This is a genomic window from Cupriavidus taiwanensis, assembly GCF_900250115.1.
Lineage (GTDB): Bacteria > Pseudomonadota > Gammaproteobacteria > Burkholderiales > Burkholderiaceae > Cupriavidus > Cupriavidus taiwanensis_B.
Map to the genome: position 1 here is coordinate 1,051,376 of NZ_LT984803.1, position 55,624 is coordinate 1,106,999.

At 69.5% G+C, this 55,624-nt stretch carries 46 protein-coding genes and 1 pseudogene (2 of these 47 cut by a window edge); 22 read left to right on the forward strand and 25 right to left on the reverse strand.

Annotated elements, in window-relative coordinates; translation table 11 throughout:
- Together CBM2586_RS05145 and CBM2586_RS05150 are read left to right on the forward strand one after the other, a co-directional pair.
- Positions 1–555: the 3' portion of a LysR family transcriptional regulator gene (locus CBM2586_RS05145; RefSeq protein WP_012352371.1), read on the forward strand. 384 nt of this gene lie to the left of the window's left edge; the window shows 555 of its 939 coding nt (coding positions 385–939); its start codon lies off the left edge, out of view; it ends in the stop codon at positions 553–555.
- Positions 556–844: 289 nt separating this feature from the next.
- Entirely contained in the window at positions 845–2,011 is a 1,167-nt protein-coding gene (locus tag CBM2586_RS05150; protein WP_231942502.1) for a CAP domain-containing protein, read from the forward strand.
- A 19-nt stretch (positions 2,012–2,030) separates the two neighbouring features.
- On the opposite strand, the gene CBM2586_RS31960 is transcribed toward CBM2586_RS05150, so the two are convergent.
- A complete protein-coding gene (locus CBM2586_RS31960) occupies positions 2,031–2,312 on the reverse strand; it encodes a hypothetical protein (protein ID WP_240991462.1) in 282 nt (93 codons plus the stop codon).
- Positions 2,313–2,618: 306 nt separating this feature from the next.
- Between CBM2586_RS31960 and CBM2586_RS31965 the strand changes: the two genes are divergently transcribed.
- Positions 2,619–3,110, forward strand: coding sequence for a hypothetical protein (locus tag CBM2586_RS31965; protein WP_240991463.1), 492 nt, complete (start codon positions 2,619–2,621; stop codon positions 3,108–3,110).
- 85 nt (positions 3,111–3,195) lie between these two features.
- On the opposite strand, the gene CBM2586_RS05160 is transcribed toward CBM2586_RS31965, so the two are convergent.
- Positions 3,196–3,819, reverse strand: coding sequence for an RNA polymerase sigma factor (locus tag CBM2586_RS05160; protein ID WP_115686963.1), 624 nt, complete (start codon positions 3,817–3,819; stop codon positions 3,196–3,198).
- 76 nt (positions 3,820–3,895) lie between these two features.
- Positions 3,896–5,608 (reverse strand): vWA domain-containing protein, encoded by a 1,713-nt coding sequence (locus tag CBM2586_RS05165; RefSeq protein ID WP_115686964.1) that lies wholly within the window; start codon positions 5,606–5,608, stop codon positions 3,896–3,898.
- A 205-nt stretch (positions 5,609–5,813) separates the two neighbouring features.
- Here CBM2586_RS05165 and ggt point away from each other — a divergent pair, with 205 nt between their 5' ends.
- The gene (gene ggt, locus CBM2586_RS05170; protein WP_115686965.1) at positions 5,814–7,694 is read left to right on the forward strand and encodes a gamma-glutamyltransferase; all 1,881 of its coding nucleotides are present in this window, start codon (positions 5,814–5,816) and stop codon (positions 7,692–7,694) included.
- Between the two features lie 208 nt (positions 7,695–7,902).
- Here the strand turns inward: ggt and CBM2586_RS05175 are convergent, their stop codons facing one another.
- From CBM2586_RS05175 to CBM2586_RS05190, 4 genes are all read right to left on the reverse strand, one after another.
- Complete coding sequence (locus CBM2586_RS05175; RefSeq protein ID WP_115662567.1) at positions 7,903–8,979, reverse strand: phosphotransferase; 1,077 nt, start codon at positions 8,977–8,979, stop codon at positions 7,903–7,905.
- 56 nt (positions 8,980–9,035) lie between these two features.
- The gene (locus CBM2586_RS05180; protein ID WP_115662566.1) at positions 9,036–9,764 is read right to left on the reverse strand and encodes a histidine phosphatase family protein; all 729 of its coding nucleotides are present in this window, start codon (positions 9,762–9,764) and stop codon (positions 9,036–9,038) included.
- Positions 9,765–9,837: 73 nt separating this feature from the next.
- A complete protein-coding gene (locus CBM2586_RS05185; protein WP_115686966.1) occupies positions 9,838–10,617 on the reverse strand; it encodes an oxepin-CoA hydrolase, alternative type in 780 nt (259 codons plus the stop codon).
- A 54-nt stretch (positions 10,618–10,671) separates the two neighbouring features.
- On the reverse strand, positions 10,672–12,195 hold the full coding sequence (locus CBM2586_RS05190) for a 3-hydroxyacyl-CoA dehydrogenase (RefSeq protein WP_115686967.1): 1,524 nt from the start codon (positions 12,193–12,195) through the stop codon (positions 10,672–10,674).
- 186 nt (positions 12,196–12,381) lie between these two features.
- Here CBM2586_RS05190 and CBM2586_RS05195 point away from each other — a divergent pair, with 186 nt between their 5' ends.
- Positions 12,382–13,026: a glutathione S-transferase gene (locus CBM2586_RS05195; RefSeq protein ID WP_115686968.1), complete on the forward strand. Its 645-nt coding sequence runs from the start codon at positions 12,382–12,384 to the stop codon at positions 13,024–13,026.
- 123 nt (positions 13,027–13,149) lie between these two features.
- Here the strand turns inward: CBM2586_RS05195 and CBM2586_RS05200 are convergent, their stop codons facing one another.
- Together CBM2586_RS05200 and CBM2586_RS05205 are read right to left on the reverse strand one after the other, a co-directional pair.
- The gene (locus CBM2586_RS05200; protein WP_115662562.1) at positions 13,150–14,322 is read right to left on the reverse strand and encodes a pyridoxal phosphate-dependent aminotransferase; all 1,173 of its coding nucleotides are present in this window, start codon (positions 14,320–14,322) and stop codon (positions 13,150–13,152) included.
- 78 nt (positions 14,323–14,400) lie between these two features.
- On the reverse strand, positions 14,401–14,952 hold the full coding sequence (locus tag CBM2586_RS05205; RefSeq protein ID WP_115686969.1) for a PIN domain-containing protein: 552 nt from the start codon (positions 14,950–14,952) through the stop codon (positions 14,401–14,403).
- A 49-nt stretch (positions 14,953–15,001) separates the two neighbouring features.
- Here CBM2586_RS05205 and yaaA point away from each other — a divergent pair, with 49 nt between their 5' ends.
- Both yaaA and CBM2586_RS05215 read left to right on the forward strand, forming a co-directional pair.
- A complete protein-coding gene (gene yaaA, locus CBM2586_RS05210) occupies positions 15,002–15,787 on the forward strand; it encodes a peroxide stress protein YaaA (RefSeq protein WP_115688652.1) in 786 nt (261 codons plus the stop codon).
- Between the two features lie 38 nt (positions 15,788–15,825).
- On the forward strand, positions 15,826–16,959 hold the full coding sequence (locus tag CBM2586_RS05215) for a M14 family metallopeptidase (RefSeq protein WP_115686970.1): 1,134 nt from the start codon (positions 15,826–15,828) through the stop codon (positions 16,957–16,959).
- A gap of 92 nt (positions 16,960–17,051) precedes the next feature.
- On the opposite strand, the pseudogene CBM2586_RS05220 reads toward CBM2586_RS05215, so the two are convergent.
- From CBM2586_RS05220 to CBM2586_RS05230, 3 genes and pseudogenes are all read right to left on the reverse strand, one after another.
- Positions 17,052–17,854: pseudogene (locus CBM2586_RS05220) on the reverse strand (BspC domain-containing protein).
- Positions 17,855–18,104: 250 nt separating this feature from the next.
- A complete protein-coding gene (locus CBM2586_RS05225; protein WP_115686971.1) occupies positions 18,105–18,992 on the reverse strand; it encodes an N-formylglutamate amidohydrolase in 888 nt (295 codons plus the stop codon).
- Positions 18,993–19,006: 14 nt separating this feature from the next.
- Entirely contained in the window at positions 19,007–19,993 is a 987-nt protein-coding gene (locus tag CBM2586_RS05230) for a tripartite tricarboxylate transporter substrate binding protein BugE (RefSeq protein ID WP_115662558.1), read from the reverse strand.
- Positions 19,994–20,123: 130 nt separating this feature from the next.
- On the opposite strand from CBM2586_RS05230, the gene CBM2586_RS05235 reads away from it, so the two are divergent.
- Entirely contained in the window at positions 20,124–21,032 is a 909-nt protein-coding gene (locus tag CBM2586_RS05235) for a LysR substrate-binding domain-containing protein (RefSeq protein WP_115686972.1), read from the forward strand.
- Positions 21,033–21,215: 183 nt separating this feature from the next.
- Here CBM2586_RS05235 and CBM2586_RS05240 read toward each other — a convergent pair whose 3' ends face one another.
- Genes CBM2586_RS05240 through CBM2586_RS05250 form a run of 3 tightly spaced genes read right to left on the reverse strand, consistent with a single transcriptional unit; the run spans position 21,216 to position 23,894 of the window.
- Positions 21,216–22,391: a vWA domain-containing protein gene (locus CBM2586_RS05240; protein ID WP_111519607.1), complete on the reverse strand. Its 1,176-nt coding sequence runs from the start codon at positions 22,389–22,391 to the stop codon at positions 21,216–21,218.
- A gap of 28 nt (positions 22,392–22,419) precedes the next feature.
- Positions 22,420–23,013, reverse strand: a complete 594-nt coding sequence (locus CBM2586_RS05245) for a GNAT family N-acetyltransferase (protein ID WP_115662556.1) — start codon at positions 23,011–23,013, stop codon at positions 22,420–22,422.
- Positions 23,013–23,894, reverse strand: a complete 882-nt coding sequence (locus CBM2586_RS05250) for an AAA family ATPase (RefSeq protein ID WP_115662555.1) — start codon at positions 23,892–23,894, stop codon at positions 23,013–23,015. The genes CBM2586_RS05245 and CBM2586_RS05250 overlap by 1 nt, the downstream gene beginning before the upstream one ends.
- 539 nt (positions 23,895–24,433) lie before the next feature.
- Between CBM2586_RS05250 and CBM2586_RS05255 the strand changes: the two genes are divergently transcribed.
- Positions 24,434–24,781 carry a c-type cytochrome gene (locus CBM2586_RS05255; RefSeq protein ID WP_018005502.1) on the forward strand — a complete coding sequence of 116 codons (348 nt, stop codon included), beginning with the start codon at positions 24,434–24,436 and terminating at the stop codon, positions 24,779–24,781.
- Between the two features lie 10 nt (positions 24,782–24,791).
- Positions 24,792–25,190 (forward strand): c-type cytochrome, encoded by a 399-nt coding sequence (locus tag CBM2586_RS05260; protein WP_012352395.1) that lies wholly within the window; start codon positions 24,792–24,794, stop codon positions 25,188–25,190.
- 74 nt (positions 25,191–25,264) lie between these two features.
- Here CBM2586_RS05260 and CBM2586_RS05265 read toward each other — a convergent pair whose 3' ends face one another.
- Positions 25,265–26,215 carry an FAD:protein FMN transferase gene (locus tag CBM2586_RS05265; protein WP_115688654.1) on the reverse strand — a complete coding sequence of 317 codons (951 nt, stop codon included), beginning with the start codon at positions 26,213–26,215 and terminating at the stop codon, positions 25,265–25,267.
- A 384-nt stretch (positions 26,216–26,599) separates the two neighbouring features.
- Here CBM2586_RS05265 and nosZ point away from each other — a divergent pair, with 384 nt between their 5' ends.
- The 6 genes from nosZ to CBM2586_RS05295 all read left to right on the forward strand — a co-directional run bounded on the left by nosZ (position 26,600) and on the right by CBM2586_RS05295 (position 34,800).
- Entirely contained in the window at positions 26,600–28,549 is a 1,950-nt protein-coding gene (nosZ, locus tag CBM2586_RS05270; protein ID WP_115686973.1) for a TAT-dependent nitrous-oxide reductase, read from the forward strand.
- A gap of 70 nt (positions 28,550–28,619) precedes the next feature.
- Entirely contained in the window at positions 28,620–31,217 is a 2,598-nt protein-coding gene (locus tag CBM2586_RS05275; protein ID WP_115688656.1) for a NosR/NirI family protein, read from the forward strand.
- Positions 31,214–32,500 carry a nitrous oxide reductase family maturation protein NosD gene (locus tag CBM2586_RS05280; RefSeq protein WP_115662553.1) on the forward strand — a complete coding sequence of 429 codons (1,287 nt, stop codon included), beginning with the start codon at positions 31,214–31,216 and terminating at the stop codon, positions 32,498–32,500. The genes CBM2586_RS05275 and CBM2586_RS05280 overlap by 4 nt, the downstream gene beginning before the upstream one ends.
- Positions 32,475–33,416 (forward strand): ABC transporter ATP-binding protein, encoded by a 942-nt coding sequence (locus tag CBM2586_RS05285; RefSeq protein ID WP_115686974.1) that lies wholly within the window; start codon positions 32,475–32,477, stop codon positions 33,414–33,416. Before CBM2586_RS05280 ends, CBM2586_RS05285 begins: the two co-directional genes overlap by 26 nt.
- A 2-nt stretch (positions 33,417–33,418) precedes the next feature.
- Complete coding sequence (locus CBM2586_RS05290; protein WP_373424214.1) at positions 33,419–34,255, forward strand: ABC transporter permease; 837 nt, start codon at positions 33,419–33,421, stop codon at positions 34,253–34,255.
- Positions 34,255–34,800 (forward strand): nitrous oxide reductase accessory protein NosL, encoded by a 546-nt coding sequence (locus tag CBM2586_RS05295; RefSeq protein ID WP_115662550.1) that lies wholly within the window; start codon positions 34,255–34,257, stop codon positions 34,798–34,800. The genes CBM2586_RS05290 and CBM2586_RS05295 overlap by 1 nt, the downstream gene beginning before the upstream one ends.
- A 49-nt stretch (positions 34,801–34,849) precedes the next feature.
- On the opposite strand, the gene aroG is transcribed toward CBM2586_RS05295, so the two are convergent.
- Positions 34,850–35,929, reverse strand: coding sequence for a 3-deoxy-7-phosphoheptulonate synthase AroG (gene aroG, locus CBM2586_RS05300; RefSeq protein WP_115662549.1), 1,080 nt, complete (start codon positions 35,927–35,929; stop codon positions 34,850–34,852).
- A 164-nt stretch (positions 35,930–36,093) separates the two neighbouring features.
- Positions 36,094–36,363, reverse strand: coding sequence for a hypothetical protein (locus tag CBM2586_RS05305; RefSeq protein WP_145987390.1), 270 nt, complete (start codon positions 36,361–36,363; stop codon positions 36,094–36,096).
- Between the two features lie 78 nt (positions 36,364–36,441).
- Between CBM2586_RS05305 and CBM2586_RS05310 the strand changes: the two genes are divergently transcribed.
- Positions 36,442–37,497, forward strand: a complete 1,056-nt coding sequence (locus CBM2586_RS05310) for a class I SAM-dependent methyltransferase (protein ID WP_115662548.1) — start codon at positions 36,442–36,444, stop codon at positions 37,495–37,497.
- 149 nt (positions 37,498–37,646) lie between these two features.
- On the opposite strand, the gene tldD is transcribed toward CBM2586_RS05310, so the two are convergent.
- The 3 genes from tldD to CBM2586_RS05325 all read right to left on the reverse strand — a co-directional run bounded on the left by tldD (position 37,647) and on the right by CBM2586_RS05325 (position 44,392).
- Positions 37,647–39,107 carry a metalloprotease TldD gene (tldD, locus tag CBM2586_RS05315; RefSeq protein WP_115686976.1) on the reverse strand — a complete coding sequence of 487 codons (1,461 nt, stop codon included), beginning with the start codon at positions 39,105–39,107 and terminating at the stop codon, positions 37,647–37,649.
- Between the two features lie 96 nt (positions 39,108–39,203).
- Entirely contained in the window at positions 39,204–40,031 is an 828-nt protein-coding gene (locus CBM2586_RS05320) for a carbon-nitrogen hydrolase family protein (protein ID WP_115662546.1), read from the reverse strand.
- 17 nt (positions 40,032–40,048) lie between these two features.
- On the reverse strand, positions 40,049–44,392 hold the full coding sequence (locus CBM2586_RS05325) for a YhdP family protein (RefSeq protein ID WP_172587061.1): 4,344 nt from the start codon (positions 44,390–44,392) through the stop codon (positions 40,049–40,051).
- A gap of 182 nt (positions 44,393–44,574) precedes the next feature.
- Here CBM2586_RS05325 and glnE point away from each other — a divergent pair, with 182 nt between their 5' ends.
- Together glnE and rrtA are read left to right on the forward strand one after the other, a co-directional pair.
- Positions 44,575–47,562 (forward strand): bifunctional [glutamate--ammonia ligase]-adenylyl-L-tyrosine phosphorylase/[glutamate--ammonia-ligase] adenylyltransferase, encoded by a 2,988-nt coding sequence (gene glnE, locus CBM2586_RS05330; protein ID WP_115686978.1) that lies wholly within the window; start codon positions 44,575–44,577, stop codon positions 47,560–47,562.
- The gene (rrtA, locus tag CBM2586_RS05335; RefSeq protein ID WP_115662545.1) at positions 47,552–48,196 is read left to right on the forward strand and encodes a rhombosortase; all 645 of its coding nucleotides are present in this window, start codon (positions 47,552–47,554) and stop codon (positions 48,194–48,196) included. Before glnE ends, rrtA begins: the two co-directional genes overlap by 11 nt.
- 3 nt (positions 48,197–48,199) lie before the next feature.
- On the opposite strand, the gene mprA is transcribed toward rrtA, so the two are convergent.
- The 4 genes from mprA to CBM2586_RS05355 all read right to left on the reverse strand — a co-directional run bounded on the left by mprA (position 48,200) and on the right by CBM2586_RS05355 (position 53,220).
- Positions 48,200–49,825, reverse strand: a complete 1,626-nt coding sequence (gene mprA, locus CBM2586_RS05340; protein ID WP_115662544.1) for an MprA protease, GlyGly-CTERM protein-sorting domain-containing form — start codon at positions 49,823–49,825, stop codon at positions 48,200–48,202.
- A 148-nt stretch (positions 49,826–49,973) separates the two neighbouring features.
- The gene (locus tag CBM2586_RS05345) at positions 49,974–50,426 is read right to left on the reverse strand and encodes a hypothetical protein (RefSeq protein ID WP_115662543.1); all 453 of its coding nucleotides are present in this window, start codon (positions 50,424–50,426) and stop codon (positions 49,974–49,976) included.
- A 67-nt stretch (positions 50,427–50,493) separates the two neighbouring features.
- On the reverse strand, positions 50,494–52,239 hold the full coding sequence (gene recN, locus CBM2586_RS05350; RefSeq protein ID WP_115686979.1) for a DNA repair protein RecN: 1,746 nt from the start codon (positions 52,237–52,239) through the stop codon (positions 50,494–50,496).
- 63 nt (positions 52,240–52,302) lie between these two features.
- Complete coding sequence (locus tag CBM2586_RS05355) at positions 52,303–53,220, reverse strand: NAD kinase (RefSeq protein WP_018006940.1); 918 nt, start codon at positions 53,218–53,220, stop codon at positions 52,303–52,305.
- 102 nt (positions 53,221–53,322) lie between these two features.
- Here CBM2586_RS05355 and hrcA point away from each other — a divergent pair, with 102 nt between their 5' ends.
- The 3 genes from hrcA to CBM2586_RS05370 all read left to right on the forward strand — a co-directional run.
- A complete protein-coding gene (gene hrcA / locus CBM2586_RS05360; protein ID WP_111519626.1) occupies positions 53,323–54,357 on the forward strand; it encodes a heat-inducible transcriptional repressor HrcA in 1,035 nt (344 codons plus the stop codon).
- A gap of 106 nt (positions 54,358–54,463) precedes the next feature.
- Entirely contained in the window at positions 54,464–55,579 is a 1,116-nt protein-coding gene (gene hemH / locus CBM2586_RS05365) for a ferrochelatase (RefSeq protein WP_115662541.1), read from the forward strand.
- Positions 55,576–55,624 carry the start of an RNA-binding S4 domain-containing protein gene (locus CBM2586_RS05370; RefSeq protein WP_115662540.1) on the forward strand. It continues 347 nt past the right edge of the window, so the window shows 49 of its 396 coding nt (coding positions 1–49); the start codon lies at positions 55,576–55,578; its stop codon lies beyond the right edge, outside the window. Before hemH ends, CBM2586_RS05370 begins: the two co-directional genes overlap by 4 nt.

Consider the following 55,624-nt stretch of genomic DNA (forward strand, 5'->3'; position numbering starts at 1 on the left):
GCCGCGATCCGCTTCGACCGGCGCGAGATGGAATCGGAACTGCTGGCGGGCACGCTCGACGCCGCGCTCGACATCCTGCTGCCGGTGTCGCCGGCGATCCACCATGCGCCGTTCATGGCCGACCCGATGGTGGTGCTGGCGCGGCGCGACCATCCGCTGGTGAAGAAGGAGCTGACCCTGGAGCGCTACCTCGCGGCCGAGCACGTCCATGTGTCGTCGCGCCGCCGCGGTGCCGGGCTGGAGGACCAGGCCTTGCACCGCATGGGCCTGACCCGGCGTGTGCGGCTGCGTTGCCAGCACTACGCCGCGGCATGCCGCGTGGTCAGCTGCACCGACCTGCTGGCGACGCTGCCGCTGCGCTACGCGCGCATCGCCAACGAGCCCTATGCCAACCGGCTGCTGTCGCTGCCGTTCAAGGTGCCGTCGCTGGAGCTGCACCTGTACTGGCACGCGGGTGGCGAGAACGACGGCGCCAACCGCTGGCTGCGCGAGCAGTTGATGGCGGTGATGGCCTCGCTGGGCAGCGGCATGGCCGACGTGGCCGCCGCGGGCTGATGGAGCTCAACTGAGGCCGCCGCTGCCAGAATTCCGTTCAGGTGCGGCGCGCGCGGGTCACACGTAAGTAATTGTTCGCGAGCTAGACCCTCGCAGTCCCGGCCCATACCATCGTCCGGTCTTTCTGCCCCCGGCAGAGCCACAGCGAGCCCGTGCTGCACGGTGCCCGCGATGGTTGTCGCGCCGGCTGTCCGCGCTCGCGAATCCCCCGGGCAGACCAATTCGCCGAACTCCACCACGACGACTCAGACCGATGCTTGGGAAACGCTTGCCTGCCGATTGCCCTTCCATGCCGCCGCGCCGCGCGCGCCACAACACGCTGGCCCTGACCACGCTCTGCACCGCGGCAGCGCTGGCGCTGGCCGCCTGCGGCGGGGGCGATGGCGGCGACGGCGGCACGACCGCCGGTGCCGCGCCCGGCGGTTCGGCTCCTGCGGGTGCGCAAACCAGCGCGCCGGGGGGCGGCCAGGCCGGCTCCGCCGCGCCGGCGTCCCCGACCGCTGCCACCACCACTGCTGGCGCCTGCTACACCATCAGCGGTCCCGCGCCTGCCGCCGCGCCCGGCAGCGGCATCTCGCTGCTGCCGGCGCGCGGCAGCGCGATCAGCAACTACCGCGTGCTGGAAGAGCCGCGCAGCGCCGGCCTGTGCTACGCCAACTATCGCCGCGAGCAGGTGGGCCTGCCGCCGCTGGCGGCGCGCGACCCGCTCCATGCCGCCGCGCAGGCGCATACCGACTACATGCTGGCCAATGCCACGCTGACGCACGACGAAAGCAGCGGCAATCCGGGCTACACCGGCGCCACCGCCGACGAGCGCATCCAGGCCGCCTATCCGACCGATGCCACCGCGGAAGTGGTGGCCGGCGCCAGCCGCTGGACCTCGGTGGCCAATGCGCAGCTGTCGATGTCGCCCAAGGACGCACTGGTGTCGGACCTGGTCGACGCGCCGTTCCACCGCGCCGCGCTGCTGGGCAGCTATGGCTCCGCCGGCAGCGGCTTTGCCGAGCGCGTGGGCGCCAACGGCAGCGGCACCTCGGCCAGCTACTACCAGACCGTCGACCTCGCCGACCGTGTCAACGGCGGCAGCGACAACCAGATGGTGGCCTATCCGTTCGACGGCCAGAACGATGTGCCGGTCAACTGGGTCAACACGGAAAGCCCGAATCCGGCGCCGGGCTATGAAAACCGCACCATGGGCTATCCGGTGTCGCTGCAGGCGATCAATACCTCGCTGCAGTTCGAGGCCGACAACTTCGTCATCACCGATGCGCAAGGCGGCAACGTCGACTGCATCAAGGTCGACAGCCGTTCCTCGGGCCTGAGCAGCGCGGCGCGCGGCGTGGCGGTGTGCACGCCGGTGGCGCCGCTGGCCTCCCAGCAGCGCTATAGCGTGCGGGTCTCTGGCCGGCTCGGCGCGCAGCCGATGGACCTGGGCTGGTCGTTCACCACGCGCTGATCATCACGCCGGGGCGCGCTCATTGCGGCGCGCCCGGCGGCAACTCTCGACGCAGCTCGATCCGCACCTGGCCGGGCGCCAGCGTGGGATCGGCCTGCACCGCAACCGGCCCGGGCGGGCGCTGTCCCGCCGGCACCGCCTGCCACAGCCGTTGCGCCCATTCCCGGATCTCCACATGGTCGGGCTCGGCTGCCCACAGCCTGAGCGGCGCTGCCATGCCCAGGCGCGCGGCGATGGCCGCGGGATCGTCAAGGGTCGAGACGGTGAGGGCGGACGCCGCCGCCGGTGCACGCGCAGCCATCGCAGGGGCAGCCTTGAGGGCATAGGCGGGCGGTGCGGCAGGCGCGGGCGCTGATGGTGCGGCTTGCGCGATGGCTGCGTCAGGGGGTGCCTGCGGGGCGGCCGGGCTCGCTTGTGCCGGGGCCTCGCGGTCAAGCGCGGGTTCGCGCGGAACGCTTCTGGGCGCCTCTGTGCCGGGCGCTGCGCGAGGTGCGGGGCGGGCCGTGGGCGGAGCTGCCTTGGCGGCCGGCGCGGCGGGTTTGGGGGCGGTGCCGCGGCGGTTTCCGGCAAGGGCGGCGATGGTGCCGTCGACGCTGCCGGCGCTGGCGTGGGCGTGGCCATCTCGGCCGACGCCATCTCGGCCGTTCCGGTCGGCAACAGCGCGCCATCGTCGATCTGCCGCAGCACGATGCTGGTGGTCAGTCCGGCCACCGCCGCGACGCTGGCGACCAGTCCGAGCGAACGCCACCACCGGCGCGCGCGCGCGGCATGCGTGAGCCGCGCCGTCGCGGATGGCTGTGCGGGGTTCCGGGTTGAATCCGCAGCCTGTGCCCGCAGCCACGCCGCCGCATCCGGACCGAGCCGCGCGCCGAGCACGTCCTCCGCGGCGGCGCCGGCGGCGACCCGTGCCAGCACCGCGTCGCGCCGCGCCGACTGGGCCGCGTGCAGGCGCGCGGCTTCTTCCAGCACGGCCGCGGCCAGCGCCGGCGGCGCGGCAAACGGCAGGGCGGCGGCACCGGCCTGGCGGCGCGCGGCCTCGTGTTGCGCAGCGCGCGCGGCGGCAAGCACGGCGGCTTCCAGTGCGGCCGGCGGCGGGTAGGGTGGCAAGGCTTTCAGCAGGGCCGAGAGCCGGTCCTCGCCCGCGATGAAGCGTTCGGCCGCGTGCGCTGCGGCGTTGCCCGCGCTCATGGTCCCGACTCCGGCAAGCTGCCGGCCAGGTCCGCGCGCAGGCGCGCGAACGCATAGCGCAGCCGGCTCTTCACGGTCTCGAACTTCTCGCCCAGCATCGCCGCAATCTCTTCGACGCTCATATTGCTGAAGAAGCGCAGCACCACCACTTCGCGCTGCGACACCGGCAACTGCAGCAGCGCCCGATGGACGTGCTGCGCGTGCTGCCGCAGCTGCAGTTCCGCTTCCGGCGACAGGTCGTCGGCCGGCAGTTCGGGCAGGTGGTCATCCAGCGCGTCGCGCTGGCGCGCATCGGCGCGGCGCACCTGGTCGAGCCAGGCATTGCGCGCGATCTGGAACAGGAAGGTGCGAAACGCCGCGTCTGGCTGGTAGTCGCCGCAGCGGGTCATCAGCTTGACCCAGGTCTTCTGCGCGAGGTCCTCGGCTTCGCCGGCATTGCCCCGGCAGAGCCAGGCCAGGTAGTTGTAGAGGCCCGGATTATGCCGGCGGAACAGCTCGGTGACGGGCTGCTCGATGATGCCGCCCGCCACCAGCAGCATCAGGTCGTGGTCGGGCAGCGCGCCCAGCGCGTCGGCGGGGGCAGCGCAAGCTGCGGATGGAGCGGGGTCTGGGGCCTGCATGCGCCCGAGTATAGGAGAGCGCAGGGCGGGGCGACAGTCCGCGCCACCCCGCGCCGGCTGCGCGCCGCGGTGCGGCTCAGCGTGCCGCATGTCCGGCCGGCGCGCCGCCCTGGGAAGCGGCCGGCGCCGCGGTGGCAAGGCTCTGCGCCAGGTCCACCAGCTTGACGAACTCGCCGCGGTAGCCGAAGCGGTCGGCGCCGCGCGCGCCTTGCGCCAGCGCGCGGGCGTCGGCGTAGCGCCAGGCGCCGGTGAACTTGCCGCCGCGCAGCACCTGGCCGAAGCCGGCCACCGCCGCGGCAAAGCGGAAGTCGTCGTCGCCCTGCGCCAGCGGGCGCAGCGCCTGCCGCGCCACGGTGACGTCGAGCAACTGGCTGGTGCTGGCCGCCGGCAGCTTGTAGCGCAGGCGCACATGCGCGAGTTCGCCATCGCGCCCCGGCGCCGGCGCCGCGCGCTGGTAGCGCAGCGGGTCGACCAGCCCCGGCTCGCCGGCCAGCGTCAGCTCGTACAGCGCGGTCACGGCGTGGCCCGCGCCGATATCGCCGGCATCGACCTTGTCGTTGTTGAAATCCTCGCGCGCCAGCATGCGGTTCTCATAGCCGATCAGCCGGTACTCGGTCACCGTGGCCGGATTGAACTCGACCTGTATCTTCACGTCGCGCGCAATCGTGGCCAGCGTCGAGCTGATCTCGCTGGCCAGCACCTTGTTGCCTTCCATCAGGTTGTCGATGTAGGAATACGCGCCGTCGCCGGCATCGGCCAGCTGCTCCATCAGCTGCTCGTTGTAGTTGCCGGTGCCGAAGCCCAGCGTCGACAGCGAGACCCCCGACTTGCGCCTTTCCTCGACCATGCCCTTGAGCTGGCGGAAGTCGGTCACGCCCACATTGAAGTCGCCGTCGGTGGCCAGCAGCACGCGGTTGATGCCGCCGGCGATATAACTCTGCTGCGCGGCCTGGTAGGCCAGCGCAATGCCGCTGGCGCCGGCGGTGCTGCCGCCCGCCACCAGCTGGTCGATGGCGGCGCTGATGGCAGCCTTGTCGCTGCCCGGCGTGGGCGGCAACGCCACGCGCGTGCTGCCGGCGTAGGTGACCAGCGTAATGCGGTCCTGCGCGCGCAGCTGGTTCACCAGCAGCTTGAGCGATGACTTCAGCAGCGGCAGCTTGTCCGGCGAGTTCATCGAGCCCGACACGTCGACCAGGAACACCAGGTTGGCGGCGGGCAGCGCGCCGCTGGCCACGTCCTTGCCCTTGATGCCGATGCGCAGCAGCACATTGGACGGATGCCATGGCGCCGGCGCCAGCGCGGTGTGCACGGCGAACGGGCGGCCGTCGGCGGGCTGGGCGTAGTCGTAGGGGAAGTAGTTCAGCAGTTCTTCCACGCGCACCGCATCGGCCGGCGGCACGCGGCCGGCATTGAGCAGGCGCCGCACGTTGCTGTAGCTGCCGGTATCGACATCGATGCTGAAGGTGGACACAGATGCCTGTGCCACCAGCCGGACACCGTTCTCGTCGATGGCGCCGTAGCGTTCGCGCTCCTCCGGCGCGGGTGCCGGCAACGGGTAAGGGTGCGGCATTGCCAGCGTGGCGTGCGGTTCGATGCTGTGCATTTCCGCAGCGGGTTCGGGCTGCGCCGCCCTGGCGGCATGGTCCGGGTGCGGAGCCGGGGCCATCGCCGGGGACACAGGCTGGGAGGCCTGCTCGGGCAGCGGCCGCGAAGGACCGCCGCATGCGGCCAGCGCCAGCGCCAGGGCTGCGGCAAGGCTGGAAAGGAAGACCGGTGCGCGTGCTTGCATGTTGTTCTCCTGGAAGGCCGCGGGCAGGGCGCCGCGTGACCGCCTGTCGATGTAACGGGCCATGCGGGCCGGCGGGGTTGGGGCGGGCGAGATATTTTTTTGCCGCCAGCTGTCCGATCCGGATGTGGCGAGCGCCAGACTCCCGTCCTCGCGGGATGCCCCGATCGCCACTACAATCGTTGGATCCTTCTGCCGGAGATCTCGCATGGTTCACCCTGACCTCACTTCGATGGCGTGGCGCGGCGCGCTGGCGCTGGCGCTGTCGGCGCTGCTCGGCGCCTGTGGCACCCCGGGCGGAAGCACGGCCACCCCGGCCGCCTCCACTACGCCGGCGACAGCGACTACGCCCGCGGCGATGCCGCCTGCGCCGGAAGTGGCCTCCGGCTACCGCCCCGGCATGGCGACCGTCTACGCGCAGCGCCACATGGCAGCCGCGGCCAATCCGCTCGCCACCGAGGCCGGGCGTGCCATGCTGCGTCAGGGCGGCTCGGCCATCGATGCCGCCATCGCCATGCAGGCGGTGCTGACGCTGGTCGAGCCGCAGGCCACCGGCATCGGCGGCGGCGCCTTCATCATGTACTGGGACGGCAAGAACGTGCAGGCCTTCGACGGCCGCGAGACCGCTCCCGCCGGCGCGACCGAAAACCTGTTCCTGCGCCCGGATGGCAAGCCCATGTCGTTCAGCGAGGCCCAGATCGGCGGGCGCTCGGTCGGCACCCCGGGCGTGATGCGCGCGCTGGAGATGGTCCACCGCAAGCATGGCCGCCTGCCCTGGGCCAGGCTGTTCCAGCCCGCCATCGAGCTGGCGGAGAAGGGCTTCCCGATCTCGCAGCGGCTCTACACGCAGGTCGCGGCCGACAAGTTCCTGGCCAACTCGCCAGAGATGGCCGCTTACTTCCTTGACGCCCAGGGCAAGCCCAAGCCGGCCGGCACGGTGCTGAAGAACCCGAAGCTGGCGCAGACGCTGCGCGACATTGCCCGGCGCGGCGCGGGCGTGCTCTATGGCGGCCCGATCGCGCGCGATATCGTGGCCAAGGTCAACGACGGCAGCAACGCCGGCTCGCTGTCGCTGGCCGACCTGGGCAGCTACCGCGCCAAGCAGCGGGTGCCGGTATGCACCGACTACAAGCGCTACAAGGTCTGCGGCATGCCGCCGCCGTCGTCGGGCGGCATCGCCATCGCGCAGATCCTCGGCACGCTGCAGGCGCTGGAAACCAAAAATCCCAAATACGCGCTCGCGGCGCTCAAGCCGCAGGCGGTGAACACGCCGGCGCAGCTGGAAGCCCATGCCGACGCCGTTCATGCGATTGCCGAGGCCGACCGTCTGGCCTATGCCGACCGCGGCCTGTACGTCGCCGATGCGGACTTCGTGCCGGTCGACGTCAGCGGCATGGTCAACCCCTCCTATCTCGCCGCGCGCGCCGAGCTGATCGGCGAGCAGAGCATGGGCAAGGCCCAGCCGGGCACGCCGCCTGGCGCCACGCTGGCCTACGCGCCGGACCGCTCGCCGCCGCGCATTTCGACCTCGCAGATCGTCGCGGTCGACGACCGCGGCGGCGCCATCTCGATGACCACCACGATCGAGTCGTACTTCGGCTCGCATCTGATGGTGCGCGGCTTCATGCTCAACAACCAGCTCACCGACTTCTCCTTCGTGCCCAGCGAAAACGGCAAGCCGGTGGCGAACCGCGTGCAGCCGGGCAAGCGCCCGCGTTCTTCGATGGCGCCGACGCTGGTGTTCGACCGCCAGAGCGGCCAGCTGGTGGCAACGGTCGGTTCGCCGGGCGGCTCGCAGATCATCGAGTACGTATCCAAGGCGCTGGTCGGCATGCTCGACTGGAACCTGGATCCGCAGGCGGCGATCGGCATGGGCAACTTCGGCAGCCGCAACGGCCCCACCGAAGTCGAGCAAGGCCTGGTGTCGCCGGGGCTGGTGCAGGCCCTGCAGGCGCGCGGCCACCAGGTGACGGCGATCGAGATGACCAGCGGCACGCAGGCCATCGTGCGCCGCCAGGGACCGGACGGGAGGATGGTGTGGGCCGGTGGTGCGGATCCGCGGCGGGAGGGGGTGGCGCTGGGGGATTGAGACTGGCAGCGTGCGATACGCTCACTGTCTGCAAAATGCCGGCTGTGTACTCCCTCTCCCGCTTGGGGAGAGGGTCGGGGAGTGGCCGGCGTATCGACGAAGTCAAGCACTGCGGTATGCCACGGCCTGCCCTCTCCCCCGGCCCCTCTCCCGCCAGCGGGAGAGGGGAGCAAACCTTTGGCAAGCCTTTGATCTCTAGCTTTTAGTCTCAGTCCTTCGCCTTCTTCGCATATTCCCACCCCATCTCGGCCATCGGCCGCGCGCGCTTGCCGGCGTCGGTGGCCTGCGCCGACGACGCGGTGCCGTCGACCACGCGCTTCATGATGCCCTGCAGGATGCCGGCGATGCGGAACATGCTGAAGGCCAGGTAGAAGTTCCAGTCGCCGGTGATGGGGCGGCCGGTGCGCTGCTCGTACAGGCGGCGGTAGCTGGCTTCGTCGGGGATGCCGAGCGCGGCGAAGTCCAGCCCGGCGATGCCGCGGAACTGGCCGGGGGCGATATGCCAGCTCATGCAGTGGTAGCTGAAGTCGGCCATCGGGTGGCCCAGCGTCGACAGCTCCCAGTCCAGCACCGCCAGCACGCGCGGCTCGGTCGGGTGGAACATCAGGTTGTCGAGGCGGTAGTCGCCATGCACGATCGAGGTCAGGTCGGCGTCTTCCTGCGGGATATGCTGGGGCAGCCAGTCCATCAGCGCGTCCATGGCCGGGATCGATTCGGTCTCGGACAGCTTGTACTGCTTGGTCCAGCGCTCGATCTGGCGCTGGAAGTAGTTGCCGGGCTTGCCGTAGTCGCCCAGGCCGATGGCGTTGTAGTCGACCGAGTGCAGCGCGGCGATGACGCGGTTCATCTCGTCGTAGATGGCGCTGCGCTCGGCCGTGCCCATGCCCGGCAGCGACTGGTCCCACAGCACGCGCCCGGCGACGAATTCCATGATGTAGAAGGCGCGTCCGATCACGGATTCGTCCTCGCACAGCGCGTACATGCGCGCCACCGGCACGTCGGTGCCGGCCAGCGCGGCCATCACGCGGTACTCGCGCTCGATCGCGTGCGCCGACGGCAGCAGCTTGCTCTTGGGTCCGGGCTTGGCGCGCATCACGTAGGTCTGTCCCGGCGTGACCAGCTTGAAGGTCGGGTTGGACTGGCCGCCCTTGAACTGCTCCACGGTCAGCGGGCCGGCAAAGCCCTCCACGTGCTGCCGCATCCAGGCTTCCAGCGCGGCAGTGTCGAAACGCTGCTGGTCAGCCACCGGGCGCGTGCCTTCGAAGTGCGATACGTTGCTGGTCATGCTGTCTCCGTTGGTTTTCTGTTCGGGTTCGATGAGGAAAGCGGGGGCGGGGAACCTCAGCCGGGCGGCTGTCGTCCGCGCAAGTACTGGTGCAGCAGCACTTCCATGGTGGTGTGGCGCGAGCCGCTGTGCACGGGCGTGGGTGGCGAGTAGTTGGTCATGCGCACCACCCAGTCGAGCGGGCCGTCGCCCATGTCGAGCACATTGATGCAGCCGGCGGTCTGCAGCAGCGAGCCGAAGAATACGCGCCGCCCGCAGCTGATGGCCTGCGACAGGATGGCGCGGTTGGTGCCGCCATGCAGCACCATCAGCACGGTATCCCAGTCGGGGTCGTCGCGCAGGCGCGCCAGCGCGGGCAGCACCCGGTCCAGGAAGGCGCCGACGCTCTCGCCGTTAAGAAAACGCTTGTGTTCCGGCACTTCGCCTTCGAAGGCGCCGACAAAGGCATCGCGCAGGTCCTCGCTTGCAATCGCGGACAGGTCGCCGCCGCGGATTTCCTGCAGTTCCGGCCAGACTTCGGGAGCGATGCCGTCCATCTCCGGCAGTTCGGCCAGCACGCATTGCGCGGTCTCGACCGTGCGCGGCAGGCCGCTGACGATGACGCGGTCGAAACGGATCTGCTCCGCGGCAAAGGCGCGGCCGGCGGCGCTGGCCTGCATGCGGCCGGTCTCGTTCAGCGGCACCAGCTCGGGCAGGGCGGTGCGGCGCCCGGCTTCGTCGAAGTAGGAAACCGCACCATGCCGCATCAGGTAGATGCGGCGGCGCGAGGACGGCGGCAATTCCATGCGTGGTCTCCTTGCATTGTGCCGGCATGCCCGTCTGCGCGGGCTTGCCGTGTTGATGATCCGCGCGCGCGGATCAGCGGTATTGTGGCTTGCGCTTCTCCAGGAAGGCGCTGATGCCTTCGCCGCCGTCGGGGTGGTGCAGCGCCGCGACGAAGCTGTCGCGCTCGGCCAGCAAGTGCTCGGCGCGCGAGGCGGTGGCGGCATGGTTGATCAGCGCCTTGATGCGGCCGACCGCGTGCGGCGACTGCCGTGCCAGGCCCGCCGCCAGGCGCAGCGCTTCATCCAGCGCCTGGCCGGGCCCGGTGACGCGGTTGACCAGCCCGAACTGCGCCAGCCGGGCGGCGTCCACCGGCTTGCCTTCCATCATCAGTTCGCTCGCCAGCGGCCGCGGCAGTGCGCGCGCGAGCTCGTACGAGCCACCACCGTCGGGCGTCAGGCCCACCGAGACGTAGGCCATCACGAACTTGGCATCGCTGGCCGCCACTACGAAGTCGCACGCCAGCACCACCGAGAAACCCGCGCCCGCGGCCGCGCCTTCCACCGCCGCGATGATCGGCTTGGGAAAGGCGTGCAGCGACTCGATCCAGCCGTTCAGCACCGCGATGCTGGCGGCCTGCACCTCGGGCGGCTGGCTGCGGTTGCCGAGCAGCCGGTTCAGGTTGCCGCCGGCGCAGAACACGCCGTCGGCGCCGGTGATGATGACCGCGCGCAGCGAGTCATCCGTGGCGGCCTGGTCCAGCGCCTGCTGCGAGGCCGCGTAGATGTCGGGGTGCAGCGCATTGCGCGCCTCGGGGTTGGAGATGGTCAGCACCAGCGTCGAATCGACGCGGCGGGAAAGCAGCTGTGCGGGCATGGCGTGGCTCGGTGGGGGCGGTCGGTGGGGGGGGCGGACGCGACGGCAGACGGCTTACTGCTCTTCGGCCAGCAGCGACAGGCCCAGGCCGGCACGGCGCCACAGCCACGGGCTGGGGCGATAGCGCATGTCGCCGGTCAGCGCTTCCATGTTGCGCAGCGTCTCCAGCACCAGCTGCGGGCCGACCGCGTCGCCCAGCGCCAGGGGGCCCTTCGGGTAGCCCAGGCCGAGGTTCACGGCCAGGTCGATGTCGGCCGGCGTGGCGATGCGCTGCTGCGCGATATCGCTGGCGATATTGATGATGCAGCAGAGCACGCGCTGGGCGACGAAGCCGGCGGAGTCGCGGATCAGCGTGACCGGCACGCCGTCGCTGGCAAACAGGCCATGCGCGGCGTCGCGCGCGGCGGCGCTGGTGGCCGGGGTGGTCATCAGCGTGCGGCGCCTGGTGGCCTCGAACGGCAGCAGCGTGTCGATGGCGACGGTGCGGGCCGGGTCCAGGCCTTGCTGCAGCGCGCTGGTGGTGGCGTCCAGGCCCAGCGGCGTGACGATGATCAGCGCGTCGGCGGACGGCTGGTTGCCGCCTTCCGGGGTCACGCCGAGCGCGCCCAGCAGCTTGGTCACCATGGCATGGCCGCGCTCGCTGGCGTGGCTGACCCACACGCTCGACGGGCGCGCGGCCGGCACCGCTGCGGCGGCGGGCACCTGCTTCTGGCCGTCGGCATAGGCATAGAAGCCGGCCCCGGCCTTGCGCCCGATCAGCCCGCCGACCGCGCGGATCGCGGTGATCGGCGACGGGCGGTAGCGCGGCTCCTGGTAGAACTGGTTGTAGATCGATTCCATCACCGGGTGCGACACGTCCAGCCCGGTCAGGTCCATCAGCTCGAACGGGCCCATGCGGAAGCCGGCCTGCTCGCGCATGATGTTGTCAATGTCGGCGAATTCGGCCACGCCTTCCTGCGCGACCTTCAGGCCTTCGATATTCATGCCGCGGCCGGCATGGTTGACGATAAAGCCCGGCATGTCCTTGCAGCGCACCGGCGTATGGCCCATGCGGCGCGACAGCGCCATCAGCGCGTCGCCGACCGCGGGATCGCCCGACAGGCCGTCGATGACCTCGACCACCTTCATCAGCGGCACCGGGTTGAAGAAGTGGTAGCCGGCGATGCGGCCGGGATGCTTCGATCCGACGGCGATCGCGGTGATCGACAGCGACGAGGTGTTCGAGGCGATGATCGCGTCCTCGCGCAGGATCGCTTCCAGCTTGGCGACCAGGTCGCGCTTGACCTCCAGCTTCTCGACGATGGCTTCGAGCACCATGTCGCTGTTGGCCAGATCCTCCAGCGCAGCGCACGGCTTGACGCGGGCCAGCGTGGCCTCGGCGTCGGCGGCGCTGAGCTTGCCCTTGTCGGCCAGCTTGGCCAGCGTGTCCTGCAGGTACTTGCGCGCGGCTTCCACCGCCTGCGGGTTGGCGTCGTACAGGTTGACGGTCAGGCCAGCCTGCGCGGCGATCTGCGCGATGCCGCGGCCCATGGCGCCGGTGCCGACGATGCCCAGCGTATCGATGGTGAAAGTGCTCATCATTCGTCCCAAAAGTTGTGGTTAAATTAGCACGATCGTACGTTTTTTGCACCTTCCGCAACAGACCGGCAGGGCAGGCCGCGTGCGCTGATCGGCCAGCCGGTTCACTGCAGACGCCGGATGGTCCACAATCCCCGTTCCACGCGATTCGATGCGGGAACCCATCCCATCACGGAGACAGACGACATGCTGAAGCTCTGCGGATTTGCCGCCAGCAACTACTACAACAAAGTGAAGCTGGCGCTGCTGGAAAAGAACGTGCCGTTCGAAGAAGTGCTGGCCTGGATCGGCGAGACCGATCCAGCGGCCACGCCCGCTGGTAAGGTGCCCTACATCATCACCGAATCTGGCCCGGTGTGCGAGTCCGCGGCCATCGCCGAATACGTGGAAGCGGCCTACCCGCAGACGCCGCTGCTGCCAGCGGACCCGTACCAGGCCGCCAAGGTGCGCGAGATCGTCGTGTTCCTGGAGCTCTACCTGGAGCTGACCGCGCGCGAGCTGTACCCGGAGGCGTTCTTCGGCGGCAAGGTCAGCGACAGTGTCAAGGAGCGCCAGCACAAGCTGCTGACGCGCTATATCCCGGCATTTGCCAAGCTGGCGAAGTTCTCGCCGTACATCGCTGGCGACGGCTTCACGCTGGCCGATTGCGCGGCGGCGGTGCACCTGCCGCTGGTGTCGTCGTGCACCAAGATCATCTATGGCACCGACATGCTGGCTGAACTGCCGGTCAAGGACTACCTGAAGCTGCTGTCGCAGCGCGAGTCGGTGCAGAAGGTCAATGCCGACCGCAAGGCTAACACCGAGCTGATGATGAGCCGCAGCAGGAAGTAAGCGGTTCGCCTTGCCACTCGAGTACTCCCTCTCCCGCTTGCGGGAGCGGGGAGCAAACCGCCGGGATGCAAGACGCCTCGGCCAACAAAAATGCCCGCGAATCGCGAGCGATTCCGTCCTGGCTTACAGCTTCGCCAGCCGCTCCAGCGCCAGCGCCAGCGTCTCTTCCTTCTTCGCGAAGCAGAACCGCACCACGCCCGACTCGCGCGGCTGCGAGTAGAACGCCGAGACCGGAATCGCGGCCACGCCGATCTCGCGCGTCAGCCACATGGCGAAGTCGGCCTCGCCCAGGTCCGAGATCGCGGAATAATCGACGCACTGGAAATAGGTGCCGTCCGACGGCAGCAGCTTGAAGCGCGACCCCGCCAGCCCGGCGCGGAAAAAATCGCGCTTGGCCTGGTAGAACGCCGACAGCTGCAGGTAGGGCGCCGGATCGGCCATGTAGTCGGCCAGGCCATGCTGCACCGGCGTGTTCACCGTGAACACGTTGAACTGGTGCACCTTGCGAAACTCGGCCATCAGCGCGGCCGGCGCGGCCACGTAGCCGACCTTCCAGCCGGTCACGTGATAGGTCTTGCCGAAGCTCGAGATGACGAAGCTGCGGCGCGCCAGCTCGGGATGGCGCGACACCGATTCGTGCCGCTGGCCATCGTAGACCATGTGTTCGTAGACCTCGTCCGACAGCAGCAGGATGTCGGTGCCGGCGAGGATCTGCGCCAGCTGGTCCATGTCGGCCGCGCGCCAGATCGTGCCGGTGGGGTTGTGCGGCGTGTTGACAAGGATCATGCGCGTGCGCGGCGTGATCGCGGCGGCGAGCTTGTCGAAGGGCACGCGGAATTCCGGCGCTTCGAGCGCGACCGGCACCGCGGTGCCGCCGGCCAGTTCGATCGCGGGCAGGTAGCTGTCGTAGCACGGCTCCAGCACGATCACCTCGTCGCCCGGATGCACCGCGCACAGGATCGCGGTGAGGATGCCCTGGGTGGCGCCCGCGGTGACGGTGATCTCGCTGTCCCAGCTGTACTGGTGGCCATACAGGCTGGCGATCTTGGCGGCGATGGCCTGGCGCAGGTGCGGCACGCCCGCCATCGGCGGGTACTGGTTATGGCCGGCGCGCATGGCGCCGGCGACGGCATCGACGATGCCCGGGTCGCAGTCGAAGTCCGGAAAGCCCTGGCCCAGGTTGACCGCGTTCTTCTCGGCGGCGAGCGCCGACATCACGGTGAAGATGGTGGTGCCGACGCCGGGCAGGCGCGACGGCGGCGGCGTCAGTGGGGCGAGCGTGGTGTCTGCGGACATAGAGCGCGAGTCGATGCGGTAGGAACGGTGGGCGGTCAGGCGTGCGGCAAGCGCATGGCGGCGCCGCGAGCCGCCATTCTAAAGCGGATCGGCGGCCGCGGCCGGCGCCAGCGCGGCCAGCCAGGCGCCGAATGCCGGCGGCGTCATCACTTCCACGCCGCTGCTGCGGCGCAGCCGGGTGCGCAGCTTGAGCACGGCCTTGTCCTTCGACACCAGGCAGGCGGCGCCGGCAAAGTGGGCCAGCTCGACGAACTTCTGGTCGTCGGTGTCCTTGCAGCGCGGCAGGCGCAGCGCGTCGCAAGCGGCCTGCGGCGGCGCCGCTTCCAGGCTGGCGAGGCGGTCGACGGTGGCCAGCGCTGCGCCGATATCGACGTCAAAACGGGCAAATTGCGGATAGGCCAGCACCCGGCGCAGTTCCTCGCGGCAGTCGGCGCGGATCACCGGGGCGATGATGCCGGCTTCCAGCGCGGCGCAGATCGGCTCGACCTGCGGGTCCTGGAAGACCAGCAGGTCCACCCAGATATTGGAGTCCAGCACCACGCGCGGCGCGGATGTGATGCCGGCGGGGCGGCCGGCCGGGCTGCCGGAGTTCCCGGCGGACGGGGTGGTTGCGGTGGTGTCGAGGCGCATTCGCTACAATCTGGGCTTGTTTGTCCTTGGCTACTGCCGCGATTTTGCCATGCTCATCGTTTTGTCTCCCGCCAAGTCGCTGGACTACGAGACTCCCGCCCGCATCAAGACCCACACGCTGCCGCGCTTCATCGACCGTTCCGCCGCGCTGATCGAGCGCCTGCGCCGGCTGGCGCCGCAGGACGTGGGCGCGCTGATGGACATCTCCGACAAGCTCGCGGTGCTCAACGTGACGCGCTACGCCGACTGGTCGCCAACGTTCACCGCGGCCAACAGCAAGCAGGCGGTGCTGGCCTTCAACGGCGATGTCTACGACGGCCTCGATGCGAAATCGCTATCGGCCGACGAGCTTGGCTTTGCGCAGAAGCACCTGCGCATCCTGTCCGGCCTGTACGGCGTGCTGCGCCCGCTGGACTGGATGCAGCCGTACCGGCTCGAAATGGGCACGCGCCTGGACAATGCCGCCGGCAAGGACCTGTACGCGTTCTGGGGCGACGATGTCACGCAGCTGCTCAATGCCGACATGGCGGAGCTCAGGCAGGAAGGCGCGCCGGTGCTGGTCAACCTGGCCTCGGAGGAGTATTTCAAGGTGGTGCGGCCCAAGGTGCTGCAGGCGCGCATCGTCACGCCGGTGTTCGAGGACTGGAAGGGCGGCCGCTACAAGATCATTTCGTTCCACGCCAAGCGCGCGCGCGGCACCATGGCGCGCTACGCGGTGACGCATCGCGTGACCGAGCCGGAAAAGCTCAAGCGCTTCGCCGAAGACGGCTATGCCTTCGACCAGGCGGCCTCGGACGCGACCCGCTGGGTGTTCCGCCGCCGCCTCGAAGACTGACCACGCGTCCTGAACCCATCGCCACGAGACCGCCAGCCATGCTGCATATCTCTTCGCATTTCGATTCCGGTGCCATCGAGGTCGAGGCGCTCGACCGCGCCGACGATATCCGCCTGCGCATCCGTGCCGATTCGCACGCCGACTTCCGCCAGTGGTTCCATTTCCGGCTGCAGGGAGCGGCCGGGCAGGCCTGCCGCATGCACTTCCTGAACGCGGGCGACTGCACCTATCCGGATGGCTGGCGCGACTACCGCGCGGTGGCGTCGTACGACCGCGCCAACTGGTTCCGCGTGCCGACGCGCTTCGACGGGCAGGTGATGACGGTGGAGGTCACCCCCGAGCACGACAGCATCTGGTTCGCGTATTTCGAGCCCTATCCGGACGAGCGCCACCTGGCGCTGCTGGCAAGCTGCCAGCGCTCGCCGCTGGCGCGGCTGTCGCACCTGGGCAGCACCGTCGACGGGCGCGACATGACGCGCGTCACCATCGGCGAGCCCGGCCCGGGCAAGTCGACCATCTGGATGATCGCGCGCCAGCACCCGGGCGAGAGCATGGCCGAGTGGTTTGTCGAGGGCGTGCTGCAGCGGCTGACTGGCACCGGCATGTGGGCCGGCGACCCGGCCGCGCGCAAGCTGCTCGAGCGCGCGGTGTTCCATATCGTGCCGAACATGAACCCCGACGGCTCGGCGCGCGGCAACCTGCGCACCAACGCCGCGGGCGCCAACCTGAACCGCGAGTGGATGGCGCCGAGCCCGGATACCAGCCCCGAGGTCTACCACGTGCGCCGCGCGATCGAGGCCAGCGGCTGCGACATGTTCTTCGATATCCACGGCGACGAGGGCCTGCCGTACAACTTCGTCGCCGGCAGCGAGATGCTGCCGGGTTTCACCGAAGCGCGCCGGCGCGAGCAGCTGCGCTTTATCGAGGCCTTCAAGCGGGCCTCGCCGGACTTCCAGGACGTGCATGGCTATGCGGCCAGCAAGTACAACGCCGACGCGCTCAAGCTGGCGTCGAAGTACATCGGCCATACCTTCGGCTGCCTGGCACTGACGCTGGAGATGCCGTTCAAGGACAACGCCGACCTGCCGGATCCGGCGGTCGGATGGAATGGTGCGCGCAGTGCGCTGCTGGGAACGGCGATGCTGCAGGCGATACTGGATTATCTGGGCTGAGCGTTGGCTCGCTGCTGGTTGTCTCCCCTCTCCCGCTTGCGGGAGAGGGGAGACAACCAGCGTCCACAACGGCGTTCGCTGTCTTGCTGCGCCTACTGCTTCTGCTTGCTCTTGCTGCCCGCCTTGGCCGAGCTCGACGTGGACTTGGCCGACGTCGACTTGGCAGAGCTCGACTTCACCGACTTCGACGTAGAAGCCTTGCCGGACTTCGGCGCCGTGCTCTTGCCCTTGGCCCCCTTGCGGCTCTTGCTCGCCGACGTGCGCGTGGCGGTGGGCACCGCCGGCGCGGCGGCAGGCTCGCTGATGGTGGCGCCGCTGCTGTCGAGCAGCTCGTACGCCAGCATCATGCCGTCGTCATAACCGCAGCGGACCTTGACCGGCTGCCAGTCGTCGCTGCCCTGGCGCTTGTGCGCGGTGGCGGCGAAGGTGACCACCGAGCTGACCGGCACCGCCTGCTTGCCCGGCGAGAAACGCCCGCTCCAGGGTTCGGTGCTGGCCTGGCCCGTGGCGAGCGCGCCGGTGGGGATCTTCAGCGCATCGTAGGTGGCCGAGCGCGGCACCACCCAGCTGGCGTGGGCGGCGCAGTCGGCCACGTCGCTGTTGGCGTTCTCGGTCTTCATCAGCTGCTCGCGCATGCGCGCGCGGTATTCGGACAGGCTGACGCGGCCGCGGTCGGGCAGGTTGATGGTCTTGGTGGGGGGCCGGGCGGAAACTGCCGGTGCGGAGGCGGGGCGGGCGGGAGCTGCGGCGGGACCGGGGCCGGCGCCGGGGCGGCGGCAGTGCCGGCGGACTCGTCCGGCAGGTTGGCGCAGCCCGCCAGCGCGATCGCACCGGCTACTGCGGCGGCCACCATGCGCAGCCGGCTGCCGAGCATTGCGGAGATTCGTCGGATCACGGTGTTAGCGTTGTGAGCGTGTGTGCTTGCCTGGGATTGCCTGCCGGCGCACGGGGCCGGCAGCCAGGATTGGGTTGGCAAAGGATTGCCATGATAGAGGAAACCCCTCTGCCAAAGTTCCTAAATCTTGTTACCCATTCTTCTAACGCATCGCCACCCCGTTACGGCCCGCGCCATGTGCTCCCGGCGCGGGTGGGAATGGTCCGAGCCGCGCCACGGCGGCGGCACCGCGCGCCGGCGCGCGGCGGTGTCAGGCCACGCGCGACGGCATCGCGCGCGTAAAGCGCAGCAGTTCGTCGAGCAGGCTGTTCAGGTCATGCCGCAGCTTGGCAAAGCCGGCGCTATGCGTGAGGCCGGCCTCGTCCATGTAGAGCTTGCGATTGACCTCCAGCTGCAGGCTGTGGCGGCCGGCCTGAGGCTGTCCGACCACGCGCACGATCTCTACGCCCTTGTACGGGTGGTTGCGCCAGACCTCGTAGCCCATCTCCTTGAGCAGTCCCTCGACCCGGTCGGTGAAGCGCTTGTCGCAGGTGGTGCCGTCGCGGTCGCCGACGACGAAATCGGGATGCTCCAGCCCCGGGAATTCGGTCGCGAACGGCGCGGCGTGGCTGGGCATCGAGTGGCAGTTGATATGCCACGCGCTGCCATGGCTGGCGACGGCGCGCTCGGCCAGCTTCTGCAGCTGCGCGTAGTAGGGCAGGTAGCAGCGCTCGATGCGCGCCTGTACCTCGGCCACGCTAAGCTTGCGGTCGTAGATGGCTTCGCCGGTGTCCAGCACGCGCCAGACCAGGCCCTTGCCCAGCCGGGTCTTGGCGGTCTCCTGCTTCGTACCGGGCCAGGGCGCGTCGAGCAGGGCTTCGTCGATCTCTTCGAGCGCGCGGTTGGCGTCGAGGTAGCTGCGCGGAAAGCCCGCGCACAGCAGCGGGATGCCGCGCGCCGGGGCGCCGGCGTAGAGCTCGTCGACGAAGGTGTCCTCGGCCTGGCGCAGCAGCGGCAGCGGCAGCGCGGGATCGGGGCGGAAGTCCGTGGGGTAGGTGGTCGCGCTGTGCGGCGAGTCCAGGAACAGCGCCGCGGGCTCGCCCTCGGGCTGGTACAGGCAGAACGGACTGTCCGCGAAGGTTCGGTCGGTATCGGTCATGGTGTGCGTGGCGTTCAGTCGAGCGAGATCTTGGCGGCGGCGGCGACGCGCTTGTTCTTGGCCACTTCGCTCTTGATCTGGGCGGCAAAGTGCGCCGGGGTGTCGCCCACCGGCGTCGCGCCCAGCTTTTCCAGCTTGGCCTTGACCTCCGGCAGCGCCAGCACCTTGACCGCGGCGGCATGCAGCTTGTTCTGCAGCTCGGCCGGCAGGTTGGCCGGCGCGATCAGCCCGAACCAGGCGGCGTCGTTGACTTCGCCCAGGCCGAGTTCGGCAAAGGTCGGCACATTGGGCAGCGCGGCCACGCGCTTGGGCGCCGCCACCGCGAGCGCGCGCAGCTTGCCGCCCTCGATGAACGGCAGCGACGACGGCAGGTTGTCGAACAGCACCTGCACCTGGCCGGCCAGCGCGTCGTTCAGTGCCGGGCCCACGCCCTTGTACGGCACGTGCAGCAGTTCGGTCTTGCTGCTCAGCTTGAACAGTTCGCCCATCATGTGCGAGACGCTGCCGTTGCCGGCCGAGCCATAGGCCAGCTTGCCCGGCTGGGACTGCGCCAGCGCGATGAACGCTTTCATGTCGTTGGCCTTGACCGACGGGTGGATGCTCATCACGTTCGGCACCGAGGCCAGGTTGGTGATGGGGGTGAAGTCCTTGGTGGCATCGTAGGACAGGCGCGGGTAGACCGCCGGGTTGATGCCGTGGGTCGAGGCCGTGGCGATGCCCAGCGTGTAGCCGTCCGGCGCGGCCTTGGACAGGAAGGTGGTGCCGATGCTGCCGCCGGCGCCGCCGCGGTTGTCGACCACCACCGCCTGGCCCAGCTGCTGGCCGAGCTTGTCGGCGACGATGCGCGCGACGATGTCGGTGGTGCCGCCGGCGGGGAAAGGCACTACCAGCGTGATCGGCTTGGTCGGGTAGCCGGACTGGGCGGCGGCGCTGAACGACAGGCCGGTGGCGAGGGCGGCCGAAACGGCGGCCAGGACGCGGAGAAGGTGGCGACGTTGCATGATCTTTGTGGCGAAAGGTATCAAGGAAGAGACAAAGGCGTTTTCACGATTCTGCTCGTGCAAGCGGAACCCTCGCAAACGAAATAAAATCCCTAGCTCATTCCATTTGGTCGTGAAGTAGAGGTGATTTATGCGGCGCCTATGTCCGTCGCTGACCGAGTTGCACGCCTTCGAGGCAGCGGCGCGCCATAACAGCTTTACCGTAGCTGCCCGTGAGCTCCATGTCACGCAGGGCGCGGTCAGCAAGCAGGTGCGCAGCCTCGAGGCTTACCTCGGGGTCGAGCTGTTCCAGCGGGTGCGCCAGCGACTGGTGCTGACCCCGGCGGGCGAGCGCTACCTCGAGCGCATTGCGCCCAGCCTGAACGAGCTGGAAGCCGCCACGGTGGAATTGATGGCCGGGCAGGGGCGGGGCGGCGTGCTGCATATCGCCAGCATGCCGACGCTGGGCGCCAAGTGGCTGATCCCGCGCCTGCCGCAGTTCTTCGCGCGCCATCCGGAGGTGACGCTGGAATTCGTGCCGCATGCCCAGGGCTACGATTTTTCCGAGCCCGACCTCGATGCGGCGATTCGCTTCGGCGATGGCGTCTGGCCCGGCAGCCTGGCCGACTACATGACCGGCCGCGAAGTCTTGCCGGTCTGCCGGCCGGGCCTGCTGGCGTCCGAGCCCGACGGCGTGGCGCCGACGCCGGGGTCGTTGCTGCGCTATCCGCTGCTGCACCACACCACCGTGCCCGAGGCCTGGCCCGACTGGTTTGCCACGCTGGGACTGCCCACGCGAGACGCCTGGAGCGGCGCGCGCTTCGACCAGTTTTCGCTGCTGACGCAGGCGGCGCTGTCGGGACTGGGCATCGCATTGATCCCGCGCTGCCTGATTGAACAAGAACTTGCCACCGGCGCGCTGGTGGTGGCGCATCCGGCGCAGGTGCTGGCCAAGAAGGGCTATTACCTGTGCTATCCGGAGCAGAAGCAGCACCTGCCGGCGCTGCGCACGTTCCGGGCGTGGGTGATGGAGGGGGCGGACCTGGCGCGGCCTGGGTGAGGCGGACGGACTGAGGCGGCCGATGAGGCTGGCATGCCGGCGGTTTGCTCGCCGGGGGAGCAAGACTGATACGCCTTACTTCGTGGACACTCCGGCCCTCTCCCCCACCCCTCTCCCGCAAGCGGGCGAGGGGAGCCGGGTTCGCGCGGCGTCGGCTGCGGCGCGCGTTTCGCGTTTCAAGTCTTACTTCGACAGCACCTTCATCGCCTGCTCCAGCCCCGCCAGCGTGACCGGGAACATCCGTCCCTTCATCAGCTGGTTGATCACCGTGATCGACTGCCGGTATTGCCACAGCCCTTCCGGCTCCGGGTTGAGCCAGACGAAGTGCGGGAACTGCTCGGTCATCCGGTTCAGCCACACCGCGCCGGCCTCGGCGTTGTTGTACTCGACCGAGCCGCCGGGCTGCAGGATCTCGTACGGGCTCATGGTGGCGTCGCCGACGAAGATGATCTTGTAGTCGGGCGTGTACTTGTGCAGCAGGTCCCACGTCGCCAGCTTCTCGGCGTGGCGGCGGCGGTTGTTCTTCCACACGTAGTCGTACAGGCAGTTGTGGAAGTAGTAGTACTCGAGGTGCTTGAACTCGGTCTTGGTGGCCGAGAACAGCTCTTCCACGCGCTTGATGTGGTCGTCCATCGAGCCGCCCACGTCCATCAGCATCAGCACCTTGACCTTGTTGTGGCGCTCGGGCCGCAGCTTGATGTCGAGCAGGCCGGCGTTGGCCGCGGTGGAATGGATGGTGTCGTCGAGGTCCAGCTCGGTGTCGGCGCCTTCGCGGGCGAAGCGGCGCAGCCGGCGCAGCGCGACCTTGATATTGCGCGTGCCCAGTTCGACCTGGTCGTCATAGTCCTTGTAGGCGCGCGCCTCCCACACCTTGATGGCGGTGCGGTTGCCCTTGGACGGTCCGCCGATGCGGATGCCTTCGGGGTTGTAGCCGCCGTGGCCGAACGGTGAGGTGCCGCCGGTGCCGATCCACTTGTTGCCGCCTTCGTGCTTTTCCTTCTGTTCCTCGAGCAGCTGTTTCAGGCGCTCCATCAGCTTGTCGAGGCCGCCCATGGCCTCGATCTTGGCCTTTTCCTCGGGCGACAGCTCGCGTTCCAGCGTTTTCTGCAGCCAGTCGAGCGGGATGTCGGACTTCCAGTCGACCAGGCTCTCCACGCCCTTGAAGTAGGCGGCGAAGGTCTGGTCGAACTTGTCGAAGTGCTTCTCGTCCTTCACCAGCGTCATCCGCGACAGGTAGTAGAACTCGTCGATGGAGGGCGTGATGACCTGCGCCTTGAGTGCTTCCAGCATGGTCAGGTATTCCTTGACCGACACCGGCAGCTTGGCGTGGCGCAGCGAGAAGAAGAAATCGATCAGCATGATGCCTCGCTTTCAGTCGGCGGCCGCTTCAGCGCGGCCGGTCGAGCTGGAATTGCAGGTGTTGCCGCACCGCCGGCCATTCGCTGGCGATGATCGAGAACACCACGGTGTCGCGCAGCGAGCCGTCCGGCATGCGCTGGTGGTTGCGCAGCACGCCGTCCTGCTTGGCGCCCAGCCGCGCGATCGCGGCGCGGCTTTGCTGGTTCATCCAGTGCGTGCGGAATTCCACGGCAATGCAGTCGAGATGGTCGAAGGCATGGCCCAGCAGCATCAGCTTGCATTCCGTGTTCAGCGGCGTGCGCTGGACGCGGCGCGCATACCAGGTCGAGCCGATCTCGACGCGCCGGTTGGCCGCGTCGATGTTCATGTAGGTGGTCATGCCGGCCAGCTCGCCGGCGGCATCGCGCACCGCGAACGGCAGCATCGAACCCTGTTGCTGCAGGCCCAGGCGACGTGCGATCTCGGCCTCCATGCGCTCGGGGGCGGGCACGCTGGTGTACCAGAGCTTCCACAGTTCGCCGTCGTCGGCGGCGGCGCGCAGGCCGTCCGCGTGCTCGGCCTTCAGCGGTTCGAGCGTGGCGTGCTGGCCTGACAGCGTGACGGGCTGGATGAAGTCGCTCATCAGCGGTTGGCGCGGTTCATGAACACCAGGCGCTCGAACAGGTGTACGTCCTGCTCGTTCTTCAGCAGCGCGCCGTGCAGCGGCGGGATCGCAGCCTTCTTGTCCGGGCTCTTCAGCGCCTCGGGCGGAATGTCCTCGGCCATCAGCAGCTTGAGCCAGTCGATCAGCTCGGAAGTGGAAGGCTTTTTCTTCAGGCCCGGCAGGTTGCGCATCTCGTAGAACGATTCCAGCGCGGCGGCAACCAGCTCGCGCTTGATGCCGGGATAGTGCACGTCGACGATCTGCTGCATGGTGTCGGCGTCCGGGAACTTGATGTAGTGGAAGAAGCAGCGGCGCAGGAAGGCGTCGGGCAACTCCTTCTCGTTGTTCGAGGTGATGATCACCAGCGGACGGTGCTTCGCCTTGACCAGTTCGCGCGTCTCGTACACGTAGAACTCCATGCGGTCGAGTTCGCGCAGCAGGTCGTTGGGGAATTCGATGTCGGCCTTGTCGATCTCGTCGATCAGCAGCACCACCTGCTCGTCGGCTTCAAAGGCCTGCCAAAGCACGCCCTTGACGATGTAGTTGCGGATGTCGTGGACGCGGTCGTCGCCCAGTTGCGAATCGCGCAGGCGCGACACGGCGTCGTACTCGTACAGGCCCTGCTGTGCCTTGGTGGTCGACTTGATATGCCATTGCAGCAGCGGCATGCCCAGCGCGGCGGCGACTTCCTCGGCCAGCATGGTCTTGCCGGTGCCGGGCTCGCCCTTGATCAGCAGAGGGCGCTGCAGCGTGCGCGCGGCATTGACGGCGAGCTTGAGGTCGTCGGTGGCAACGTACTGGTCGCTGCCTTCGAAGCGGACCGGCTGGGAGGAGGCTTGGGCGTTGGCGGTGTTTGACATGAGGCAACCTGAGGTGGCGGCCGCTCGCGGGCGAGGGCCGGGTTGGCGTGCTGGGCGCGGTCTCTTCGCGCTGCGATGCGCGCTTTCGTTATGGAAACAGGGTCCGTGGCGGGCGCCCGCGCGCCGCTGGCGGAGCGTCCGCGAACGGTCGTGCGGTTTCCCGGGATGGGCCAGTATAAAAGACCTTTGCGGTTCGTGTTGGCGCGCGCCGACAGGGTTCCGCTGGTGCTGGCCGCTGGCTGGACTGGCAGGTGCCGGCTGCGGTACAATGCGTCGGTTTGACGCGCCCCACGTCCAGTTCTCCAGTATCCGGCAGTCCGCGTTCAGAAGTCCCAGCGGCCCTTCCGGGTCGCGGCGATTGCGCGAGGTGGTTCCAGAATGGTGTTCCACACCCCGGCAAACCGACCGGATGCGACATCTCTGGCGGGTTGCACCTCGGCCAATCGACCGGCTGCCCTGGTTGCCCCGCAGAAGCATTCTGAAACCGTCTCCGCCCGGCAGGGCAGGTCACACGGTTTAACTTCCAATCCGCAAAGACAATGAAAAAGCTCCTCACGATGGTGGTGCTGGGCGCGGCTGCAACGGCCGTGCAGGCACAGGAAGTCAAGGGCAATGGAGACGCTGCCAAGGACAAGGTTGCAATGTGCATCGGATGCCACGGCATTCCGGGCTACCGTGCGTCCTTCCCCGAGATCTATGAAGTGCCGCTGCTGGGCGGCCAGAGCGCCAAGTACATCGAGAACGCGCTGAAGGCCTACCAGAAGGGCGAGCGCAAGCACCCCACCATGCGCAGCATTGCCGCGACGCTGACCGAGCAGGACATCGCCAACGTGGCGGCGTACTACTCGCAGCAGACCGCCGGCACGCAGAACAATTCCCTCAAGTAAGAGACCCCACATGAAGACGCTCAAGACGCTTTCGTTCGCGCTCGGCGCACTCGTGCTGGGTGCTGCCGCCATGCCGGCCTCGGCCGCCGACCTTGCCAACGGCAAGACCCTGGTGGAGAAGGGGAACTGCGTGGCCTGCCACGGCGCCGGCATGAACAAGCCGATCTCGCCCGACTACCCCAAGCTGGCCGGCCAGCATGCCGACTACCTGTATCACGCCCTGATGTCCTACCAGGTGTCGGGCAATGCGCTGGTGGGCCGTTCCAACGCGATCATGGCAGGCCAGGTCAATGCCAATCCGGCTGTCACCGACAAGGATGGCAAGCCGCGTCCGTTCACGCGCAAGGAGCTGAAGGACATGGCCGCCTACATCGAGTCGCTGCCGGGCGACCTGGTGCTGAAGAAGTAACGGCCGGCGGCGCTGGCCGCAGGCAAGCAGGCCGCTTCGCTGGAAGCGGCTTTTTTTTGTCCACGGCCGGGAGTTCAAGCCAGCCGCAGCCTTTGCGCCATGCCTGCGGACATCCATCGGCCGCCGTCGCCCACGACCAGCCCATCGACGCCGGCGCTGCCCTCGGCCAGCCGGTCCCAGGCCGCCTGGCCGGCCACCATCAGCGCGGCACCTAGCCCGTTGACCGCGGCCACGGTCGGCGCCACCAGCGTCACCCCGTGCGGCCCGGCCGAGGGCAGGCCGGTGGCGGGATCGAGCACATGGTGATAGCGCCGGCCGCTGGCGACAAAGCCGCGCTCGTAGTCACCCGACGATGCCACCACGGCGTCGCTCACCTGCAGCACGCCTAGCAGCCGTGCCGGCGCGAGCGGGTCGCGCACGCCGATGCGCCAGTCGCGTCCCTGCAGCTTTCCCATGGCAAGCACATCGCCGCCACCGTTGACCATCGCATTCGCCAGGCCATGGCGCCGCAGCAACTGCATGCCCGCATCGAGGATCGGCAGCTTGGCAATGCCGCCCAGGTCCAGGCGCATGCCAGGTCGGGCCAGCATGGCTTCGCCGCGGCGGGCGTCGAGGCTCACCTGCCGGTAGTCCACCAGCGGGCGCGCCCGCGCCAGTTCGGCGGCGTCGGGCACGCGCTTGCCATCCGCGCCGAAGCGCCAGCCGGCGAAGGCTCCGACGGTGATGTCGAAGGCGCCGCGGGATCGTGCCGAAACTGCCGCGGCGGCCTGCAGCACCGTCATCAGTTCGAGCGCCACACGCAGCGGATGACGCCCCGCCGCGCGCTGCAGCGCGCTGATCTGGCTGTCGGGCCGGTAGCGGCTCATCAGCTGCTCCAGCCGCATCATCTCTGCAAAGGCCGCGGCGATGGCGGCCTGCACCGCGCCGTGGTCGTGGTCCTGCACGACGATGTCCACGCGCGTGCCCAGCAAGCGTCGCGATGCACGCGTGACGGTGGCATCGGCCAGCGCCGGCCGCACGAACATCCCGGTGGCGAGCAGCGGCACGCTGGCGGCGCCGCGGACGATGGCGCGGCGCCTGCGGTCAATGTGGTCGACGTGGTCGACGTGGGCGGCGTGGCCGCGGTGGGGAAGGGAGGACTGTGTGGGCAGCAGGGTCTTGAAGCGCATGACGAGGGTGGGTCGATCGCGAAAGCGGCAGTGGGCCTTGCCGTGCCGCCATTCTGTCCGCGCCACCGGACAAAAACATGCATCGACAATGAATATTCAAGAGAACCATGACGATCATCAACCTCGATCGCGCCAACTGCTTCGACCATCTGTAGCCGGCAGCAAGCCACGACAAGACAACACAAGCAGCAAGCCGGCGGAGCGGACTCCGCCTTTGCCATGACGGTTCGAGGATCCAAGATGACCAGGCACACGCAGCATCCCCTGCCACCCCACGACGCACCGGCCGCGCCGGGACGGCGGCGCTTTATCAATACCGCGGCGCTCGCCGGCCTTGCCGGCGTGGCGGCCTGCACCGACAACGGCGGCGCGCCGGCCGCGCCGGTCGTGCCCACGCCCGCCAGCGACGCCGGGGCCCAGGCCGGCCGTGCCGGCAACGCCGCCACCACGGTGCACCTGAAGCCGGGCGAGCTGGATACCTACTACGGGCTGTGGAGCGGCGGCCATGCCGGCGACATGCGCGTGCTGGGCCTGCCCTCCGGCCGCGAGTTGCACCGGATTCCGTGCTTCGTGCCGGATGCGCTGACGGGGTGGGGCATCACCAATGAATCGAAACGCGTGATGGGCACGCGCCCCGACGGCAGCCTGCAATACACCGTCGGCGACACCCATCACGTGCACGCCTCGTACAAGGACGGCAACTACGACGGCCGTTATGCCTGGATCAACGACAAGATCAATGCGCGGCTGGCGCGCATCCGGCTTGACTACTTCATCTGCGACAAGATCACCGAGTTGCCCAATGTGCAGGGCTTCCACGGCATCTTCCCGGACAAGCGCGATCCCGTTGACGCCGGTATCAACTACACCACGCGCGTGTTCTGCGGCGCCGAGTTCGGCGTGCCGCTGCCCAACACGCCGACCGAGGACGGCAGCAAGTACCGCTCGCTGTTCACCTGCGTCGACGCCGAGACCATGGCGGTGCGCTGGCAGGTGCTGATCGATGGCAACTGCGACCTGGTCGCGACCTCGTATGACGGCAAGCTGGCCGCCACCAACCAGTACAACGTGGAGATGGGCGTGCGCTTCGAGGACATGATGTCGGCCGAGCGCGATGCCTGCCTGTTCTTCAACATTGCCCGCATCGAGGCGGCCGTCAAGGCCGGCAAGTTCAAGACTATTGGCGACTCGAAGGTGCCGGTGGTCGACGGCACGCATGCCGCCAACCAGGACCCGGCCACGGCGCTGACCGCCTATGTCTCGGTGCCCAAGAACCCCCATGGTGTCAACGCCAGCCCCGACCAGAAGTACTTCATCTGCGCCGGCAAGCTGTCGCCGACCGGCACCGTGATCGAGTTGGCCAGGGTGCTGGACTGGTTCGACGGCAAGCTGGCCAGGCTGGACGATGCCATCGTCGCCGAGGTCGAGCTGGGCCTGGGGCCGCTGCATACCGCCTTCGACGGCCGCGGCAACGCCTACACCACGCTGTTCCTGGACAGCCAGGTGGTCAAGTGGAACATCGACGCGGCGATCCGCTTCCACCGGGGCGACAAGAGCGCCAAGTACGTGGTCGACCGGCTCGACGTGCAATACCAGCCCGGCCACCTCAATGCCTCGCAATCCGAGACCGTCGCCGCGGACGGCAAGTTGCTCGCGGTGGGCTGCAAGTTCTCCAAGGACCGTTTCCTGCCGGTGGGTCCTCTGCACGCCGAGAACGAGCAGCTGATCGACATCTCCGGCGACAAGATGGTGCTGCTGGCGGACCATCCGGTGCACAGCGAACCGCACGACTTCGTCATCTTCCGTCGCGAGCTGCTGCGGCCGAAGCAGGTCTATGCGCTGGATGACTTCCCGCTGGCGGTGAAGGATCCGCAGCAGTCGGGCGTATTTCGCAACGGCAAGAAAGTGACGGTGAAGATCACGTCGCAGGCGCCGGTGTTCTCGCTGCGCGAGATCAAGCTGAAGAAGGGCGACGAGGTCACGCTGATCCTGACCAACCTGGACAAGATCGAGGATCTGACGCACGGCTTTGCCATCCCGAAGTACAACGTCAACTTCATCGTCAATCCGCAGGAGACCGCGTCGGTAACCTTCGTCGCCGACAAGCCCGGCGTGTTCTGGTGCTATTGCACCCACTTCTGCCACGCGCTGCATCTCGAGATGCGCAGCCGCATGATCGTCGAGGCCTGAGACGGCCTGGCGCGGCCTGTTGCGCGCGGCGCCTTGCCGCGGGCAGCGCCGTGCCTGCTGCGTTTCCATGATGCACGCAATCTTCAAGGGACTGGTCGCGGCCCTGGCCGCGTGGCTGCTTTGGCTCGGCCTGGCCGCGCCCGCGCATGCGGGCGCTTATGAGGCCGAGCTGCCGCCGCAACTGGCCACCGCCGCCGACCTGTGCGCACTGGTGCCGTGCGCGCAGGTACTGCCCGGCGCCACGCATTTCTCGCCGCGCATGGGCCAGCCGCCCTATGTCGAGGGTTATCGCACCGGCTCCGGCGGCAAGCGCGAACTGCTCGGCTACGTCATGCTGTCCACCGATATCACCGACACGCCGGCGTATTCGGGCAAGCCGGTGGTAACGCTGATCGGCATGGACACGCAAGGCCGCTATGCCGGGGTCAAGGTGCTGAAGCATTCCGAGCCGATCCTGCTGCTGGGCATCCCGGAATCGGCGCTGCTGGATTTCAACCGGCAGTACGTCGGCAAGTCGGTCGCCGACAAGATCGAAGTGGGGCAGTCGCGTCCCGACGAAGGCGTGGTCGGGGTCGATGCGATATCGGGCGCCACGGTGACGGTGATCGCGCAGAACCAGGTGCTGGCCACGGCGGGTGCGGCGCTGGCGCGGCAGGTCGGCATCCTGGCGCCAACGCAACGCGCGCCGGCGCGGTTCGTTGAAAGCGGCACGCACTACAGCTGGCCGCAGCTGGTGGCGATGGGCGCGGTGCAGCGCCTGCTGGTGCAGCCCGCGCAGGTCGGCCTGCCGGGCGGCGGCGGGCCATTCATCGAGCTGTGGTTCGGCGACCTCAACCATCCCGATATCGCGCGCAGCGTGCTCGGCGATGCCGGCTGGCAGGGGCTGCGCGCGCAGCTGCGCCCGGGCGAACACGCCATCTTCGTGATCCGCAGCGCCGGCACGGAGTCGTTCAAGGGCTCGGGTTTCGTGCGTGGCGGCATCTATGACCGGGTGCAGGTACGCCAGGACGCCGACGCCTTCACCTTCCGCGACCTCGATTACCTGAACCTCTATGGCGTGGCCGCACCGGGGGCGCCTGTGCCGACCGAGTCGGGGATCTTCGTGATCCGCTCGCCGGCCTTTTCCGCGGCGTATCCGTGGAAGCTGTCGTTCCTCGGCAACCGGGTCGATCGCGCCACCGGCACGCGCAGCTTTGCCAGCTTCGACGCGCCGTACTGGCTGCCGGCGGCGCTGCTGCAGGGTGGCCGCCCCCATGTCGACGTGCCCGAAGCACCGTGGCGCAAGGTGTGGCGCCGGCAGGCCGGCACCATCGCGCTGTTCGTGGCGCTGCTGGGCGCGGTCACGCTGGTCTATGCGCTGCGCGAGCGCCTGACGCGGCGTGCCACCCACAAGAACAAGTGGCCGGTGAATGCGTTCAAGTACACGGCATGGGCCATCAGCATCGTCTTCGTGGGCTTCGGCGCGATGGCGCAGCCTTCGGTCACGCAGGTGCTGACGTGGTTCCATGCGCTGCTGCTGCGCTGGGACTGGGCCTTGTTCCTGAGCGATCCGTTTATCTTCTGCTTCTGGATCTTCATCATCGTCACGGTGCTGCTGTTCGGGCGCGGGCTGTTCTGCGGCTGGCTGTGCCCGTTCGGCTCGCTGTCCGAGGCGATCTACAAGCTCGGCGGTTTCGTCGGGCTGAAGCGCTGGCAGCGGCAGTTGCCGCGGCGCTGGCATGACCGGCTCAAGTGGGTCAAGTACGGCGTCTTCTTCGCGCTGCTGGCGGTATCGGTGTTCTCGATGGGGCTGGCCGAGCGGCTGGCGGAGATCGAGCCGTTCAAGACCACCTTCCTGGTCGGCATCGCGAACCGCGCGTGGCCGTACGGGCTGTTCGCGTGCGCGCTGCTGGGTCTGTCGCTGTTCATCGAGCGGCCTTACTGCAAGTACCTGTGCCCGCTCGGTGCTGCGCTGGCCATGCCGAGCACGTTCCGCTGGTTCGGCCTGCGGCGCAAGCCTGACTGCAACCGCTGCAAGGCGTGCGCGGCGGGCTGCGGCGCGCAGGCGATCGATGCCGATGGCCGCATCGACCAGCGCGAGTGCCTGCACTGCCTCGACTGCATGGTGCTCTACACCGATACCCACGGCTGCCCGCCGCTCGCGCGCGAGCGCAAGCGGCGCGAGCGCGACGGGCTGCCGCTGACGCCGGTCGGGCGCGACGGGTATTTCATCCCGCTGGTGCCGGTGCCGGCCGCCGCGGCACAACCGACGGGTCCCGATCCGCGCATGCCGACCGATCCCCTGTTGCCGCCCCACGCCGCCACCATGGGTGCCGCGCGCTGGTTCGCCGAATTGTGGGACCACCTGTGGCCATGGAGCGGGCAAGGCTGGCGCTCCGCCGCCGCGTTGCAGCTGGCGGTGGCGCTGGCGACCACCGTGGCGTGGGCGCTGGCGGCCAGCGGACAACTGCGTGCCGGCGCGGTGATTGGCTGGTGGCTGGGCTGGAGCCTGTACGAGGTGCTGATCCGCCTGTCGGCAAAGCGCTACGTCAAGGATGGCCCATGGTGGCGCAGCCGCCATCGTCGCGCCACCGTGATGGACATGCTCAGCTATGTCGGCTTCAAGAACCTGCTGGTGGGTGCCATGATGTTCCTGGCGCTGAAGGCGATGGGGGTGCTGGCCGCATGAAGCTGCTGTCCGGTATCCCGTTGCTATGGCTGGTCTGCGGCATGACCGGCGCGCCGGCGGCGACCTGGCGGGTGCAGCCCGGCCAGTCGCTGCAGGCGGCGCTCGATGCCGCAGGCGCGGGCGACACCATCGAGATCGCGCGCGGCCACTACACCGGCAACTTCACCGTCGCCAAGCCACTGGTGCTGCGCGGCATCGCGCGGCCGACGCTCAGCGGCGCGCTGCGCGGCGATACGCTGCGCATCGCCGCGCCCGGCGTGGTGGTCGAGGGGCTGATCGTACGCGACTCGGGCGACAGCCTGAAGGACCAGAACGCCGGCATCTATATCGAGCCCGGCGCGCACCGCGCCGTGGTGCGGCACTGCGAGCTGACCTACAACCTGTTCGGCCTGTGGATCGAAAAGGCCGACGAGGTCCGGGTCGAGGCCAACACCATCACCGGCAAGCGCGACTACAACTCGGCGCAGCGCGGCAACGGCGTGCAGCTCTACAACACGCGCGGCGCGCGCATCCTCGACAACCACATCAGCTTCGTGCGCGACGCGCTCTACGTCGACGTCTCGCACCATGCCGTGTTTCGCGGCAACCGGCTGCACCATAGCCGCTATGGCACCCATTACATGAACTCGTACCACAACCTGTGGGAAAACAACGACAGCTACCGCAACCGCGGCGGGCTGGCGCTGATGGAAGTGCGCGACCAGGTGGTGCGCAACAACCGCACCTGGGCCAATGCCGACCACGGCATCATGCTGCGCACGCTGCAGGACTCGGAGGTCGAGGGCAACGTGGTGGCGCACAACCAGCGCGGCTTTTTTATCTACGACGTCGAGTATGCGCAGCTGCGCGGCAACCTGGTGCTCGGCAATGCGATCGGCGTGCACCTGTCGGCGGGATCGACGCGCAACCTGGTGCAGGGCAACGACTTCATCGGCAACCGCGAGCCGGTGCGCTATGTCGGCGCGCGCGACGAGGCCTGGGGCGGACGCAACCCGCCCGAGCGCGGACAGGGCAACTACTGGAGCAACTACCTGGGCTGGGACCGCGATGCCGATGGCGTGGGCGATATCCCGTACCGGGCCAATGATGTGGTCGACCGGCTCAGCTGGCGCTATCCGGGCGTGGCGCTGCTGCTGGGCAGTCCGGCGCTGCAGGCGCTGCGGCTGGCCGGGCGCCAGTTTCCCGTGATCCGGGCGCCGGGAGTGGTCGATCCATATCCGCGCATGCGTCCGGCCCGCGCCAACTGGAGGCAATGGCATGAGCCGGCCGACGCCAGCCATTGATCCCGCCATGGACGCGATCGTGCTGTCCAACGTCAGCAAGCACTTCGGCGCGCTGCGCGCGGTCGACGATGTCAGCCTGAGCGTGGGGCAGGGCGAGCTGCTCGGGCTGATCGGCCATAACGGGGCGGGCAAGAGTACGCTGTTCCGGATGATGCTGGGCCTGTTGCCGCCGACGCATGGCAGCTTGCGCGTGGCCGGGGCCGAGGTCGGCAGCCGCGCGTTTCGCGCGGCACGCCGTGGCATCGGCTACCTGCCTGAACATCTGGTTCTCCATGACAACCTGAGCGGCCTGGAGACGCTGCGCTTCTTCGCGCGGCTGAAGGGCGTGAAGGCCGAAGCGTGCGCGCCGATGCTCGGCCAGGTCGGCCTGTCCTGTGCCGCCGCGCGTCCGGTACGCGAATATTCGAAAGGCATGCGCCAGCGGCTCGGCTTTGCGCAGGCGCTGCTGGGGGCGCCGCGCGTGCTGTTCCTCGACGAGCCGACCAACGGCCTGGACCCCGCCGCGATCCGCGACTTCTACGCCATGCTGAACGCGCTGCGCGAGCGCGGCGTCACCATCGTCATCACCTCGCACATCCTGGCCGAGCTGCAGCAGCGCATCGACCGCTTTGCCATCCTCTGCGCGGGCCGGCTGCGGGCCGCCGGCAGCCTCGAGGCGCTGCGCGCCCGGGCCGGCCTGCCGCTGACGCTGGTGCTGCGGGTCGAGTCCGGCGCGCGCGACGAGGCCTTGCGCCGGCTGCGCGCGCTGCCCGCGCTGGAGCTCGACGGCGCGCCGCCCGGCGCGCTGACGGTGCGTTGTGCGCCCGCCGCCAAGATGGCGGTGCTGGCTGCGCTGCAGCCGCTCGCCGGCCGGCTGCTGGACCTGCAGATCCGCGAGCCGTCGCTCGAGGACCTGTTTCTCGGGATGGGGGCATGAGCATGGGCGAGTGGTTCGACACGCGGCAGGTGGCTGCGCTGGCTGGCCGGGAATTCCGCGAGCGCATGCGCAACCGCTGGGTGCTGGCGGTGGCCGCGGTGTTTACGGCGCTGTCGCTGGCGATCGGCTACTTCGGCGGCGCCGAGCAGGGCGTGCTGGGTCCGCGCTCGCTGGAGTTCGTCATCACCAGCCTGGCCAGCCTGGTGATCTACCTGGTGCCGATGATCGCGCTGCTGCTGGGCTTCGACGCCGTGGTGGGCGAGCGCGAGCGCGGTTCGCTGGATCTGCTGCTGTCGCTGCCGCTGACGCGCGGCGAGCTGCTGCTGGGCAAGTACCTCGGCCTGGCCGCCGCGCTGGTGCTGGCCACCGCCGGCGGCTTTGCGCTGATGGCGCTGCTGCTGGCGCGCCAGTTCGGCTGGGCGGGGCTGTATCACTACCTCGGCTTCGTCGCCAGCGCGGTGCTGCTCGGGCTGGCGTTCCTGAGCCTGGCGCTGTGGCTGTCGGTGCTGAGCCGCGACCGCGCGCAGGCGTCGGGGCTAGCGATCGGGCTGTGGTTCTTCTTCGTGCTGGTGTTCGACCTGCTGCTGCTCGGCATGCTGGTCGCCGGCAGCGGCGCGGGCGCGCAGCACGCCGCCACCGACTGGATCGCGTGGCTGCTGTTGCTCAACCCCGCCGACCTGTTCCGCATCGTCAATGCCTTTTCATTGGACCAGCTGCGCAGCGCCGGAGGCGTTGCCAGCATCGTGCCGCCCGCGCTGGCCAGCCCGTGGCCGACCGGCGCGGCGCTACTGGCGTGGATCGCCGTGCCGCTGGGACTTGCCGCCAGGAGTTTCCGCTGATGTGTACCCCACCGTGTACCCCGTTCTCATGGCCTCGCCGCCACCTGTTGCTGACCCTTGCCGGCAGCGCCGTGCTGATCGCCGGCTGCGGCCGCAAGCCGGAAGCCCCGGCACAGCCGCAAGCGTTCGACGCCACCACCGCCTGCGCGCTGGACGGCATGCTGCTGGCCGATTACGGCGGGCCCAAGGCACAGGTGTTCTATGCCGGCGAGGCGCAGCCGCACTGGTTCTGCGATACGGTCGAGATGTTCCACGCGCTGCTGCGGCCGGAACAGCTGCGGCCGGTGCGCGCGGTGTTCGTGCAGGACATGGCCCGCGCCGACTGGGAGCGGCCGCGCGGCCACTGGCTCGACGCCACCACCGGGATCTACGTCGCCGGCAGCCGGCGCCACGGCGCGATGGGGCCGACGCTGGCGAGCTTCAGGACGGAACGCGACGCGGCCGCCTTTGCCGCGCGCCATGGCGGGAAACTGCTGCGCTACGCCGAGGTGACGCCGGAACTGGCCGACCTCAGCGGCGGCGCCATGCATGACAGCCGGATGTAGCACGGCGGGCTGAGTGCCCGCCGCGGTTGCTTCAGTTGTTGCTTGCGCTTCAGTTGCCGCTGCCCGACACCAGCCGGCGCTGGCGCACCGACTCGGCCAGGCCCTCGAGCACCTTGACCGAGTCGTCCCAGCCGATGCAGGCATCGGTCACCGACTGGCCATAGGTCAGTTGGTCGACCGGCTGGCCCTGGACGTGGTCCTGGCGGCCGGCCACCAGGTGCGATTCGACCATCACGCCGATGATGCGCTGGTCGCCGGCGGCAATCTGGCGGCCGATCTCGGCGCACACCGGGATCTGGTTCTCATGCTTCTTGCTGCTGTTGGCATGCGAGGCATCGATCATCAGGCGCGAGGCCAGGCCGGCCTTGGCGATCGCATCGCACGCTTCCTGCACGCTGGCGGCGTCGTAGTTGGGCGCCTTGCCGCCGCGCAGGATCACGTGGCAGTCCTCGTTGCCCGAGGTCGACACGATTGCCGAATGCCCGCCCTTGGTCACCGACAGGAAATGGTGCGGCTGCGACGCGGCCTTGATCGCGTCGACCGCGATCTTGACGTTGCCATCGGTGCCGTTCTTGAAGCCGACCGGGCACGACAGTCCGGATGCCAGCTCGCGGTGCACCTGCGACTCGGTGGTGCGCGCGCCGATCGCGCCCCAGCTGACCAGGTCGGCGATGTACTGCGGGCTGATCATGTCGAGGTACTCGGTGCCAGTGGGCACGCCCATCTCGCTGATGGTCAGCAGCAGCTCGCGCGCGGTGCGCAGGCCGTCGTTGATCTTGAAGCTGCCGTCCATGTGCGGATCGTTGATCAGCCCCTTCCAGCCCACCGTGGTGCGCGGCTTCTCGAAATACACCCGCATCACCACCTCGAGCTCGCCCGCGAAGCGCTCGCGCTGCACCTTGAGCAGCTTGGCGTATTCGAGCGCGGCGCGGGTATCGTGGATCGAGCACGGGCCGATGATGACGATCAGCCGGTCATCCATGCCGTGCAGGATGCGGTGCATGGCCTGGCGCGCGCCGTAGATCACGTCCGAAGCCTGTTCGGAGCAGCCGAACTCGCGGATCAGGTGCGCGGGCGGCAGCAGCTCCTTGAGTTCGCGGATGCGCAGGTCGTCGGTGTTCTTCAGCATGATGGCTCCAGAATTCTTGTGAGGTCGTGAGTGTGTGGGAAAACAAAGGGGTATAAAAAAACCGCCAGGGTCGCTGGCGGTTTTTTTGTATTCGGGGCGCTGCTTACAGCCATCCCTCCCTATCCGCCAGCGGTGTGAGATCGCCAAAAAAGTAAAAGTAAAACTTAGCGGACATGGCGGAAAAAGGCGTTGGCTTGGGTCAGCTTGAAACGATTTTCTTCGCGGGCGCTGGATTTATGCTGCACTGCGTGGCAGAAAGGCAGGAAATTGCGCGCCGCTTCGATAATTTTCGTTGCGCATCGGCTGCTGGCCGCGCGACGAAGCATCTTTATAGCGCCTTTTGCCAGGGTTGGCAAGTGTCGTCGCAGCCATGCAGTGCGCTGGCGCACCGATCGCATCGGGTTTCCGGCATGGCCTCGCCAGCCTGTTTTCATGGCCCGCTTTTCGCGCTTTCCGCGGCATCGACGGTGGCTATATTGGAAGCGGGGAGCGGTGGTACGGGGAGGTGCATCATGAGCGTCGATGAAGCGAGGCTGAATGCCTTCATGGAGAAATTCGTCGGCGACATCGGCGCGGTGATGCATGCCGCGACCGTGGTCGTCGGCGATGAACTCGGCCTGTACAAGGCCCTGGCGGAAAAACCGATGACCGTCGCCATGCTGGCGGCCAAGACCCATACCGACGAGCGCTACCTGCGCGAATGGCTGTCGGCGCAGGCGGCCAGCGGCTACGTCGACTATGACGCCGACTCGGGGCAGTTCAGCCTGAACGAAGAGCAGGCCTATGCGCTGGCGCAGGAAGGCAGCCCGGCCTTTATCCCCGGCGCGTTCCAGATCGCCGTGGCGCAGTTCCGCGCGATTCCGAAGATGATCGACATCTTCCGCAATGGCCGCGGGCTGGGCTGGCACGAGCACGATCCCGCGCTGTTCCACGGCACCGAGCGCTTCTTCCGCCCCGGCTATGCGGCGCACCTGGTGCCGGATTGGATCCCGGCGCTGGACGGCATCGCGGCGCGGCTCAGGGCGGGCGCCATGGTGGCGGATGTGGGCTGCGGCCATGGCGCGTCGACCATCATCATGGCGCAGGCGTTTCCGGCGTCGCGCTTCGTCGGCTTCGACTACCACGAGCCTTCGGTGCGCCATGCGGCCGAGGCCGCGCGCCGCGCCGGCGTGGCCGAGCGCGTGCGCTTCGAGGTGGCCAGCGCCAAGGACTATGGCGGCACGGACTATGACCTGGTGGCGGTGTTCGACTGCCTGCACGATATGGGCGATCCTGTGGGCGCGGCGCGCCACGTGCGCGAGAGCCTGCGCGCCGACGGCGCCTGGATGATCGTCGAGCCCTTTGCCAATGATGCGCTCGAGCAGAACCTGAACCCGGTGGGCCGGGTGTTCTATTCCGCGTCGACCTTCATCTGCACGCCGGCGTCGCGCTCGCAGGAAGTCGGCCTGTGCCTGGGCGCGCAGGCGGGCGAGGCGCGCATGCGCGCGGTGGCGGAGCAGGCGGGCTTCGGCAGCTTCCGGCGCGCGGCGCAGACGCCGTTCAATCTGGTGTATGAAGTGCGGCCGTGAGGAGTGTGGCCGGGAACTGCGGCCTCCGTGCTTGCCGCCTGGGTACTCCCTCTTCCCCATGAGGGGAGAGGGCGAACACCTTGCCTGGGCCAGCTCGGGCGGCTTGGGAGCACCCGCAACCGCTGGCGTCGATCCGTGTGGTTGCCTGCTCAGGCCGTCCCGCCCACCGTCATGTTCTCGATGCGCAGCGTCGGCTGGCCCACGCCCACCGGCACGCTCTGGCCTTCCTTGCCGCACACGCCCACGCCGGAATCCAGCCGCATGTCGTTGCCGATCATGGTCACGTCCTTGAGCGATTCCGGGCCGTTGCCGACCAGGGTCGCGCCCTTGACCGGGTAGCTGATCTTGCCGTCCTCGATCATGTAGGCCTCGCTGGCCGAGAACACGAACTTGCCGTTGGTGATGTCGACCTGGCCGCCGCCGAAATTGACCGCATACAGGCCGCGCTTGACGCTGGCGATGATCTCCTGCGGATCCTTGTCGCCATTGAGCATGTAGGTGTTGGTCATGCGCGGCATCGGCAGCGCGGCATAGCTTTCGCGGCGCGCATTGCCGGTGACCGGCATCTTCATCAGGCGCGCGTTGAGCGTGTCCTGGATATAGCCGCGCAGGATGCCGTCCTCGATCAGCGTGGTGCACTGGGTCGGGTTGCCTTCATCGTCGAGGTTGAGCGAGCCGCGGCGGTTGGCCAGCGTGCCGTCGTCGACCACGGTCACGCCCCTGGCGGCGACACGTTCGCCCATGCGGCCGGCGAACGCCGACGAGCCCTTGCGGTTGAAGTCGCCCTCCAGCCCGTGGCCGACCGCCTCGTGCAGCAGCACGCCGGGCCAGCCGGGGCCCAGCACCACGGTCATCGCGCCGGCCGGGGCCGGGCGCGCATCCAGGTTGACCAGTGCCGACGACACCGCCTCGTCCACGTACTGCTGCAGCAGGTCATCGGTGAAGTAGCCGTAGGCATAGCGGCCGCCGCCGCCGGACGAGCCGATCTCGCGGCGCCCGCCCTGTTCGGCGATCACCGTGACCGAGACCCGCACCAGCGGGCGCACGTCGGCGGCGATCACGCCGTCGCTGCGCGCCACCAGCACCACGTCGTACTCGCCGGCCAGGCCCGCCATCACCTGCACCACGCGCGGGTCCTTGGCGCGCGCCATGCGCTCGATGCGCTCCAGCAGCGCGACCTTTTCCGCCGCGCTCATCGAGTCGAGCGGGTCGTTGGGCGCGTACAGGTTGCGCCCGGCGTGCGTGGCCAACTCGCCGGCGACCTTGACGCGGCCGCTGCCGGCGCGGCCGATGGTGCGGGTGGCGGCTGCCGCCTGCGACAGCGCGGGCAGGCTGATTTCATCCGAGTAGGCGAAGGCGGTGCGGTCGCCCGAGACGGCGCGCACGCCCACGCCCTGGTCGATGCTGAAGCTGCCTGACTTGACGATGCCTTCTTCCAGGCTCCAGGCCTCGTTGCGGGTGTACTGGAAGTACAGGTCGGCGTAGTCGACCTTGTGCGTGAAGATATCGGCCAGCACGCGCTGGAGCCTGGCTTCGTCGAGGCCGTACGGCGCCAGCAGCAGTTGCTGCGCGGTGGCCAGGTTGCGGATTCCGAGATCGCCGGCGTTCATGAGAGGTCCTTTTTTTCCTTGGGCCGCGCGGGCTGGCCGGCGCGGCAAACAATCCTGTGGGCAAGGGCGCCATCGGCCCCCGCGCTTGCGTACATGCTACAGCACCCGGTGCCGCAGTGCCGGCAGGTTCTGCCGGACTTCCTCCAGCCGCGCCGGGTCGATCACGCCGCCGACCACGCCTTCGCCCTCGGGCAGCATCGCCAGCACTTCGCCCCACGGGTCGACCAGCATCGAATGGCCCCAGGTGCGCCGGCCGTTCTCGTGCTTGCCGCCCTGCGCCGCCGCCAGCACATAGCACTGGTTCTCGATGGCGCGGGCGCGCAGCAGGATTTCCCAGTGCGCCTGCCCGGTGGTGTAGGTGAAGGCGGCCGGCATCAGGATCAGGCTGGTGCCGCCGTCGGCGGCCAGGCCGCGGTACAGCTCCGGGAAGCGCAGGTCATAGCACACCGACATCGCCACCCTGCCACAGGGCGCGTCGAAGCTGACGGGCGTGCGCCCGGCCAGGATGGTGCGCGATTCGTCATAGCTTTCGGTGCCGCGGGTAAAGCCGAACAGGTGGATCTTGTCGTAGCGCGCGATGCGCTCGCCGCGCGGGTCGAAGGCGAGGGAGGTGTTGTACACGCGCTGCGGGTCGTCGCACCACATCGGCAGGGTGCCGCCCACCAGCCAGATGCCATGGCGGCGCGCCGCGTCGGCCAGGAACTGCTGCACCGGGCCGTCGCCGTCGTGCTCGCGCACGGCCACCTTGTCGGATTCGGCGCGCCCCATGATGCAGAAGTACTCGGGCAGCAGCACCAGCTCGGCGCCGCCGGCGGCGGCCTCGGCGATGCGCGCCTCGGCGCGCGCCAGGTTGGCGTCGAGCGAGGTGCCGGTCACGGTCTGGACCGCGGCAACGCGGAACGGGGCAGGGCTGGCTGGAGTCATGGGGGCGGCATCTTCTTCTAGCGCGGGAAGGCCGGATCCGCGCGGTTCTGGAAGGTCGGGCCTTGCGCCTTATTGTCCTCCACTTTGCCGACCTGTGGGTTGGCCCAGCTGCCCGAGATGCGGTAGTGCTGGGTGAACATCTTGGAGAACTCGTCGGCGAACAGCAGTTGCGCGGCGAGCGTGCCTATGCCCAGCGCCGGGTTGATGAAGGCCGCCGCGATCGACGTGGTGGTGGCATTGATGCGCGGCACCACCGCCACGCGCAGGTCCTGGGTCTCGCGCAGCAAGTTGGCGGTGCCGCTCATGCTGGCGATGATCTGCGGGCTGCGCAGCTGGAAGTCCTGGATCATGCCGACGCCATTCTCGATGGTGCCGCTGCCGGTGATGCGGTCGAACAGCAGCCCGCGCCCGGAGAGCGTGCGGAAGTCCAGCGTGGCAAAGCGCAGCAGGCCCTGCAGGCTGAGCACGCCGAGCAGGCGCGCCGCGCCCGGATCGACGCTGAGGATCTGGCCGTTCTCCAGGTCCAGCGACAGCTTGCCGGTCAGCGTCGGGTAGTCGATCGACAGCGGCGAGCCGCGCCACGCCACGCGGCCCTCGAGCTTGCCCTTGCCGTCGCTGAGCGTATGCGGCAGCCCCAGCCGCTCCAGCGTCGCGCCGGCGTCGCGCATGTCGATGGCGAAGGACAGCAGCGTGCGGCGCTCGGCGCTGGCGTCGGCGCGCAGGCGGCGCGGCACGCGCCAGCTGCCGTTGCCGGTCAGGGTGGCGCCGGGCTGCTCGATCTGCAGCTTGTCCAGGGTCCAGACCGGATCGGTGCCGCCCGCGCCGGTGTCGGTATGCGCCTTGACTTCGAGCTTGCCGAAGTCGTGGCCGCGCAGCATGAACTGGTCGGCGACCAGGTCGATCGCGGGCAAGGTGTCGATGCTGCTGGCCAGCGCATCGACCACGTTGTGCTCGTCGTTGGCGTCCGGCACGTTCAGGCGCGCCAGGCGCAAGCGCAGCGAACCGGCGGCAGCCGTCGCGCCCGGGCGCCATTGCAGCGCGCCGGCAATCTGGCGCGAGTCGACCCTGGCGTTCCAGCCGTCGGCCTCGCGACTGGCGTCGAGCACGACCTCGTCCAGCGTGCGGCCCATGCCGTGCAGCGCGCGCGCGCGCAGCGCGATCCGGTTGGGCAGCAATGGCGAGGGCGACTCGTCGGCCCCCGCGCCGTCAGCGCCACCGGCGAAGGCCGCGCGCCAGGCATCGATATCGAGCTGGTCGAAGGTGGCCGCGGCGCTGACGCCCGCCGCCGGCAGCGGCGCCGCCTGCTGCACGCCGATGCCGCCCGCCAGCACTTCGAAGCCGTTGCTGGCATTACCACCGCTGCCGCCGCCATCGCGGCGCAGCAGGAAGCGGGCATTGAGCACATTGCCCAGCTGCAGCGCCAGTTCGTCGGTGCCGGCGCGCGCGGCATTGGCCGCAGGCGCGGCCGGGCGCAGTTCCACGCGCAGCGGCAATGCGGGCGCGGCGGCCTTGGCCAGCGGCGCCGGCAGCTGCAGCGCCATGCCATTGAGCTCGGAGTTCAGCTGGACCTGCAACTGACGTTCGCGCACGCCGATCACCGCGCTGTAGCCGGTGGCGCCTTCCAGCCGCGCCGCCAGCGGCGCCAGCGCGCTGCCCGCGGCGGCCTCGCGCAGCCCGGCGGCCGAGGCCTGGCCATTCGCGCTTACGCGCGTGGCGCCGTCCGGCTGGGTGCCGCCGGCAAGGCGCAGCTCGCCGCCGAGAAAGCGCGCGCGAATGTTCTCCAGCCCGAAGCCACGCTCGTTGAAGGTGATGACGCCGCTGGCATGGCCCAGCGGCGGCAGTTGCGGGCTGAGCACGACATCGTTGCCGGGAAAGCGGAAGCGGCCATCGACCCTGGCCGCGTCGGCGTGCTCCAGCGGCATCTCGAGCCCGAGCTTCAGCTCGCCGTTGCCGCTGGCCCTGGCCGCGTCGGCCACGTGCCCGGTCCACTCGCGCACCGGCGACGCGTTGATGTAGCGCACGAAGCCTTGCACCGGGCCGGTGGCGCTGCCGTCGATGGCGAGCTTGCCGCGCGGGCTGAGTTCGTCGATGCGGCCGCTGACGTCCTGCAGCGTGACGCCGGCAATGTCCTGCACGGTGGCGCGGCGCGCCAGGAAGGTCATGCCGCCGCGGTCGAACACCACGCGCCCGGCGATGTCGGTGAACACCGGCCATGCCGATGCGCCGGGAGTGCCGTGCGCCGGCTCGTGGCTCGCCACATGCGGTGCGATCTGGTAGCTGACGTGTTCGATCGGCACTTCGACGCGGAACTCGCCCGCCTTCTGGTGCGGCGCCTGGAACGGGAAGTGCGCGAGATCGCCGCGCAGCACGAAGCTGACCCCGCTGGCCTCGCCGCCCGCGAGCGCGCCGGACAGGTAGTGGCGGGTGGTGGCGGGAATGCTCAGCGGCAGGTAGCGCGGCACCCGCGCCACGTTCGCGCGGGTCATCTCGCCGGCCAGGTCGGCGATGCCCGAGACCCCGTCGCCGCCCGCGCGCCAGGTGCCGCGCACCGAGCCGGCGGCGTCGGCATTGGCAAAGCGCACGCTGTCCAGCGTCACCGCGAGCTTGCCGTCGCGGTGCTGCCAGCGCACGTCGCCGCCGATCTGGTCGAACGCCAGGCGCGGGTCTTCGAACAGCCCCGGCAGCACCAGCGCCGCGTCGTTGCCTTCGAAGCGCGCCGAGCCCTGCTGCTCGTCCAGGGCGAAGGTGCCCGACAGGCGCGAGAAGCCCGGCGTGCCGAGGCGCGCATGCCCGGCGGCGTCGAGCGCCGGCACCGCCGGCTGGCCGTTGACCGAGACCTCGCGCAGCGTGCCCTGGATGCTGTAGTGGGGCTTGCCGCCGCCGCGCTCGAGCATGCCGGTGCGCGCGCGGGTCCAGCTGAGGTTGAGGTTGTCGATGTGCCCTGCCGGCTGCAGCGCGCGCAACTGGCGCAGCACCGCGGTATCGATCGGCATCGAGGTGGCCAGGGCGCGCACCGTGTTCAGGTCCAGCGAGGGCGCCTTCAGCGAGAACTGGTTCAGGCTGCCGTCCTTGGCCCGGGCCCAGCCGATGGCGACCTTGCGCATGCCTTCGCGCCAGCCGCCGTCGGCCACCGCGGGAGCGTTGCCGTGATCTGGCACCGCCGGCTGCTGGGGCTGCAGCGGCTGCCATAGCAGTGTGTCGACGGTGAGCAGGTTGCTGCCGTCGCGCTCGGTCCGGTGCAGCAGCAGGGCTTGCGCATTGGCCAGCCGCAGCGGCGCGGCGGCGCCGGCCAGCTGCAGGTCGACGCCGCTGGCGCGCAGCCGGGTCTGGCTGCGCACGATGCGCCCCTGGCGGAATTCGATGCTGCCGTCGGTGCTGAAGGTGCCGCTGGCGACCCGCTCGAACATCGCCAGGTAGCGCTGCAGCACCGGCAACTGCAGCTGGCCGAGGTCCCAGGTGGCCTGGCCGGTCCAGTGGCGCCAGTTGCCGGCGCTGTGCAGGTAGTCGTCGCGGAAGGTCGAGCGCACCTCGAGCGGGCGCGGGCCCAGTGCCGGCGAGCGCGCTTCCAGGTCGAAGGTGTGGCGCGCGCCGTCGCGGCGGGTGTCGAGGCGGATCTCGCCGATGTCGAGCCGGGGCAGGCCCGCCTTCTCGTCGAGCCAGCGCAGCCTGCCGTCCGACAGCGCCACGCGCCCCTGCGACATCAGCCAGCCCAGGAAGCGGTCGTCGTCCTGCTGGCCGCCGGTGGCATCGACCACCATGCCGGCGACCAGCAGCCGGCCCTGCGGGGTGCGGCGCACCAGGATGTCGGTGCCGCTGGCGCTCAGGCTGACGAACTGCAGGTTCATGCTGATCAGCGAACGCCACGCCAGCTTGCCGTCGAGCGTGGCGGCCGACAGCAGCGCGCGCTGCTGGCTGTCCACCACGCTCAGGCCGCGCGCACGGAAGGCGGGGTGCCAGCCGTCCCAATAGGTATCGAGCGAGCCGATCCTGACCTGGGCCGACAGCGCCTGCGAGCCGCGCTGTTCCAGCCACTCGCGCGCGGCGGAGGCCTGCGGCCACAGCACGAAGCGGATCAGCAGGCCCGCCGCCAGCGCCAGCACCGCCAGCACCAGCGCCAGGCGCACCAGCGCGCGCCCCAGGCCACGCCAGAACCGATGGCGCACGGCCGCCGCGGCCGCGCGCGCACCGGCGCGTGCCAGCGCCCCTGCGCCCGCCCACGTTGCGCTGCGGCGCGCGGCGTCAGCGGTGTCGATGCGAGGGGACACGGTGGGGGTGGCGGGCAGCGTGGTGGCGGCCTCGTGCCCGCCCGCGCCGCCAGTGGGGGGAGAACCGTCAGCGGGTTGTGGGGCGCGGCTGGACATGCGCAGATTATCCGACAATACTAGCCGCTCTCCAATCTGGTGCCCGGCCGGCTGAAACAACAATGCGCAAGCGGCGCGCACCGCAGCGGCGCTGGCGCGTCCGCGGCGCGAACGCCACGGCGCAGCAGCCAGGTACCGCTGGCCGCATCTTTCGCACCTTTGCTCGCATTTCAAATACTGGAATGACTGACTCTGATCCGACGAGTTCCGCCGCTGGCGACGCTGCTGAACAACATGGCGCGCGCGCCACACCGGAACCCGCCCATGCGGCGTCCGTCGCACCGGGGCAGGGCCCCGGCACCATGGCCGCCGGCGCCTTTGCCGTCACCGCGGCGCAGGCGCCGCAGACGGACGGCGAAGTGGCCCCGTCAGGCGGCGACGTATTGTACTCGGCCGCGTATTCGCACTACGCGCGGCGGGTGCTGCAGGCCCGCCCGGAACTGCCGGAGATCCTTGCCGCGGCGGTGGCCCAGCCGCTCACGCGGGCCTGGATGCAAGCACGGCTGCAGGCGTTGCATGCGCCCTCGGCCGACACCGAAGATGCCGCCAAGCGCGCGCTGCGCCGGCTGCGTGCCGAGGTCATGTGCGCGGTGATCGAGCGCGACCTGCGCGGCCTGGCCACGCTGGGCGAGGTTACCGGCGCCATGACCGACCTGGCCGAGCTGGCGATCCAGCACGGCCTGGCGGTGCTGGGCGACGATCTTGCCGCCACCTTCGGCCGCCCGGTCGGCGCCCACAGCGGCGAGGTGCAGGAGCTGGTGGTGGTGGGCATGGGCAAGCTGGGCGGGCGCGAGCTCAATGTCTCGTCCGATATCGACCTGATCTTTCTCTATGACGAGGACGGCGAGACCGAGGGCGGCCCGCGCACCCTGTCCAACCACGAGTACTTCATCCGACTGGGCCGCCGGCTGATCAACCTGCTGGCCGACGTGACCGCCGACGGCTACGTATTCCGCGTCGACATGCGGCTGCGTCCCAATGGCGACGCCGGTCCGCTGGCCTGCAGCCTGGGCATGCTGGAGGAATACCTGGTGGTGCAGGGCCGCGAGTGGGAGCGCTATGCCTGGATCAAGGGCCGCGTGGTGTCGGCGCTGGACTCGCCCCATGCGCAGCGGACCGCGGCGCTGCTGTCGCGCCTGACCTCGCCGTTCGTGTTCCGGCGCTATCTCGACTACGGCGTGATCGCCGCGATCCGCTCGCTGCATGCGCAGATCCGCAGCGAGGCCGCCAAGCGCAGCGGCGGCCTGCCCGGGCACGGAGTCAACCAGCGCTCGTTCAATATCAAGCTGGGCCGCGGCGGCATCCGCGAGATCGAATTCATGGCACAGGTGTTCCAGCTGATCCGCGGCGGACAGGATCCCGCGCTGCGCATCCGGCCGACGCTGGAGGTGCTGGCGGTGGCGGTCGAGCGCGGCCTGCTGCCCGTCGCCCAGGCCGAACAGCTGGGCGATGCCTATCGCTTCCTGCGCCAGCTCGAACACCGGCTGCAGTACCGCGACGACGCGCAGACCCACCACCTGCCCACGGCACCGGACGAGCAGCAGGCGGTGGCGCGGATGATGGGCTGCGCCGACTGGCCGGCCTTGCTGGCGCGGCTGGCCGAGCTGCAGGAACCGGTCGCGCAGCAGTTCGAAGCCACCTTCTCCGACCCCGACGCCGGCCCGTGCGAGGCGCTGTGGCCGGACATCGTCATCCACGACAGCGCCGCGCGCGCGCAGGACAACGCCCAGGACCCGTCGCACGCTGAAGGCGACAGCGCGGTGCCGTGCCAGCGGCTGCAGGCCGCCGGCTTTACCGACTGCAATGCGCTGCTGGACCGGCTGCGCTCGATCGCCGCGTCGCTGCGCTATCGCGCGCTGTCCGAAGCCAGCCGCGCGCGCTTCGACCAGCTGGTCAACCGCGCGCTCGACCTCGCCGCGCGCCAGGACGATGCCGACAGCACCATCGGGCGCTTTATCGACTTCCTCGAAGCGATCAGCCGGCGCGCTTCCTACCTGTCGCTGCTGTCCGAATACCCGCAGGCGATGGACCGCGTCGCGCAGACGCTGCATGCCTCGCGCTGGGCCGCGGCCTACCTGACGCGCCATCCGCAACTGCTGGACGAGCTGCTCGACAGCGACGCGCTGGCCGGCGCGCCCGACTGGGCCGCGTTCCGCAAGCGCCTGCATGAACGGCTGCTGGCCGCGGAGGGGCAGGTCGAGCAGCAGATGGACATCCTGCGCCGCGAGCACCATGCCGAGACCTTCCGCGTGCTGCTGCAGGACCTGCAGGGCATGCTGACGGTGGAGCAGGTGGCCGACCGCCTGTCGGACCTGGCCGATGCCATGCTCGAGGCGACGCTGGAAACGGTGTGGCGCCAGCTGGCCACGCGCCACCGCGAGCTGCCGCGCTTCGCCGTGATCGCGTACGGCCGGCTGGGCGGCAAGGAGCTGGGCTATGCCTCCGACCTGGACCTGATCTTCCTGTACGACGACGAGCACGAGCGCGCGCCCGAGGTCTATGCCGCCTATGCGCGCCGCCTGATCACCTGGCTCACCAGCCATACCGCGGCCGGTGCGCTGTTCGACGTCGACACGCGGCTGCGCCCCAACGGCGCGGCCGGCCTGCTGGTGACCAGCTTCGACGCGTTCCGCCGCTACCAGCTGCGCCAGGGCGACAACACCGCCTGGGTCTGGGAACACCAGGCGCTGACGCGCGCGCGCTTCTGCGCCGGCGACGCCGCCATCGGCACGCGCTTCGAGGCGCTGCGCGGCGAGGTGCTGTGCCAGGAGCGCGACGCCGCGGCGCTGCGCGGCGAGATCGCGCAGATGCGCCGCAAGGTCGCCGAGGGCCATCCGAACCCGACCGAGCTGTTCGACCTGAAGCACGACCGCGGCGGCATGGTCGACATCGAATTCACCGTGCAGTACCTGGTGCTGCTGCACAGCCGCGCCCATCCGCAGCTGACGCGCAACGCCGGCAATATCGCGCTGCTGCGCGAGGCCGGCGCGCTGGGCCTGATCGATGCCACGCTGGCGCTGGCGGTGGGCGACGCCTACCGGCTGTTCCGCGCGCGCCAGCACCAGCTGCGGCTCGACGGCCAGGCCCATGCGCGCGTGGCGCCGGCATCGATGGCGGCGCAGACCGTGGCGGTGCGCACGCTGTGGCGGACCGTGTTCGGTGAGGACTGACGCCGCGGGGCCGCCGGCACCCGCCGGCGCATCGTGGTCGGGGCTGCTCGCGGCGGTGGCGCTGGTATGGGCGCTGTCGGCGGCGTTTACTTTCCTGCCGTGGTGGCACGCGCATGGCCTGTACCTGCGCGATGCGGTGCGGGTCGAGGGACAGTGGTGGCGCCTGGCCACGGCGATGTGGGTGCACCTGGACGGCCATCACTGGCTGGCCGACATGCTCGCCGCCACCGGCGTGCTGGCGATCTGCGCGCGCGTGGCACGGGTGCGCGGCCTGTTGCTGGTGCTGGTGGCCTGCGGCATCGCGGTGCAGCTGGTGCTGCTGCGCGTGCCGGCGATCGCCTGGTACGGCGGGCTCTCGGGCGCGCTGCACGGGCTGGCGCTGTGGGGCGCGCTGGGGCTGCTGCGCGCGCCGGGACTGGCGCGCCTCACCGGCGTGCTGCTGTGCCTGGGCGTGCTGGCCAAGGTCTGGGTGGAACAGTCGTGGCTGGCGCCGGTGGCGTTCGATCCGGCCTGGGGCTTCGGCGTGGTGCGCGTGGCGCATGCGGCCGGCGCGGTGGCCGGCCTGCTGTGCTGGGTCTTGCAGGAGTGGTGGCTGGCGCGGCGGCCGGCGCGCGAAAATGGCGCCGCCGCCTGAGCGTTAGCCCCGGCGCCGCAGCGCGAAGCTGAACAGGCCCGCCACGGCGAGCAGCATCGCACTCCACAGCGGCACCGCGCCGCCGCCGCCGTCATCCGCCGCCGGCGCCGGCGCGGCCTGCACCGGCGGCATGCCCAGCGCGGCCAGCAGCGCGCCGTCGGCGTCGAGCAGGCCGGCGCCGCACACACCCGGATTGGTGGTGCAGAACGTGCCGGAAGGATGCGGACGCGCCGAGCTCTTCAGCGCCGCGGTGACCTGCGCCGGCGTCAGCGAGCCGTTGAGCGTGAACATCATCGACACCACGCCCGAGACCATCGGAACGGCGAAACTGGTGCCGGCCGACGACGCCACCACGTAGTTGCCCAGCGCGGTCTTGCCGTCGTTGCTCAGCGTGCGGATCACCGATGGCGTGACCGTGCAGCGGCCATCCACGACCTGCGAATTGCCGCAGCCGCCGCCCGGCGCGCTGATCGCCACCTGCGGGCCGACGTTGGCATAGCTGGCGTTCTCGCCGCTGTTGGCGTGCGCCGTGACCGCGATCACGCCGCTGCAGTCGGCCGGCGCTTCGACCGCGCCGCGGTTGTTGCCGGCCGCGGCGACCACCACCACGCCGCGCGCGTTCAGGTCGTTGACCGCCTGCTGTTCGATGCTGCTGCAGGTGCCGCCGCCCAGGCTGATATTGACCACACGCGCCGGCGTCGGGTTGTCCGGTACGTTCGGCACCGGCAGGCCGCCGGCCCAGCGCATGCCGTCGACGGTGTCGGACAGCAGCGCGCCGCAGCGTCCCGAGACCCGCACCGGCAGGATGCGCGCATTCCAGTCGACGCCGGCGATATCGCGCGCGTTGTTAGTCAGCGCCCCCAGCACGCCGGCCACGCGCGTGCCATGCCAGCTGTTGTTGGTCGGCTCGGGCGTGGGCGTGCTGCTGCCCGGGCAGGTGAAGCCGGCCGGCAGGTTGTCGCCGGCATCGGTGGGGTCGCCGTCGCGGCCGTCGCCGTCATTGGAGACCGTGGTGGTGCTGATGAAGTCGAAGCCGGACAGCAGCCGTCCCTGCAGGTCGGGATGGGGCAGGATGCCGGTGTCGACCACCGCCACCACCATGCCGCTGCTGCCGCGGGTGCGGTCCCACGCGCGCGGCAGATTGACGCCGCCGACTGCGGTGCCGGTGCCCTTCAGGTACGGCTGGTTGACCTGGAACTCGGGATCGTCGGGCAGGGTGTCGTGCAGCCGCAGCCAGCGGTCGGGCACGGCATCGGCCACGCGCGGGTCCTGGCGCAGCCGTGCCGCCGCCGCTTCGGGGTCGGCGGCAAGGGCGTCGGCAACCTGCAGCAGCTGCAGGTTGCCGCCCATGGCCCGGCGCACCGACAGGGCGATGCCGGTGCGTTCGCTCAGCTGCTTGAGGGCTTCGGCGGCAGCGGGCGACTTGCCGGCGCCGCTGCCGTCGACCGCGGTGCTGCCGTCGCGCCAGCGCACGATGATGTGGCCGGTATAGGCCGGTGCGGACTGCGCCCCGGCTGCGAGTGCCGCGCCGGTCGGGACCGCGCCGCATGCGGCGGCGGCCAGGGCGATGGCCCGCCAGCGGCGGGCCGCGAAGTTGCGGCGGAACACGGACAGCGCGGATTGCGGCATGGATTTCCTCCTCCCTGGGCGTAGCGCGCGGGCCGGGGCCGGCGCGTGGGCATGTTATGTAGCGAATACGATCCAGCCGGGTTGTGCAAGGGCGGTTTTTGGTCTTGTCCCCGTTCGTTAGTGCGGCATTCCGTACAGATTCCCAGCCTTAGCGCGGTGGCATGTCGCGGCTGGCTGGAATATTGCGGCTGGGCTTGAGCAGCCGGTCGGGTTCGGCGGTCTCGATGCGCGGCGCGGCGCGCAGCGTGTCGACGGCCTGGTCGAGGGTGGCCTCGGCCGACGGCGAGATCGCCGTGACCAGCCAGACGCCGCCCGACATCGGCCGCTTGACCACGTAGCGGATCGGGCCCTTGATCTCGGCCAGCAGCTTGCCGGCGTCTTCGGACAGGTCCACCGCGGGCGGCCTGAAGCGGACCATGATGTCGCCAAGCGCACGGTCATCGCTGATACTGCCCGGCGGCGGCGCCGAGGCCTTGGGCTGGGCCTGGCAGGCGGACAGCGCCAGCAGTGCGGCCGAGGCGGCGGTGGCAATGGCCAGCACCGCGCGCAGCGAGGCGCGCGGGCGGGGCCGGTGGCCGTTGGGCGGCGCTGGGCGGGTCATGGGGAAGCTCCTGTCAATAGATAAATCGGCGTGCAGCCACGCACGGCCGCGCAATGCGGCGCGACGCTCAGCCCGCGGCGGCGCGGCGACCGCGCTTGGCGTCCTTGCCCGCGCGCTGGCCGGCGCCGCTGTCGGCCATGCCCTGCGCCAGCATCTCCTGCGCATGTTGCAGCGTGGTGTTGGTGACGGTGGCGCCGCCCAGCATGCGCGCGGTCTCGACCACGCGCCCGGCCGGGTCGAGCACGCGGATGCGCGAACGGGTCACCGAGGCGTCGGCTTCGGCCGTGGTTTCCTTGCTCACCAGCAGGTGGGTGCCGGCCTGCGCCGCCACTTGCGGCAGGTGGGTCACGCACAGCACCTGGCGCGCGCGCCCGAGTTCCTGCAGGCGCCGGCCCACCACTTCGGCCACCGCGCCGCCGATGCCGGTGTCGACCTCGTCGAAGATCAGCGTGGGCGTGGGCGAGGCCTCGCTGGTGATCACCGAGATCGCCAGGCTGATGCGCGCGAGTTCGCCGCCGGAGGCCACCCGGGCCAGCGGCCGCGCGCTGACGCCGGCGTGGCCCGCGACCAGGAACTCGACCTGTTCGAGGCCGTAGCTCTGGCCTTCGTCGAGCGCATTGAGCGCGGCGACAAAGCTGCCGCCCGCCATCGACAGGCCCTGCATCGCCTCGGTGACCGCGCCCGACAGCGCCTGCGCGGCTTGCGTGCGGGCATGGCTGAGGTGCTGCGCCAGCGTCAGGTAGGCGGCCTTGGCCGCGGCCTCCCGCGCCATCACCTTGTTCAGGTCCTGCGCGGCCTGCAGGTCATCGAGCTGCTGGCGGCGCGCGATCAGCTCATCGGCAAGCTGCTCGGGCGGCAGGCGGTACTTGCGCGCGGTCGCGTGCAGCGCCTGCATGCGCTCTTCCACCAGCTGCAGCCGCTCGGGATCGAGCTCGAGCCGGTCGACATAGCGCGTCAGCGAGTGCGCGGCTTCCTCGGCCTGCACCTGCGCCGGCTCGAGCGCGGCCAGCACGTCGCGCAGCGCGGGGTCGACATCGGCCAGCTGCTGCAGCCGGTGCACGATGCCGTTGAGTGCCGACAGCACCGAGCCGTCGGCCTCGGACAGCGCGTCGAGCGCGGCGCGGCTGCCGTCGATCAGGCCGGCGGCGTGCGAGAGCCGGTTGTACTCCGACTGGATCTCGTCCCATTCGCCGGGCTGGGGGTTGAGCTTGTCGAGCTCGCCCACCTGCCATTCGAGCCGCTCGCGCTCGAGCTGCATCTCGCGCGACTGGTGCTCGACCGCTTCGCGCTGGCGCACGCAGGCACGCCAGGCGCGCCAGGCCTCGGCCACCGCGGCGGCCTGCTGCGTCAGGCCGGCGTGGGCGTCGAACAGCAGCCGCTGCGCATCCGGGCGCAGCAGTTGCTGGTGCGCATGCTGGCCATGGATGTCGACCAGCTGGTCGCCGACTTCGCGCAGTTGCGCCAGGGTGGCGGCGGCGCCGTTGATAAAGGCCTTGCTGCGGCCGCCGGCATCGACGGTACGGCGCAGCAGCACGGTCGGCACGCCGCCGTCTTCTTCGCTGTTGAGCTCGCGCTCGGCCAGCCACGCATCGAGCGCGGGGTGGGTCGAGAAGGTGGCGCTGACGCTGGCGCGCGGCGCGCCTTCGCGCACCACGCCGGCATCGGCACGCTCGCCCAGCACCAGCGCCAGGGCGTCGATCAGGATCGACTTGCCGGCGCCGGTCTCGCCGGTGAAGACGGTAAAGCCGGAGGCGAAGTCCAGGTCGAGGGTATCGACGATGACGAAATCACGGATGGACAGGCTGCGCAGCATCGTGGCGGGAAAGGTGGTCGGTCCGAAGGTTCGGGCTCGGGCTGAGGGGCGGCTGGATGGCGCTCAGAGGCGGTTGTCTTCGGACGGGTATTCGTGCCAGTGCAGCTTCTTGCGCAGCGTGGCGTAGTAGTTGTAGCCCACCGGGTGCAGCAGGTTGATGGTCTTCTGCGAGCGCCGCACCACGATGCGGTCGCCCGGCAGCAGCGAGGTCAGCGACTGCATGTCGAAGTTGACGCTGGCGTCGCGCGCGCTCGCCACCTCGATCGTGACCTCGGCGTCGTGCGGCAGCACGATCGGCCGGTTCGACAGCGCGTGCGGGGCGATCGGCACCAGCACCACGCCCGACAGCGTGGGATGCAGGATCGGGCCGCCGGCCGACAGCGCGTAGGCGGTCGAGCCGGTGGCGGTCGACACGATCAGGCCGTCGGAACGCTGGTTGTACATGAAGTGGCCGTCGACCGAAACCGCCAGCTCGACCATGCCGGAGATGCCGGAGCGGTTCACCACCACATCGTTCAGCGCCAGCGCCGAGAAGATGTCCATGTCGTCGCGCACCACGCGCGAGGCCAGCAGCAGCCGGGTCTCGGACTCGTAGCGGCCGTCGAGCATGTCGGGCAGCACGGTGTGCGCGTCTTCCAGCGCAATGTCGGTCATGAAGCCGAGCCGGCCGTGGTTCACGCCGATCAGGGGCACGTCATAGCCAGCGAGCTGGCGCGCGATCCCCAGCAGGGTGCCGTCGCCGCCCAGCACCACGGCCACGTCGGCCTGGGTGCCGATCTCCTCGGCGGACAGGGCGGGGTAGGCGGTCAGCCCGGTGGCCAGCGCGGTCTCGCGCTCGAACACCACGTCCTGGCCATTGCGCAGGATATAGGAGGCAATCTCTTCCAGCGGCCCTTCGATGCCGGCGGTGGAGTACCGGCCCACCAGGGCAACGGTCTTGAATGGAGTGCGCACGGCGCTGGCTTTGGCTGGGGCGGACATGCCGGGATTAGACCATACCGCCGCGACGGTTGTCAGCAGGCGCCGGCGGCCCATCCGGCCGGGCCGCCAGAAGGTCCAAAACTTGCGTAAAATCGGGGCATCATGGATGAACGCTCCAAAACGCTGCTCAAGACCCTGATCGAGCGCTACATTGCCGAAGGTCAGCCGGTCGGTTCCCGCACCCTGTCCAAGTACTCGGGGCTGGACCTGTCGCCGGCGACGATACGCAATGTGATGTCCGATCTCGAGGAAATGGGTTTTATCGCCAGCCCGCACACGTCGGCCGGCCGGATCCCGACGCCGCGCGGCTACCGGCTGTTCGTCGACTCGATGCTGACGGCCAAGCCGCTCGAGCGCAACGCCGACCTGGCCGAGCTGACCGGGCAGATCCAGGATCAGCTGGGCGGCCAGCAGCTGGGGCCGCAGCGCATGATCACCGCGGCCGCGCGGACGCTGTCCAACCTGTCGCACTTTGCCGGCGTGGTGATGACGCCGCGCCGCGCGCAGGCGTTCCGGCAGATCGAGTTCATGCGGCTGTCGGACAAGCGCATCCTGCTGATCATCGTCAGCCCCGAGGGCGACGTGCAGAACCGCATCATCCAGACCGAACTCCCCTACACGCCGGCGCAGCTGATCGAGGCCGCCAACTTCTTCAACTCGCACTATGCCGGCATGAGCTTCGACACCGTGCGCAGCCACCTGCGGCTGGAGCTGCAGGACCTGCGCCGCGACATGTCGCAGCTGATGCAGGCCGCGGTCGAGGCCGGCAGCGTCGCCGAGGACGAGGACGACGACCACGTCTACATCAGCGGCGAGCGCAAGCTGCTCGAAGTCGACGACCTCGCCTCGAGCATGGACAAGCTGCGGCGCCTGTTCGACGTGTTCGAGCACAAGACCAGCCTGCTGCAGCTGCTGGACGTGTCCAGCCATGCGCAGGGCGTGCAGATCTTCATCGGCGGCGAAAGCCAGTTGGTGCCGATCGAAGACATGGCGGTCATCACCGCGCCGTACGAGGTCGACGGGCAGATCGTCGGCACGCTGGGGGTGATCGGCCCCACGCGCATGGCCTACGAGCGCGTGATCCCCATCGTCGACATTACCGCGCGGTTGCTGTCGAGCGCGCTGAGCCAGAACTAGTGGTCCGGCGTTCCGGTCTGACCGGCGGCTCCATTCCCGCTGTGCGGCCGCGGCGCCGGTGCGCCGCGTCCGTCCCATCCCGGCATCGCGCCAACCCGGAAGCGACATGACGTTTTCTCCCGAACCGGCCTACCAGCACGGCCAGGCGCCGCGCACGGCGATCCTGCTGGTCAACCTGGGCACTCCCGATGCCCCCACGCCCAAGGCGGTGGGGCGCTACCTGAAGCAATTCCTGTCCGACCCGCGCGTGGTCGAGATCCCGCGCGCGGCGTGGCTGCCGCTGCTGTACGGCGTGATCCTGCCGCTGCGCTCGCGCGCGTCGGCGCTCAAGTACGAATCGATCTGGCTGCGCGAGGCCCATATGACGGGCTCGCCGCTGCTGGTCTACAGCGAGCGCCAGGCGCACGCGCTGCAGCGGTTGCTGCACCAGAACGGCCATGAGGTGACGGTGGCGTGCGCGATGCGCTACGGCAACCCGTCGATCGCTTCGGTGATGGAAGCGCTGCGCCGCCAGGACTGCGAGCAGGTGCTGGTGCTGCCGATGTATCCGCAGTACTCGGGCACCACCACCGCCACCGCCTTCGACGAGGTGTTCCGGGTTCTGGGCCAGTGGCGCAACCAGCCGGAGCTGCGGCTGGTCAAGCATTTCCATGATCATCCCGCGTATATCTCGGCGCTGCAGCAGCAGGTCGGCGCCTACTGGAGCCGGCACGGCATGCCCGATTTCGGCCACGGCGACAAGCTGATCCTGTCGTTCCACGGCGTGCCGCGGCGCACGCTGGAGCTGGGCGATCCCTACCATTGCGAGTGCCTGAAGACCGGCCGCCTGCTGGGCGAGGCGCTGGGCCTGCAGCCGGGGCAGTACCAGGTGACGTTCCAGTCGCGCTTCGGCAAGGCCGAGTGGCTGCAGCCCTATACCGCGCCGACGCTGGCGGAGCTGGGCAAGGTCGGCGCCGGACGCGTGGACGTGTTCTGCCCCGGCTTTCCGGCGGACTGCATCGAAACGCTGGAAGAAATCGCCATGGAAGGCCAGACTGAGTTCAAGGTCGCGGGTGGCAAGGACTTCCATTTCATTCCGTGCATGAACGATGCCGCGCCGTGGGTCGCGGCGATGGCGGAGATCGCGCTGCAGCACCTGCGGGGCTGGCCGCTCGCCAGCCCGCATGCGCATGAACTGGAAGCGCGGCGCACGCGTGCGCAGGCGCGGGGAGCGGCGGCATGAACGTGGATTTCGAGGCGGAGGCGCGCCAGCGCATCGACAAATGGC

Excerpts from the sequence above, each read along its gene's own strand:
- CBM2586_RS05150 (WP_231942502.1), top strand. The coding sequence starts at position 845 with ATGCCGCCGCGCCGCGCGCGCCACAACACGCTGGCCCTGACCACGCTC.
- CBM2586_RS31960 (WP_240991462.1), bottom strand. The coding sequence starts at position 2,312 with ATGGCTGCGCGTGCACCGGCGGCGGCGTCCGCCCTCACCGTCTCGACC.
- CBM2586_RS05160 (WP_115686963.1), bottom strand. The coding sequence starts at position 3,819 with ATGCAGGCCCCAGACCCCGCTCCATCCGCAGCTTGCGCTGCCCCCGCC.
- CBM2586_RS05165 (WP_115686964.1), bottom strand. The coding sequence starts at position 5,608 with ATGCAAGCACGCGCACCGGTCTTCCTTTCCAGCCTTGCCGCAGCCCTG.
- ggt (WP_115686965.1), top strand. The coding sequence starts at position 5,814 with ATGGTTCACCCTGACCTCACTTCGATGGCGTGGCGCGGCGCGCTGGCG.
- CBM2586_RS05175 (WP_115662567.1), bottom strand. The coding sequence starts at position 8,979 with ATGACCAGCAACGTATCGCACTTCGAAGGCACGCGCCCGGTGGCTGAC.
- CBM2586_RS05180 (WP_115662566.1), bottom strand. The coding sequence starts at position 9,764 with ATGGAATTGCCGCCGTCCTCGCGCCGCCGCATCTACCTGATGCGGCAT.
- CBM2586_RS05185 (WP_115686966.1), bottom strand. The coding sequence starts at position 10,617 with ATGCCCGCACAGCTGCTTTCCCGCCGCGTCGATTCGACGCTGGTGCTG.
- CBM2586_RS05190 (WP_115686967.1), bottom strand. The coding sequence starts at position 12,195 with ATGAGCACTTTCACCATCGATACGCTGGGCATCGTCGGCACCGGCGCC.
- CBM2586_RS05195 (WP_115686968.1), top strand. The coding sequence starts at position 12,382 with ATGCTGAAGCTCTGCGGATTTGCCGCCAGCAACTACTACAACAAAGTG.
- CBM2586_RS05200 (WP_115662562.1), bottom strand. The coding sequence starts at position 14,322 with ATGTCCGCAGACACCACGCTCGCCCCACTGACGCCGCCGCCGTCGCGC.
- CBM2586_RS05205 (WP_115686969.1), bottom strand. The coding sequence starts at position 14,952 with ATGCGCCTCGACACCACCGCAACCACCCCGTCCGCCGGGAACTCCGGC.
- yaaA (WP_115688652.1), top strand. The coding sequence starts at position 15,002 with ATGCTCATCGTTTTGTCTCCCGCCAAGTCGCTGGACTACGAGACTCCC.
- CBM2586_RS05215 (WP_115686970.1), top strand. The coding sequence starts at position 15,826 with ATGCTGCATATCTCTTCGCATTTCGATTCCGGTGCCATCGAGGTCGAG.
- CBM2586_RS05225 (WP_115686971.1), bottom strand. The coding sequence starts at position 18,992 with ATGACCGATACCGACCGAACCTTCGCGGACAGTCCGTTCTGCCTGTAC.
- CBM2586_RS05230 (WP_115662558.1), bottom strand. The coding sequence starts at position 19,993 with ATGCAACGTCGCCACCTTCTCCGCGTCCTGGCCGCCGTTTCGGCCGCC.
- CBM2586_RS05235 (WP_115686972.1), top strand. The coding sequence starts at position 20,124 with ATGCGGCGCCTATGTCCGTCGCTGACCGAGTTGCACGCCTTCGAGGCA.
- CBM2586_RS05240 (WP_111519607.1), bottom strand. The coding sequence starts at position 22,391 with ATGCTGATCGATTTCTTCTTCTCGCTGCGCCACGCCAAGCTGCCGGTG.
- CBM2586_RS05245 (WP_115662556.1), bottom strand. The coding sequence starts at position 23,013 with ATGAGCGACTTCATCCAGCCCGTCACGCTGTCAGGCCAGCACGCCACG.
- CBM2586_RS05250 (WP_115662555.1), bottom strand. The coding sequence starts at position 23,894 with ATGTCAAACACCGCCAACGCCCAAGCCTCCTCCCAGCCGGTCCGCTTC.
- CBM2586_RS05255 (WP_018005502.1), top strand. The coding sequence starts at position 24,434 with ATGAAAAAGCTCCTCACGATGGTGGTGCTGGGCGCGGCTGCAACGGCC.
- CBM2586_RS05260 (WP_012352395.1), top strand. The coding sequence starts at position 24,792 with ATGAAGACGCTCAAGACGCTTTCGTTCGCGCTCGGCGCACTCGTGCTG.
- CBM2586_RS05265 (WP_115688654.1), bottom strand. The coding sequence starts at position 26,215 with ATGTTCGTGCGGCCGGCGCTGGCCGATGCCACCGTCACGCGTGCATCG.
- nosZ (WP_115686973.1), top strand. The coding sequence starts at position 26,600 with ATGACCAGGCACACGCAGCATCCCCTGCCACCCCACGACGCACCGGCC.
- CBM2586_RS05275 (WP_115688656.1), top strand. The coding sequence starts at position 28,620 with ATGCACGCAATCTTCAAGGGACTGGTCGCGGCCCTGGCCGCGTGGCTG.
- CBM2586_RS05280 (WP_115662553.1), top strand. The coding sequence starts at position 31,214 with ATGAAGCTGCTGTCCGGTATCCCGTTGCTATGGCTGGTCTGCGGCATG.
- CBM2586_RS05285 (WP_115686974.1), top strand. The coding sequence starts at position 32,475 with ATGAGCCGGCCGACGCCAGCCATTGATCCCGCCATGGACGCGATCGTG.
- CBM2586_RS05290 (WP_373424214.1), top strand. The coding sequence starts at position 33,419 with ATGGGCGAGTGGTTCGACACGCGGCAGGTGGCTGCGCTGGCTGGCCGG.
- CBM2586_RS05295 (WP_115662550.1), top strand. The coding sequence starts at position 34,255 with ATGTGTACCCCACCGTGTACCCCGTTCTCATGGCCTCGCCGCCACCTG.
- aroG (WP_115662549.1), bottom strand. The coding sequence starts at position 35,929 with ATGCTGAAGAACACCGACGACCTGCGCATCCGCGAACTCAAGGAGCTG.
- CBM2586_RS05305 (WP_145987390.1), bottom strand. The coding sequence starts at position 36,363 with ATGAAAACAGGCTGGCGAGGCCATGCCGGAAACCCGATGCGATCGGTG.
- CBM2586_RS05310 (WP_115662548.1), top strand. The coding sequence starts at position 36,442 with ATGAGCGTCGATGAAGCGAGGCTGAATGCCTTCATGGAGAAATTCGTC.
- tldD (WP_115686976.1), bottom strand. The coding sequence starts at position 39,107 with ATGAACGCCGGCGATCTCGGAATCCGCAACCTGGCCACCGCGCAGCAA.
- CBM2586_RS05320 (WP_115662546.1), bottom strand. The coding sequence starts at position 40,031 with ATGACTCCAGCCAGCCCTGCCCCGTTCCGCGTTGCCGCGGTCCAGACC.
- CBM2586_RS05325 (WP_172587061.1), bottom strand. The coding sequence starts at position 44,392 with ATGTCCAGCCGCGCCCCACAACCCGCTGACGGTTCTCCCCCCACTGGC.
- glnE (WP_115686978.1), top strand. The coding sequence starts at position 44,575 with ATGACTGACTCTGATCCGACGAGTTCCGCCGCTGGCGACGCTGCTGAA.
- mprA (WP_115662544.1), bottom strand. The coding sequence starts at position 49,825 with ATGCCGCAATCCGCGCTGTCCGTGTTCCGCCGCAACTTCGCGGCCCGC.
- CBM2586_RS05345 (WP_115662543.1), bottom strand. The coding sequence starts at position 50,426 with ATGACCCGCCCAGCGCCGCCCAACGGCCACCGGCCCCGCCCGCGCGCC.
- recN (WP_115686979.1), bottom strand. The coding sequence starts at position 52,239 with ATGCTGCGCAGCCTGTCCATCCGTGATTTCGTCATCGTCGATACCCTC.
- CBM2586_RS05355 (WP_018006940.1), bottom strand. The coding sequence starts at position 53,220 with ATGTCCGCCCCAGCCAAAGCCAGCGCCGTGCGCACTCCATTCAAGACC.
- hrcA (WP_111519626.1), top strand. The coding sequence starts at position 53,323 with ATGGATGAACGCTCCAAAACGCTGCTCAAGACCCTGATCGAGCGCTAC.
- hemH (WP_115662541.1), top strand. The coding sequence starts at position 54,464 with ATGACGTTTTCTCCCGAACCGGCCTACCAGCACGGCCAGGCGCCGCGC.